Annotated in this window: 46 protein-coding genes (2 of these 46 cut by a window edge); 37 read left to right on the top strand and 9 right to left on the bottom strand. The window is 72.5% G+C overall.

The features are described 5' to 3' along the window. The 13 genes from ACZ4TR_RS13625 to ACZ4TR_RS13565 all read left to right on the top strand — a co-directional run. Window positions 1-8039: the 3' portion of a non-ribosomal peptide synthase/polyketide synthase gene (locus tag ACZ4TR_RS13625; RefSeq protein ID WP_465287311.1), read on the top strand. Its footprint begins 11992 nt before the window's first position; only the last 8039 of its 20031 coding nucleotides appear in the window; the start codon falls outside the window, past its left edge; the stop codon is at window positions 8037-8039. After that, a complete protein-coding gene (locus ACZ4TR_RS13620) occupies window positions 8036-12022 on the top strand; it encodes an amino acid adenylation domain-containing protein (RefSeq protein WP_465287310.1) in 3987 nt (1328 codons plus the stop codon). Before ACZ4TR_RS13625 ends, ACZ4TR_RS13620 begins: the two co-directional genes overlap by 4 nt. Window positions 12023-12033: 11 nt before the next feature. Next, window positions 12034-12966 carry a GHMP family kinase ATP-binding protein gene (locus ACZ4TR_RS13615; protein WP_465287309.1) on the top strand — a complete coding sequence of 311 codons (933 nt, stop codon included), beginning with the start codon at window positions 12034-12036 and terminating at the stop codon, window positions 12964-12966. Window positions 12967-12971: 5 nt separating this feature from the next. Beyond that, a complete protein-coding gene (locus ACZ4TR_RS13610) occupies window positions 12972-14006 on the top strand; it encodes a pyridoxal-phosphate dependent enzyme (protein ID WP_465287308.1) in 1035 nt (344 codons plus the stop codon). Further along, window positions 14003-15202, top strand: a complete 1200-nt coding sequence (locus tag ACZ4TR_RS13605; protein ID WP_465287307.1) for an ATP-grasp domain-containing protein — start codon at window positions 14003-14005, stop codon at window positions 15200-15202. Before ACZ4TR_RS13610 ends, ACZ4TR_RS13605 begins: the two co-directional genes overlap by 4 nt. A 166-nt stretch (window positions 15203-15368) precedes the next feature. Next, entirely contained in the window at window positions 15369-16925 is a 1557-nt protein-coding gene (locus tag ACZ4TR_RS13600) for an argininosuccinate lyase (protein ID WP_465287305.1), read from the top strand. Beyond that, the gene (locus tag ACZ4TR_RS13595) at window positions 16922-17107 is read left to right on the top strand and encodes an MbtH family protein (protein WP_364522041.1); all 186 of its coding nucleotides are present in this window, start codon (window positions 16922-16924) and stop codon (window positions 17105-17107) included. The genes ACZ4TR_RS13600 and ACZ4TR_RS13595 overlap by 4 nt, the downstream gene beginning before the upstream one ends. Before the next feature lie 16 nt (window positions 17108-17123). Continuing rightward, on the top strand, window positions 17124-18239 hold the full coding sequence (locus ACZ4TR_RS13590; protein WP_364522039.1) for a GntG family PLP-dependent aldolase: 1116 nt from the start codon (window positions 17124-17126) through the stop codon (window positions 18237-18239). Between the two features lie 94 nt (window positions 18240-18333). Beyond that, window positions 18334-18918: a hypothetical protein gene (locus ACZ4TR_RS13585; protein ID WP_465287304.1), complete on the top strand. Its 585-nt coding sequence runs from the start codon at window positions 18334-18336 to the stop codon at window positions 18916-18918. After that, a complete protein-coding gene (locus ACZ4TR_RS13580) occupies window positions 18915-19499 on the top strand; it encodes a DM13 domain-containing protein (protein ID WP_465287303.1) in 585 nt (194 codons plus the stop codon). The genes ACZ4TR_RS13585 and ACZ4TR_RS13580 overlap by 4 nt, the downstream gene beginning before the upstream one ends. Before the next feature lie 50 nt (window positions 19500-19549). Next, window positions 19550-20605 carry an ADP-ribosylglycohydrolase family protein gene (locus ACZ4TR_RS13575; protein ID WP_364522033.1) on the top strand — a complete coding sequence of 352 codons (1056 nt, stop codon included), beginning with the start codon at window positions 19550-19552 and terminating at the stop codon, window positions 20603-20605. After that, on the top strand, window positions 20553-22025 hold the full coding sequence (locus ACZ4TR_RS13570; protein WP_465287302.1) for a purine-cytosine permease family protein: 1473 nt from the start codon (window positions 20553-20555) through the stop codon (window positions 22023-22025). Before ACZ4TR_RS13575 ends, ACZ4TR_RS13570 begins: the two co-directional genes overlap by 53 nt. Then, window positions 22022-22930 carry a PfkB family carbohydrate kinase gene (locus ACZ4TR_RS13565; RefSeq protein WP_465287301.1) on the top strand — a complete coding sequence of 303 codons (909 nt, stop codon included), beginning with the start codon at window positions 22022-22024 and terminating at the stop codon, window positions 22928-22930. The genes ACZ4TR_RS13570 and ACZ4TR_RS13565 overlap by 4 nt, the downstream gene beginning before the upstream one ends. A 213-nt stretch (window positions 22931-23143) precedes the next feature. Here ACZ4TR_RS13565 and ACZ4TR_RS13560 read toward each other — a convergent pair whose 3' ends face one another. Further along, complete coding sequence (locus ACZ4TR_RS13560; RefSeq protein WP_465287300.1) at window positions 23144-24061, bottom strand: LysR family transcriptional regulator; 918 nt, start codon at window positions 24059-24061, stop codon at window positions 23144-23146. 89 nt (window positions 24062-24150) lie between these two features. On the opposite strand from ACZ4TR_RS13560, the gene ACZ4TR_RS13555 reads away from it, so the two are divergent. Genes ACZ4TR_RS13555 through ACZ4TR_RS13545 form a run of 3 tightly spaced genes read left to right on the top strand, consistent with a single transcriptional unit; the run spans window position 24151 to window position 28837 of the window. Next, window positions 24151-25245, top strand: coding sequence for a tartrate dehydrogenase (locus ACZ4TR_RS13555; RefSeq protein ID WP_465287299.1), 1095 nt, complete (start codon window positions 24151-24153; stop codon window positions 25243-25245). Continuing rightward, window positions 25242-26804 carry a hydantoinase B/oxoprolinase family protein gene (locus ACZ4TR_RS13550; RefSeq protein ID WP_465287298.1) on the top strand — a complete coding sequence of 521 codons (1563 nt, stop codon included), beginning with the start codon at window positions 25242-25244 and terminating at the stop codon, window positions 26802-26804. Before ACZ4TR_RS13555 ends, ACZ4TR_RS13550 begins: the two co-directional genes overlap by 4 nt. Then, complete coding sequence (locus tag ACZ4TR_RS13545; protein ID WP_465287297.1) at window positions 26801-28837, top strand: hydantoinase/oxoprolinase family protein; 2037 nt, start codon at window positions 26801-26803, stop codon at window positions 28835-28837. Before ACZ4TR_RS13550 ends, ACZ4TR_RS13545 begins: the two co-directional genes overlap by 4 nt. Window positions 28838-28841: 4 nt before the next feature. On the opposite strand, the gene ACZ4TR_RS13540 is transcribed toward ACZ4TR_RS13545, so the two are convergent. Beyond that, entirely contained in the window at window positions 28842-29543 is a 702-nt protein-coding gene (locus tag ACZ4TR_RS13540; protein ID WP_465287296.1) for a GntR family transcriptional regulator, read from the bottom strand. A gap of 102 nt (window positions 29544-29645) precedes the next feature. Here ACZ4TR_RS13540 and ACZ4TR_RS13535 point away from each other — a divergent pair, with 102 nt between their 5' ends. The 4 genes from ACZ4TR_RS13535 to ACZ4TR_RS13520 are packed head-to-tail and all read left to right on the top strand — an operon-like array spanning window position 29646 to window position 33544. Then, window positions 29646-30911, top strand: a complete 1266-nt coding sequence (locus tag ACZ4TR_RS13535; RefSeq protein ID WP_465287295.1) for an MFS transporter — start codon at window positions 29646-29648, stop codon at window positions 30909-30911. Further along, on the top strand, window positions 30908-31858 hold the full coding sequence (locus ACZ4TR_RS13530; protein WP_465287294.1) for a phosphoglycerate dehydrogenase: 951 nt from the start codon (window positions 30908-30910) through the stop codon (window positions 31856-31858). Before ACZ4TR_RS13535 ends, ACZ4TR_RS13530 begins: the two co-directional genes overlap by 4 nt. Window positions 31859-31863: 5 nt before the next feature. Continuing rightward, window positions 31864-33228 carry an acyclic terpene utilization AtuA family protein gene (locus tag ACZ4TR_RS13525; protein WP_465287293.1) on the top strand — a complete coding sequence of 455 codons (1365 nt, stop codon included), beginning with the start codon at window positions 31864-31866 and terminating at the stop codon, window positions 33226-33228. After that, the gene (locus ACZ4TR_RS13520) at window positions 33221-33544 is read left to right on the top strand and encodes a DUF4387 domain-containing protein (RefSeq protein WP_465287292.1); all 324 of its coding nucleotides are present in this window, start codon (window positions 33221-33223) and stop codon (window positions 33542-33544) included. The genes ACZ4TR_RS13525 and ACZ4TR_RS13520 overlap by 8 nt, the downstream gene beginning before the upstream one ends. On the opposite strand, the gene ACZ4TR_RS13515 is transcribed toward ACZ4TR_RS13520, so the two are convergent. Then, a complete protein-coding gene (locus tag ACZ4TR_RS13515) occupies window positions 33537-34154 on the bottom strand; it encodes a TetR family transcriptional regulator (protein WP_465287291.1) in 618 nt (205 codons plus the stop codon). The two genes, ACZ4TR_RS13520 and ACZ4TR_RS13515, sit on opposite strands and share 8 nt — an antisense overlap. 116 nt (window positions 34155-34270) lie before the next feature. Here ACZ4TR_RS13515 and ACZ4TR_RS13510 point away from each other — a divergent pair, with 116 nt between their 5' ends. Genes ACZ4TR_RS13510 through ACZ4TR_RS13500 form a run of 3 tightly spaced genes read left to right on the top strand, consistent with a single transcriptional unit; the run spans window position 34271 to window position 37580 of the window. Further along, window positions 34271-35824 (top strand): acyl-CoA synthetase, encoded by a 1554-nt coding sequence (locus ACZ4TR_RS13510; RefSeq protein WP_465287290.1) that lies wholly within the window; start codon window positions 34271-34273, stop codon window positions 35822-35824. Beyond that, window positions 35821-36813 carry an LLM class flavin-dependent oxidoreductase gene (locus ACZ4TR_RS13505; RefSeq protein ID WP_465287289.1) on the top strand — a complete coding sequence of 331 codons (993 nt, stop codon included), beginning with the start codon at window positions 35821-35823 and terminating at the stop codon, window positions 36811-36813. Before ACZ4TR_RS13510 ends, ACZ4TR_RS13505 begins: the two co-directional genes overlap by 4 nt. An 11-nt stretch (window positions 36814-36824) precedes the next feature. Next, a complete protein-coding gene (locus ACZ4TR_RS13500) occupies window positions 36825-37580 on the top strand; it encodes an SDR family NAD(P)-dependent oxidoreductase (protein ID WP_465287288.1) in 756 nt (251 codons plus the stop codon). Window positions 37581-37623: 43 nt separating this feature from the next. On the opposite strand, the gene ACZ4TR_RS13495 is transcribed toward ACZ4TR_RS13500, so the two are convergent. Continuing rightward, window positions 37624-39462: a glycoside hydrolase family 5 protein gene (locus ACZ4TR_RS13495; RefSeq protein ID WP_465287357.1), complete on the bottom strand. Its 1839-nt coding sequence runs from the start codon at window positions 39460-39462 to the stop codon at window positions 37624-37626. 115 nt (window positions 39463-39577) lie between these two features. Between ACZ4TR_RS13495 and ACZ4TR_RS13490 the strand changes: the two genes are divergently transcribed. The 6 genes from ACZ4TR_RS13490 (at window position 39578) to ACZ4TR_RS13465 (ending at window position 45730) form a co-directional block, all read left to right on the top strand. Beyond that, the gene (locus ACZ4TR_RS13490) at window positions 39578-42025 is read left to right on the top strand and encodes an ABC transporter permease subunit (protein ID WP_465287287.1); all 2448 of its coding nucleotides are present in this window, start codon (window positions 39578-39580) and stop codon (window positions 42023-42025) included. Between the two features lie 19 nt (window positions 42026-42044). Beyond that, window positions 42045-43004: a glycine betaine ABC transporter substrate-binding protein gene (locus ACZ4TR_RS13485; protein ID WP_465287286.1), complete on the top strand. Its 960-nt coding sequence runs from the start codon at window positions 42045-42047 to the stop codon at window positions 43002-43004. A 98-nt stretch (window positions 43005-43102) separates the two neighbouring features. Further along, on the top strand, window positions 43103-43588 hold the full coding sequence (locus tag ACZ4TR_RS13480; protein ID WP_465287285.1) for a YbaB/EbfC family nucleoid-associated protein: 486 nt from the start codon (window positions 43103-43105) through the stop codon (window positions 43586-43588). A 23-nt stretch (window positions 43589-43611) separates the two neighbouring features. After that, entirely contained in the window at window positions 43612-43950 is a 339-nt protein-coding gene (locus ACZ4TR_RS13475) for a hypothetical protein (protein WP_465287284.1), read from the top strand. Continuing rightward, window positions 43947-45086 carry a hypothetical protein gene (locus tag ACZ4TR_RS13470; protein ID WP_465287283.1) on the top strand — a complete coding sequence of 380 codons (1140 nt, stop codon included), beginning with the start codon at window positions 43947-43949 and terminating at the stop codon, window positions 45084-45086. The genes ACZ4TR_RS13475 and ACZ4TR_RS13470 overlap by 4 nt, the downstream gene beginning before the upstream one ends. 29 nt (window positions 45087-45115) lie before the next feature. Continuing rightward, a complete protein-coding gene (locus tag ACZ4TR_RS13465) occupies window positions 45116-45730 on the top strand; it encodes a hypothetical protein (RefSeq protein ID WP_465287282.1) in 615 nt (204 codons plus the stop codon). 391 nt (window positions 45731-46121) lie between these two features. Here the strand turns inward: ACZ4TR_RS13465 and ACZ4TR_RS13460 are convergent, their stop codons facing one another. After that, complete coding sequence (locus ACZ4TR_RS13460; RefSeq protein ID WP_465287281.1) at window positions 46122-47312, bottom strand: FAD-dependent monooxygenase; 1191 nt, start codon at window positions 47310-47312, stop codon at window positions 46122-46124. Window positions 47313-47422: 110 nt separating this feature from the next. Here ACZ4TR_RS13460 and ACZ4TR_RS13455 point away from each other — a divergent pair, with 110 nt between their 5' ends. The 5 genes from ACZ4TR_RS13455 to ACZ4TR_RS13435 all read left to right on the top strand — a co-directional run bounded on the left by ACZ4TR_RS13455 (window position 47423) and on the right by ACZ4TR_RS13435 (window position 50857). Further along, on the top strand, window positions 47423-47905 hold the full coding sequence (locus tag ACZ4TR_RS13455) for a MarR family winged helix-turn-helix transcriptional regulator (protein WP_465287280.1): 483 nt from the start codon (window positions 47423-47425) through the stop codon (window positions 47903-47905). A gap of 264 nt (window positions 47906-48169) precedes the next feature. After that, window positions 48170-48415 (top strand): ATP synthase subunit c family protein, encoded by a 246-nt coding sequence (locus ACZ4TR_RS13450; protein WP_465287279.1) that lies wholly within the window; start codon window positions 48170-48172, stop codon window positions 48413-48415. Between the two features lie 160 nt (window positions 48416-48575). Further along, entirely contained in the window at window positions 48576-49298 is a 723-nt protein-coding gene (locus tag ACZ4TR_RS13445; protein ID WP_465287278.1) for an alpha/beta fold hydrolase, read from the top strand. Next, window positions 49295-49933: an HD domain-containing protein gene (locus ACZ4TR_RS13440; RefSeq protein ID WP_465287276.1), complete on the top strand. Its 639-nt coding sequence runs from the start codon at window positions 49295-49297 to the stop codon at window positions 49931-49933. Before ACZ4TR_RS13445 ends, ACZ4TR_RS13440 begins: the two co-directional genes overlap by 4 nt. Window positions 49934-49945: 12 nt before the next feature. Further along, window positions 49946-50857, top strand: coding sequence for an NADP-dependent oxidoreductase (locus ACZ4TR_RS13435; RefSeq protein ID WP_465287275.1), 912 nt, complete (start codon window positions 49946-49948; stop codon window positions 50855-50857). Between the two features lie 221 nt (window positions 50858-51078). On the opposite strand, the gene ACZ4TR_RS13430 is transcribed toward ACZ4TR_RS13435, so the two are convergent. From ACZ4TR_RS13430 to ACZ4TR_RS13420, 3 genes are read right to left on the bottom strand one after another with little or no spacing between them, the layout of a single operon-like run. Beyond that, window positions 51079-52515, bottom strand: a complete 1437-nt coding sequence (locus ACZ4TR_RS13430; protein WP_465287274.1) for an alpha/beta hydrolase — start codon at window positions 52513-52515, stop codon at window positions 51079-51081. A 30-nt stretch (window positions 52516-52545) separates the two neighbouring features. Further along, window positions 52546-53265, bottom strand: coding sequence for an ABC transporter permease (locus tag ACZ4TR_RS13425; RefSeq protein WP_465287273.1), 720 nt, complete (start codon window positions 53263-53265; stop codon window positions 52546-52548). 14 nt (window positions 53266-53279) lie between these two features. After that, the gene (locus ACZ4TR_RS13420; protein WP_465287272.1) at window positions 53280-54164 is read right to left on the bottom strand and encodes an ABC transporter ATP-binding protein; all 885 of its coding nucleotides are present in this window, start codon (window positions 54162-54164) and stop codon (window positions 53280-53282) included. Between the two features lie 107 nt (window positions 54165-54271). On the opposite strand from ACZ4TR_RS13420, the gene ACZ4TR_RS13415 reads away from it, so the two are divergent. Together ACZ4TR_RS13415 and ACZ4TR_RS13410 are read left to right on the top strand one after the other, a co-directional pair. Next, a complete protein-coding gene (locus ACZ4TR_RS13415; RefSeq protein ID WP_364521849.1) occupies window positions 54272-55429 on the top strand; it encodes a sensor histidine kinase in 1158 nt (385 codons plus the stop codon). Next, window positions 55426-56028: a response regulator transcription factor gene (locus ACZ4TR_RS13410; protein WP_364521851.1), complete on the top strand. Its 603-nt coding sequence runs from the start codon at window positions 55426-55428 to the stop codon at window positions 56026-56028. Before ACZ4TR_RS13415 ends, ACZ4TR_RS13410 begins: the two co-directional genes overlap by 4 nt. Before the next feature lie 7 nt (window positions 56029-56035). Here the strand turns inward: ACZ4TR_RS13410 and ACZ4TR_RS13405 are convergent, their stop codons facing one another. After that, complete coding sequence (locus ACZ4TR_RS13405) at window positions 56036-56944, bottom strand: SDR family NAD(P)-dependent oxidoreductase (protein ID WP_465287271.1); 909 nt, start codon at window positions 56942-56944, stop codon at window positions 56036-56038. Between the two features lie 128 nt (window positions 56945-57072). On the opposite strand from ACZ4TR_RS13405, the gene ACZ4TR_RS13400 reads away from it, so the two are divergent. Then, window positions 57073-57671, top strand: the 5' portion of a protein-coding gene (locus ACZ4TR_RS13400; RefSeq protein ID WP_465287270.1) for a TetR/AcrR family transcriptional regulator. Its footprint extends 73 nt past the window's final position; only the first 599 of its 672 coding nucleotides appear in the window; the start codon lies at window positions 57073-57075; its stop codon lies off the right edge, out of view.

Here is a 57671-nt window from a genome sequence, read left to right as displayed (position 1 = left end):
ACCACGCCGCTGACGGCACCCCGGCCGGGCTCACCGGCCAGCTGGAGTACGCGGCCGACCTGTTCGATGCGGCCACGGCTTCCTCGATCGCCGAGCGGTTCGCGCGGTTCCTCACCGCCGCCGTCGCCACCCCGGACGTCCCGGTCACCGACCTCGACCTGCTCACGGCGGAAGAACGCGGGGCGCTGCTGGCTCAGGGGACGACCGAGGTCACCGCCCCGGCGATGCGGTTGCACGAGCTGGTCGAACGGCAGGCGCAGTGGGCTCCCGACGCGACCGCGCTGGTCTTCGAGGGCACTTCGCTCACCTATCGGCAGCTCGACGTCGAGGCCAACCGGCTCGCCCGGCACCTGGTCGCCGAGGGCGTCCGCCGGGGCGACCTGGTCGGTGTCCACATCGGACGATCGCCGCGGCTGGCCGTCGCGCTGCTCGCCGTGCTCAAGGCCGGGGCCGCCTACACCGTGCTGGACACGGACTTCCCGGCCGAACGCCTCCTCGGCGCGCTGCGGCGGACGTCGGCGGCGGTCGTCCTCACCGACGGGCGTGAGCTGCCCTGGCGCCGGATCGACGTCGTCGCCGACGCGGCCGCGATCGCCGTCCGCGACGGCGGCGTCCTCGGTCTGCCGGGCAGCCCGGACGACCTCGCCGTCGTCATGTTCACCTCCGGCTCCACCGGCGTCCCGAAGGCGGTCGCGGCACCGCACCGAGCGGTCGTCGGCACGCTGACCGGCCAGGACTACGCCGGGTTCGGCCCGGACGACGTCTGGCTGCAGTGCGCGCCGGTGTCGTGGGACGCGTTCGGCACGCAGCTGCTCGGCCCGCTGCTGGGCGGTGGCACCGTGGTGCTCCAGCCCGGGCAGCGGCCCGAGCCGGCGCTGATCGAGGACCTGGTGGTGACGCACGGCGTCACGGTCCTGGACGTCTCGGCCAGCTTGTTCAACTTCCTGGTCGACGAGCACCCGGCGGTGTTCGCGACGGTCCGTCGCGCGATGACCGGCGGCGAGGCGGCCTCACCCGCGCACCTGGCGAAGGTGCTGCGGTCGTACCCGCACGTCGCGGTGGTCAACGGGTACGGGCCGGCCGAGACCATGGGCTTCAGCACGGTCCACACGGTCACGGCGGTCGACGGCCCGGTGCCGATCGGGCGGCCGGTCACCGGCAAGCACGCGTACGTCCTCGACGCCCTCTTGCAGCCGGTGCCCGCCGGGGTCGTCGGCGAGCTGTACCTGGCCGGCGTCGGCACGGCGCACGGCTATCTCGGGCAGCCCGGGGCGACCGCCGAGCGGTTCGTCGCGTCGCCGTTCGCGGCGGGGGAGCGGATGTACCGCACCGGCGACCTCGCGCGGTGGAACGCTCTTGGCGTTCTCGAATACGCCGGCCGCGCCGACGACCAGGTGAAGATCCGCGGCTTCCGCGTCGAGCCGGGCGAGGTGCAGGCCGTGCTGGCCGGGCACGACGGCGTCACGCAGGCCGCGGTCGTGGTCCGGGAGGGGCTGCTGGTGGCGTACGTCGTCGCAACCGCCGACCCGGCGGTGCTGGCCGATCACGCGGCCGCCCGGTTGCCGGAGTACCTGGTGCCGTCGGTGATCGTGCCCCTCGAAGAGCTGCCCCGGACGGCGAACGGCAAGCTGGACCGGGCCGCGTTGCCCGCGCCGCAGCGGGTCGTCGCCGGGCACGTCGAGCCGCGCACCCCGGTGGAGACCGCGCTCGCCGCGATCTGGGCCGACGTCCTCGGGATTCCCGCACCGGGCGTGGAGGACAACTTCTTCGCGCTGGGCGGCCACTCGCTGCTGGCGGCGAAGGTGACCGGCCGGATGCGCACCGAGTTCGGCGTCCGGCTGGGAGTGCGGGCGCTGTTCGAGGCCCCGACGATCGCGGCGCTGGCCCGGCTCGTGCCGGAGGCGTCGACCGCGGACTTCGAGCCGATCCCGGTCCGCGAAGCCGGGGCCCGCACGCCGCTTTCGCCGGTGCAGCGCGGACTCTGGTTCGCCGAACGGCTCGCCCCGGGCTCGCCGGAGTACCTGGTCCCGCTGGCGCTGCGGATCGGCGGCGACCTCGACGTGGACGCCCTGGCCGGCGCGCTGTCGGCGGTGGTGGCCCGGCACGAGGTGCTGCGCAGCCGCTTCGTGGAGGTGGACGGCGAACCGGTCCAGGTGGTCGACCCGGTCCGCCCGGTACCGCTCCCGGTCACCGAGGTGACCGACGTCGACGCGTTCGTCCGCTCCCAAGTGGACACTCCGCTCGACCTCGAGCACGGTCCCGTCTTCCGCACCGCGCTGGCCCGCGTGTCGGAGCGCGACCACGTCCTGGTGCTCCTTCTGCACCACATCGTCGCGGACGGGTGGTCCATGGGCGTCCTGGCGCAGGAGCTTCGTGACCACTACGCCGGGATCCGGCCCGCCGCGCTGCCGGTGCAGTTCGGCGACGTCGCCGCGTGGCAGGCCACCGCCTCCGACGAGGCCGGGCTCACCTTCTGGCGCCACGCTCTCGACGGCATGCCGCACGTCGTCGAGCTGCCCGCGGATCGCCCGCGTCCCCTGACGAGGGACATCGCCGGGGCCAAGACCCCGGTGCACGTGCCCGCGACGACGGTCGGCAAGCTGGCCGCTCTGGGCGCCGAGCACGGCGCGAGCCTCTTCATGACCGTGCTCGCCGCCTTCGAAGTGCTGATCGGCCGGTACACCGCCCTGCGGGACTTCGCCGTCGGCACCCCGGTGTCCGGCCGCACCCACCCGCAGACCGAGCCGCTGGTCGGGCACTTCGTCAACACCGTGCCGCTGCGCGCGGACCTGACCGGCGACCCGGCGTTCACGGACCTCCTGCGCCGGGTGCGGGCCGGCACGCTGGCCGCGTTCGACCACGACGACGTCCCGTTCGACCGGATCGTCGAGCTCCTGCGCCCCCAGCGCGACCTCACCCGCACGCCGCTGGTGCAGATCGTGTTCGCCCTGCAGAACAACGACGAGGCCGGCTGGGCGCTGCCGGGCCTGACCGTCGAGAAGCTCGCCGTCGACACCCAGGTCAGCAAGTTCGACCTCGAACTCGCCCTCGCCCAGGACGCCGACGGCGCCCTGACCGGCATCTTCGAGTACCCGACCGCGCTGTTCGACCGCACGACGATCGAGCGCCTCGCCGGCCACTTCACGACACTGCTCGAGAGGATCGCCGACGCGCCCGGGACCCCGGTCGGCGAGCTGGACCTGCTGAGCGAAACCGAGCGTGCCCACCTCGTCCACGGCGTCAACGACACCCAGGTCGCTTACGACGAGAGCGTCTGCCTGCACCACCTCATCTCCGGGCAAGCAGCGAAAACCCCGCACGCGACCGCCGTCGAATACGAAGACGACCACATCGACTACGCCGAGCTGGACCGTCGTGCCGGAGTCCTCGCCGCGAGGCTGGCCGGACACGGCGTCGGCCCGGACGTCCCGGTCGGGCTGCGGATGGACCGCTCGATCGACCTGATCGTCGGCCTGGTCGCGATCCTCAAGGCCGGCGGCGCGTTCGTCCCGATCGAGACCGACGCGCCCGAACCCCGGGTCCTCGGCATCCTCGGCGACGCGAACTCGCCCGTCTGCCTGGTCAACGCGGGCGCTTCAACGCCGGAAAGCAGCGACGTCACCTTCGTCGAAGTGTCCGATTTGGACGGTGAAGCGCCCTGTCTGACCGACACGACGCACCCCGACAACCTGGTGTCCATCTACTACACCTCCGGCTCCACCGGGAAGCCGAAGGGTGTCGCGAGCACCCACCGCGGCTGGGTCAACCGCCTGCGCTGGCACCAGGACACCTACCGGCTCCAGCCGGGCGAGGCCGTCCTGCAGAAGACGACGCTGGTCTTCGACGACGCCGCCGTGGAATGCCTGTGGCCGCTCATCGTCGGCGGGCGCGTCGCGCTGATCCCGCCGGGCCTGCACCGCGACCCGGCCGCGATCCTCGCCGGGGCGATCCGGCACCGGGTCGTCAACCTGCAGTTCGTGCCGAGCATGCTGACGCTGTTCCTGGAGCAGCTGACGCCGGCCGACCGGGCCGCGCTCAAGCCGCTGCGCAACGTCATCACCAGCGGCGAGGCCCTGCAGCCGGAACTGCTGAAGCTGTTCTTCGACCGCTTGGGCGAAACTGCCACGCTGCACAACCAGTGGGGCGCCACCGAAGTGTCGATCGACTCGACCATGCGCGAGTGCCTCCGCTCCGACCTCGACGGCGCGGGTTCGGTCAGCGTCGGCTCGCCGATCGCCAACAACCGGATCCACGTCCTCGACGAGCACCTCCGGCCGGTCCCGGTCGGCGTCCCCGGTGACCTGTTCATCGGCGGCGTCGGCCTCGCGCGGGGCTACCTCGGCGACCCGGGCAAGACGGCGGCGGCGTTCCTGCCCAGCCCGTTCGACCCCGGCGAGCGGCTCTACCGCACCGGCGACCGCGGCCTGCGCACCCCCGACGGCGCGCTGACCTTCCTCGGCCGCCAGGACTCGCAGGTCAAGATCCGCGGCATCCGCGTCGAGCCCGGCGAGGTCGAGCAGGTGCTCCTGGAGCTGCCGGGTGTCCGCGAAGCGGCCGTGACGGTGTGGCAGCCGTCGCCGGGGGACAAGCGCCTCGCCGGGTACGTCACCGCGCAGGCCGGCGTGACGCTCACCGAGTCCGAGGTTCGCGAGCAACTGCGCGAACGGCTGCCCGTCTACCTCGTGCCGACGGCGCTGAGCGTGCTGCCGGAGTTCCCGACGACCACCAGCGGCAAGATCGACCGCAAGGCGCTGCCCGCGCCTGCCGCCGCGGGAGCCGAGTACCGCGCTCCGGAAGGAGCGGTCGCGGAGCTGGTCGCCGAAGTGCTGCAAAACGTCCTCGGCGTCGAGCGAGTGGGTGCGGACGACAACTTCTTCGACCTCGGCGGGCACTCCCTGCTGGGCGTGCGGGTGGTCGCCGAGCTGCGCAAACGGCTCTCGGCGGACATCCCGATCCGGCTCATCTTCGACTCGCCGACGGTCGCGGAACTCGCCGACGCCGTCGCCCGCGCCACCAAGCGGGAGTTCGAGGCCATCCCGAAGCGGCCCGACGGCCCCGCGCCTCTCGCCGGTGTCCAGGTCGGCATGTGGCTGGCCGACCGGATGGCGCCGTCCAGCGCGGAGTACCTGGTGCCGAACGCGGTCCGCCTCCGCGGGCCCCTCGACGTCGACGCCCTCGCGGCGGCGTTGACCAAGCTCGTCGAGCGGCACGAAATCCTGCGGACCCGGTTCGTCGAGGTCGACGGCGAGCCGAGGCAGGTCGTCGACCCGGCCGGGCCGGTCCCGCTGCCCGTCACCGAGATCGAGGAGATCACCCCGTTCCTGGAGGTGCGGGGCATCGACCTCGCGACCGGGCCGGTGTTCGCCGCGGCGCTCGGACGGCTGGCCGAGCACGACCACGTCCTGGTCCTCTCGGCGCACCACATCGTCCTCGACGGCTGGTCCGAAGGCCTCCTCGCCGAGGAGCTGCGCGACCTCTACGCCGGCGTCGGCTTGCCGCCTTTGCCGGTGCAGTACGCCGACGTCGCGACCTGGTCCCAGCCCACCGAAGCGGACGTCGAGTTCTGGCGGACGCAGCTCGCCGGGGTGCCGCAGGTCGTGCAGCTGCCGGCCGACCGGCCACGGCCGCCGATACGCGACCCGCGTGGCGCGCGGTACGAGTTCAGCGTCCCGGCGGAGCTGGCGAACCGGCTCGGCGAGCTGGGTGCCGAGGCGCGGGCCAGCCTGTTCATGACGCTGCTCGCCGGGTTCCAGGTGCTCGTCTCCCGCCACACCGGGCTGCGCGAGTTCGCGGTCGGTAGCCCGGTCGCCGGCCGGGACCACCCGGACACCGAGCGGCTGATCGGCCAGTTCGTCAACACCCTCGCGCTGCGGGCCGACCTGACCGGCTCGCCCGGCTTCACCGAACTCCTGGAAAGGGTCCGCGAGACGGCGCTGAACTCCTTCAGCCACCAGGAAGTCCCGTTCGACCGGGTCGTCGCCGAGCTGCGGCCCGACCGCGACCCGAGCCGCAACCCCTTGGTGCAGCTGATGTTCGCGCTGCAGACGGTGTCCGAAGGCGGCTGGGAGCTCGGCGAGCTGGACTGCGAGCCGCTGGGCGTCGAGACCGGCGCGGCCAAGTTCGACCTCGCCATGGTGCTGCGCGAGCAGCCCTCCGGCGCCGTCGACGGCGTCCTCGAATACCCGGTCGCGCTGTTCGACGAGGACACGGTCGCCGGGTTCGCCGAGCGGTACGTCCGGCTCCTGGCCGGGTTCGCCGCCGAACCGCGGCGTCCGGTGGACCGCGTCCCGATGCTGGACGCGGCCGAGCTCACCCCGCTCGGCGACCACGCTCCCGGTGGGACCTTGGCGGGGCTGATCGAGGCCCAGGTGCGGCGCGATCCCGATGCCCCGGCTGTGCTCGCCGGGCCGGACTCGCTCACCTACGGCGAACTGGACGCGGCGGCCAGCCGCGTGGCCCGGGTCCTGCGGAGCCGCGGCGCGGGACCGGAGAAGATCGTCGCGCTGCTGCTGCCGCGCTCGGCCGACCTGGTCGTCGCGCAGCTGGCGGTCGTCAAGACCGGGGCGGCGTTCCTCCCGATCGACCCGGGCTACCCGGAGGAGCGCATCCGTTACATGCTCGATGACGCCGATCCGGTGCTGACGCTGCGGAGTCTCCCGGTGTCCACACTGGACGACAGTCCGCTCGGTGTCGAAGTCACTCCGGAGAACGCGGCGTACGTGATCTACACGTCGGGCTCCACGGGACGGCCGAAGGGGGTCGTCGTCAGTCACCGCGGCCTCGGCACGCTGGTGGCGAACACCATCGACGCCTACCAGGTCGGCCCGGGCGACCGCGTGCTGCAGTACGTGTCGCCGAGCTTCGACGCGTCGATCCTCGAACTGTGCGCGTCGCTGATGACGGGCGCCGCGCTGGTCGTCACCCCGCCGGGTCCGCTGCTCGGTGACCAGCTCCGGGACGTCCTCGCGGAAGGGCACGTGACGCACGCGCTGATCCCGCCCGCGGCCCTGGCCACCGTCGAAGACCCGGCCCTGCCGGACTTCCGGACGGTCGTGGTCGGCGGCGACGTCTGCCCGCCGGAACTGGTCGCGAAGTGGGCGCCGGGACGCCGGATGCTCAACATGTACGGCCCGACCGAAGCCACGGTCGTGTCCACCGTGTCGCCACCCCTGGTGGTGGGCGAGGCGGTCACCATCGGCCGTGCGCTGCGGCACACGCGAGCCTACGTCCTGGACGACCGGCTCCAGCCGGTGCCGCCGGGCGTGGCGGGGGAGCTGTACGTCGCGAGCCCGGGCCTGGCCCGGGGCTACCTCGGGCGTCCCGGGCTGACGGCCACCCGGTTCGTGGCGAACCCGGCGGGCGGGCGGATGTACCGCACCGGCGACCTCGTCCGCCGGACCCGCGCCGGGGACCTGGAGTTCCTGGGCCGGACCGACGACCAGGTCAAGATCCGCGGCTTCCGCATCGAACTCGGCGAAGTCGAGTCCGCGCTGCGGGCCCACCCGGCGCTCACCGCGGCGGTCGTGCTCGCCAAGCCCGGCCCGGCCGGGCAGAAACGCCTGGTCGCCTACGTCGCCGGCGACGTCCCGGCCGCGGACCTGCGGACGTTCCTCGGCCGGCGCCTGCCGGAGCACCTGGTGCCGAGCGCGTTCGTCGTGCTGGACGCCATGCCGGTCAACGCCAGCGGCAAGCTCGACCGCGCCGCGCTGCCGGAACCGGCCGAGGAGACGGCGGACTACGTCGCCCCGAGGAGCCCCGAGGAGCAGCTGATCGCCGGCATCTGGGCCGAGGTCCTGGGCGTGCCCCGCGTCGGCCTCGGCGACGACTTCTTCGCACTGGGCGGGCACTCCGTGCTCGCCGCCAAGGTCCGCATGCGGCTGCAGGCCGCGTTCGGCGTGGACCTGCCCCTGCCCGTGCTCTTCCAGACCACCACGGTCGCCGCGCTCGCCGCCGTGGTCCACACCGAGATCGAGGCCGAGCTCGCCGGCATGTCCGAGCAGGAGCTCCTCGACTCCCTCACCGAGGAGGCCAGCGCATGACCACGTTCGACATCCGCCCGGAGGCCCCGGACGTGCCCACCGAGGCCGAGCGCGCCGCGCGGCTGCGGGCCGCGGTGCTCGCGAAGCGGCTGCGCGGCCGGGCCGCCGCACCGGTCCGCACCTTCGGCCGCGCCGACCGCGACGTCCCGCTCCCGCTCTCGGCCGGCCAGCAGCGCCTGTGGTTCCTCGACCGGCTCGACCCGGACAGCGCCGAGTACGCGGTCCCGCTCCTGCTCCGCCTGGAGGGCACGCTCGACATCGCCGCACTGCAGCGCGCCCTCGACGCCCTGGTGGCGCGGCACGAGATCCTGCGCACCACCTACATCGCGGAGGACAACAAGCCGCGCCAGGTGATCGGCGCCCCGGGTCCGGTCGAACTGCCGGTGGTCGAAGGCGACCTGGACGCGGTGCTGGCGGAGTACGTGAGCCGCCCGTTCGACCTCGCCGACGGGCCGGTGTTCCGGGCCATGCTGGTCCGCGAGGCACCCGAGCGGCACGTGCTCGCGCTCAACGTCCACCACATCGCCTGTGACGGCTGGTCCCTGCCGATCCTCCTCGACGACCTGCGCAAGCTCTACACCGGCGCCGAACTGCCCCCGATCGAACTGTCCTATGCGGACTTCGCGGTCTGGGAACAGTCCCGGGTGGACGCCCACGACGCGGCTCTCGCCTATTGGAAGGACCGCCTTGCCGGGCTCGAGACCCTGGAGCTGCCCGCCGACCGGCCGCGTCCGGCCCAGCGCGACCCGCACGGCGCCTCGGTCCGGTTCACCATCCCCGCGCCGGCCGCTTCAGCGGTGCTCGACCAGGGCAAAGCGGTGGGGGCGACCCCGTTCGTGACGCTCCTCGCCGCGGCCTACGTGGTGCTGGGCCGGCACACCGGCCGCGAGGACATCGCCGTCGGCACCCCGGTCGCCGGCCGCTCGCGGGCGGAGCTGGAGCACATGGTCGGGTTCTTCGTGAACACGGTCGTCGCCCGCGGCGACCTCTCCGGCGACCCGGACTTCGCGACCCTCGCCGACCGCGTCAAGGTGGCCCGGCTGGCCGACCAGGCCCACGAAGACCTGCCGTTCGAACGACTCGTCCAGGAACTCGCCCCGGAGCGCGACCTCGCGCACACCCCGGTGGTCCAGGTGATGTTCGCGGTCTACGACTCTTCGTCGGGGGCAGCCTCCCTGGGAGATCTGGCCGTCTCGCCGGTGGACTTGCCTTCGAGCACGGCGAAGTTCGACCTGATGATCTCCTTCGTCCGCCAGGCCGACGGGTCCGTGGAAGGCGTCCTCGAGTACGCGACCGCGCTCTTCGACCAGGTCCGGATGGACCGCATGGGCGAGCACTTCGTCCGGCTCTTCACCGAGCTGGCCGCCAAGCCCGGCGTCCGGCTGTCCGAAGTGGACGTCCTCGGCGCGGACGAGCGGAAGCTGCTCCTGGAGACCTGGAACGCCACCGCCGAGCCCTACCTGCGCGGCACCCTGCACGGCCGGATCGCCGAGCAGGCAGCGTCCGACCCGGACGCGATCGCCGTCCGCTGCGGCGGCGCCGAGCTGACCTACGCCGACCTCGAAGCCCGCGCGACCCGGCTGGCCCAACGCCTGCGGGCCCACGGCGTCGGCGTCGAGACCCCGGTCGGCGTGCTGTGCGAACGCGGCCCGCTGCTGCTGCCGGTCCTGCTCGCCATCCTCAAGACCGGCGGCCACTACATCCCCCTGGACCCGGCGTATCCGCAGGACCGCAAGGAGTACATGCTCCGCCAGGCCGGCGCCCGCGTGCTCGTCACCACCCGCCGGTACGCGAACGAGAACCTCGGCGACGTCGTGGTCTTCGCCGACGAGCCGGTCGCCGACGACCCCGTGCCGTGGCTGGACCCGGTCGTCGACCCCGAGAACCTCGCCTACGTCATCTACACCTCCGGCTCGACCGGCCGGCCCAAGGGCGTGATGATCAGCCACCGCGGCGTGCTCCACTACCTGGACTGGTGCCGCCAGGCCTACCGCGCCGACGAGGGCGACGGCGCCCCGGTGCACTCGTCGCTCGCCTTCGACCTCACGGTCACCGGGCTGTTCCTGCCGCTGCTGTGCGGCACGACCGTGACGCTGGTCCCCGAAGACGAGCACCCGGTCGCCGGGCTGGCGGACGTGCTTTCGAGCGGCCGCAAGTTCAGCTTCGTCAAGCTCACCCCGGCCCACCTGGAGCCGCTGCGCCGGTGCCTCGAGCCCGAGGCGGCGGGCGCGGCCGCGCACCTGGTCGTCGGCGGCGAGCAGCTCACCGCCGAAGCCCTCGAGTTCTGGCGCGAAAACGCGCCGGACGTCGTCGTGGCCAACGAGTACGGCCACACCGAGACGTCGGTGGCCAACGTGATCAACCTGCTGCCCGCCGCCGCCTGCGTGAGCACGCCGATCTCCGTCGGCCGGCCGATCTGGAACACCGAGGTCTACCTCCTGGACGAGCACCTGCGGCCGGTCCCGGCCGGCGTCACCGGCGAGCTGTACGCGGGCGGCGCGGGAGTCGCGCGCGGCTTCGCGGGCAGCCCGGGCCTGACCGCCGCGAAGTACGTCCCGAATCCCTTCGGTCCGGGACGGCTCTACCGCAGCGGCGACCTCGCCCGCTACCTGCCGGACGGGCGGCTGGAGTTCGTCGGCCGCACCGACCACCAGGTCAAGGTGCGCGGCTACCGCATCGAGCTGGGCGAGATCGAGGCCGCGCTCGTCGGCGGCCCCGGCGTCACCGAAGCGGTCGCCGTGGTCCGCGACGGCGCCCTCGCCGGGTACGTCGCACCGTCTGCTGTGGACGTCGAGGCGCTGCGGGCACACCTGTCCGGGCGGCTGCCGGAGTACATGGTCCCGTCGACGCTGACCACTGTGGACACTCTGCCGCTCACATCGAACGGCAAGGTCGACCGCGGCGCGCTGCCCGCCCCGGACGCCACCCCGGTCGCGACGTCCGGCGTCCTCCCGCGCGACGAGCTGGAGATGGCGCTGGCCAAGCTGTGGGAGGACCTGCTCGGCCGCCGCGTCGGCGTCACCGACGGCTTCTTCGACGTCGGCGGGCACTCCCTGCTGGCGGTCGTGCTGGTCGACCGGATCAAGGCCGAGCTGGGCGCGACCGTCGGGCTCGCCGAGGTCTTCCGTGCGCCGACGATCCGGGCGCTGGCCGACCACCTCCGCGCCGGTGCGAGCGGCGGGGGACTGGTCGTGCCGCTCTCGCCGGGCCGCGCGGGAGTCGCGCCGCTGTTCCTGCTGCCGCCGACCGCCGGGAGCCCGTTCCCGTACCTGCGGCTCGTGGCCGAACTGGACCCGGCGCTGCCGGTGTTCGGCCTGCAGGCGCCCGGGTTCGTGCCCGGCGAGGCGCCGGTGCACACCATCGAAGAGCTGGCCGCGGCGTTCGTCGCCGACCTGCTGCCGGTCGCCGGGGACCGCCCGATCCGGCTGGCCGGCTGGTCGCAGGGCGGGTCGGTGGCCTTCGAAATGGCCGCTCAGCTGGAAAGAGCGGGCCGCGCGGTCGAGCACCTGTGCGTCATCGACGCGACCGTCCTCGGCGTCGACGACTACGGCAACCCGCTCCCGGAGGTCGACACCAGCGACCCCCTGGCGTGGTTCGGCGAAGCCGTGCTGAAGCTGTCACCGGGTACCGACACCTTGGACGAGATGCTCGCCGAGGCCCGCGACCGCGGCATGGTCTCCGAAGTCGCGGGCAACGCCGTCGTCGAGCAGATGGCCCGCGTCTACCTCGCCGGCAAGGACGCCGTCGAGGCCTACCGCTGCCGCGCCGTCGTCGACACCGGCATCCACCTCATCACCTCCACCGGCACCCACCCGGTGAAGGGCCGCCCGGAGGTGCGGCCGGAGAGCTGGCGCGCCCGCACGCGCGGCGAGCTCACGGTGACACCGGTGCCGGGACACCACTGGGACATGGTCGAACCGCCGCACGTGGCGGAGCTGGCCCGGGCCGTGCTCGCCGGGCTCGCCGTGACCGCCGACGAGTGAAGGAGAACGCCATGACCGAAGACCTCGCGGTCGCCGCACCGGCCCCCGCCACCGTTACCAGCCCGCGCGCGGGCAGCTTCCGCGTCGACGCCCACCACGGCGAGATCCTGCAAGGGGTGTTCGTCACCGATGGCCGGCTCCGCCGCGGCCTGGTGACGCTGCCGTGCCCGCTCTACAGCACCCGCGCGACCTTCCTGCCCACCGACGATGCCGGCACGACCGTGCGTCCCGCGTGGCGCAGCAAGGCCCGCCGCGCCGCCGACCTCACCCTGGCGAGGCTCGGGCACCCGGTCCCGGGCGGGCTGCTCGACATCACCAGCGACATCCCGCTGTGCCGGGGATTCGGCTCCTCGACCGCGGACGTGACGTCGGCGATCGGCGCGGTCCTCGCCGCGACCGGCCGCCGGCTCTCGCCCGCCGAGGTCGGAGCGCTGGCCGTCGAGGCCGAAACCGCGTCCGACTCGCTGATGTACGGCGGCCGGGCCGTGGTCTTCGCGCACCGCGAAGGCGAGCCGATCGAGGACCTGGGGGAGCTGATGCCGGTGGCCGTCCTCGGGTTCGGTACCAGCCCGGGCGGGCGCGGCGTCGACACCCTGGAGCTCCCGCCCGCGCGCTACACGTCGTGGGAGATCGAGGCGTTCCGGCCGTTGCGCGGCCTGCTGCGGCGGGCCGTGCGCGACGGGGACGCGGGCCTGCTCGGCCGCGTCGCCACCGCCAGCACCCTGCTCAACCAGCGTCACCTGCCCATTCCCGGGCTGGACGACGTGCTCGCCGCCGCCCGCGCGGCCGGGGCCACCGGCGTCCAGGTGGCGCACAGCGGCGACGTCGCCGGCCTGCTCTTCGACGCGGGCGACCCCGAAACCCCGGCCCGGCTGGAGTTCGCCGCCGCGCGGCTGGCCGCCCTGGGCGTGACCGAGACCTGGCAGTTCGAAACCGAGAGGTGAGTCCGATGACCCTTGCCGCCCCCGTCAGCCACACTGTGAGCCGGTCCGTCGTGGAGGCGACCGAGCTGCCCCGGATCATCCGCATCCGGCCGAACTTCCACGTCGCGGCCTTCGGCCTGATGAAGCTGCTGCCCGCCCGGTTCATGCTCGACCGCGCCGAAGAACGCGGCGAAGTGGGCCCCGGCACGACCGTGCTCGAGACGTCTTCGGGCACCTTCGGCCTCGGCCTCGCCATGGTCTGCCGGCTGCGCGGCTACCCGCTCACGATCGTCGGCGACCCGGCCATCGACGCGCCGTTGAAACGCCGCCTCGAACACCTCGGCGCCCGCGTCGAGATCTGCCCGGAGCCGAGCCCGGTCGGCGGGTTCCAGCGCGCGCGGCTCGACCGGCTGGAGGAGCTGCGCGCGGAGTACCCGAACCACTGGGTACCCGGCCAGTACAGCAATCCGGACAACCCGCGGTCGTACGCGCTGGTGGCCGAGCAGCTCGCCGAGACGATCGGCGTGCCCGACTGCCTGGTCGGCGCGGTCGGCTCCGGCGGGTCGACGTCGGGCACGAGCTCGTTCCTGCGGATGCTCGTCCCGGACCTGACGCTCATCGGCGTCGACACCCAGCGCAGCGCCATCTTCGGCCAGCCCGACGGCCCCCGCGTCCTGCGCGGGCTCGGCAACAGCCTGGTCCCGCCCAACGTCGAGCACACCGGCTACGACCAGGTGCACTGGATCGGCGCGGCGGAGGCGTTCGCCGCGACGCGGGACCTGTACGCCCGGCACTGCCTGTTCATGGGCCCGACCGGCGGCGCGTCCTTCAAGGTCGCCGACTGGTTCTCGCGCCGGAACCCGGACGCCACCGTCGTCGCGCTGCTGCCGGACGAGGGGTACCGCTACCAGGACACGGTGTACTCCGACGAGTGGCTGCGCGCGCAGGGGCTCGCGCACGCGGGGGCGGCCGAGCCGTACGAGGTCGTCGCGCCGACCGAGCCGGGCGGCTCGTGGACCTGGCTGAACTGGGGCCGGCGCTCGCTGGCCGACGCGTCGTGAAGGGCACGCTGCTGCTCGTCGAGAGCAACACCACCGGCACCGGGCGCCTGTTCGCGCGGCAGGCCCGGGAGCTGGGGTACGAGCCGGTGCTGGCCGCGGCCGACCCTTCGCGGTACCCGTACGCGGCCGAGGACGGCGTCCGCGTCGTCCGGTGCGACACGTCGGACGCGTGCGCGGTGCTGGATTCGGACATCGGCGAGCTCGCCGGGGTGACCAGCAGCTCGGAGTACTTCATCCCGGTGGCGGCCCGGATCGCGGCGAAGCTCGGCCTGCCCGGGCCGGATCCCTTGGCCGTCACGGAGTGCCGGAACAAGGCGCACCAGCGGGCGGTGCTCGGGACGCCGTGCACGGTGGCGACCTCGGTCTCCGAGGCCGTCGCGGCGGCGGTCGAATTCCCGGTGGTGCTCAAGCCGGCCGAAGGGTCGGGGAGCGTCGGGGTGCTGCGGTGCGAGACGCCGGAGGCGGTGGCCACCCAGGCGGCGGCGCTGCTTTCGGTGACGCACAACGAACGCGGGCTGCCGGTGCCGGCGCAGGTGCTGGTGGAGCCGTACGCGAGCGGGCCGGAGTACTCGGTCGAGCTGTTCGGTGACGTCGTGGTCGCGGTGGTGCGCAAGCACCTGGGACCGGCGCCGTTCTTCGTCGAGGTCGGCCACGACGTCCCGGCCGCGCTGCCGCCGGCGGACGAGACGGCGTTGATCGACACGGCCCGGGCGGCGGTGACCGCGCTGGGCCTCGGTTTCGGCGCGGCCCACGTCGAGATCCGCCTGACCCCGTCCGGCCCGTGGCTGATGGAGGTCAACCCGCGCCCGGCGGGCGGCATGATCCCGGAGCTGGTCCGCGCGTCGACGGGCGTCGACCTGGTGGCGGCGCAGGTAGCGGCGGTTTTGGGCCTGCCGCCGGACCTGCGGGCTTCCCGGCGGGCGTGTGCGTCGCTGCGCTTCTTGACGGCCACGTCCTCCTCGGTGGTCGCGGCCGGGGACGCGGCGGCGAAGGCGTCGACGGTGCCGGGCGTCGCCGAAGCCCGGCTGTACCGGCCCGACGGCACGGTGGTCCGCACGGCCCGCGACTACCGCGACCGGGCCGGGCACGTCCTCGCGGTGGCCGACCGCCCCCGCGGCGCCCGCGCGGCGGCGGCCGCCGGGCTGGACCGGCTCCGGGCCGCCCTGGTCCCCGCCCCGAAGGGAGAAGCCCGATGACCCTGCGGTTCCTCATCACCACGGTGGCGCAGGCCGGGCCCGCCGGAACCAGCCGTCGCGATGCAGTGAATGACTCATTCCTGGCATCCGGCGCAAGGAATGAGTCATTCACTGCGTCCGGACCTGCCACCCCACCCCACCCGGACACCCCGGAAGGAGCACCTCGATGACCATCGCGCAGCCAGGGGTCGTGAGTGCCGAGTCGGGTTCTGACCCGGCTTGCCAGTCACGACCGGCACCCGCGCCGGGCGGGACCGGCCGGCTCAGCAGCCCGATCTCCGCCGCGGCCCGGGAAATCCTCTTCGACCGCGACACCGCCCCCGCCCCCGATCCGGTCGCCGCCGAGCTCGGTCTCATCAGCCAGGTCGACCGCGCCCACGTCGTCATGCTCGCCGAACGCGGCATCGTCGACCGGGCCCGCGCCGGGGAACTCCTCCGCGGCATCGAAAGCCTGCGGTGGCAAGGCTTCGCGCCGCTGCACGACGTCCCCGCGCCCCGCGGCCGCTACCTCGCCTACGAGTCCCACCTCATCGACACCCTCGGCGCCGAGGTCGGCGGAATCCTCCACAGTGGACGCTCGCGCAACGACCTCAACGCCACCGTCGTCCGGCTGCGGCTGCGCGAACCGCACGAACGCCTGCTCGCCGAGTCCGACGCCCTCGGCCGCGCCCTGCTCGACCGGGCCCGGCGCTGGGCCGGCGTCACCATGCCCGCCTACACCCACCACCAGCCCGCCGTCCCGATCACCTACGGCCACTACCTCGCCGGCGTCGCGAGCGCGCTCGTCCGCGACGTCGAGGGCGTCTGGCAGGCCGGGGCGGAGATCGACCAGAACCCGCTCGGCGCGGGCGCGGCCGGCGGCACGTCGTTGCCGGTCGACCAGCACCGCACCACCGCGCTGCTCGGCTTCGCCACCCCGATCCCGAACTCGCTGCACGCCGTCGCGTCGCGGGACCTGGTGCTGCGCCAGCTTTCCGCGGCCACCGTCCTCGGTGTCCTGCTCTGCCGCGTCTCGCACGACCTGCAGGCGTGGACCAGCGCCGAGGCCGGGCTGCTGCGGCTGGCCGACGACGTCGTCGGGTCCAGTTCGATGATGCCGCAGAAGCGCAACCCGTTCCTGCTCGAACACGTCCAGGGCCGGGCGCTCGCCCCGCTCGGCGCGTTCACCGCGTCGGCGAGCGCCATGGCCACCGCGCGCTTCACCAACGCGATCGCCGTCGGCACCGAAGCGGTCGCCCCGGCGTGGTCGGCGCTCGAAGCCGCGACCGACGCCGTCGTCCTGCTGCGGCTCGTCGTCGAGGGCGCCGAGCCGGTGCCGGAGCGCATGTACGAGCGTGCCGTCGACGGCCAGACGGCGGCCACGCACCTGGCCGAACGGCTCGTCGACGCCGGGGTTCCGTTCCGGCAGGCCCACCACGAAGTCGGCGCCATCGCCAAGGAAGCCCTCGACGCCGGGGTGAAGCTGCACGACGTCGCCCGCGTCCGGCTGGCCGGGCAGCCCGAGCACGTCCTCGCCGCGCTCGACCCGGCCGAAGTCGCCCAGCACGCGGCCCACGGCGGTGGCCCGGCCCGGGAGTCCGTGCTCGCCGCCGTCACCGCGGCCGAGACGGGGTTCGCCCGGATCCGCGCCTCGGCCGAGGAACGCCGCCGGCGCTGGAGCCAGGCCGAAGCCGGCCTCGACGACGCCGTCCGATCCCTCATCGACCCCCGGAGCATCCCGTGACCTTCACCGTCGTCCGCAACGACGAAGACCAGTACTCGATCTGGCCGGCCGGGCGGGATCTGCCGCCGGGCTGGCTGAGCGCCGGCGTCACCGGCAGTCGCGAGGAGTGCCTCGCGCACATCGACACCGTCTGGACCGACATGCGCCCGCGGAGCCTCCGCGAGCGCATGGCCACCCGCTGACCTTCAGGAGCCCCTCGTGACCACTTTCGCCGATGACCTCGCGACCCTTCGCCCGGAGACTCCGTCCACCAAGGACACCTACGTCGAGCTGCGCAGCGACACCTTCACCCTGCCGACGCCCACGATGCTGGAGGCCGCCGCGCGCGCCCCGCTCGGCGACGACGTCTACGGCGAGGACCCGACCGTGGACCGGCTGGAGCAGCTCGCCGCCGAGCTGCTCGGCAAGCAGGCCGGCTGCCTGATGCCCAGCGGCACGATGGCGAACCTGACCGCGCTGCTCGCGCACTGCCCGCGCGGCGGCAAGGCGATCGTCGGGCACGAGTCCGACGTGTACGTCTACGAAGCGGGTGGCGCGTCGCTGTGCGGCGGCATCGTCTACGACCCGCTGCCGAACCTGCCCGACGGCACGATCGACCCGGCGGCGATCGCCGAGGCGTGCGCGGTCGACCGCAGCGATCCGCAGATCGCGCCGCCGGCGGTGCTGAGCTTGGAGACGCCGCAGAACCGGTGCGGCGGGCTGCCCCTGCAGCTGGACTACCTCAGCGAGGTGTCGCGGCTGATCCGTTCGCACGGCGTCGCGCTGCACCTCGACGGCGCCCGGCTGTTCAACGCGGCGGTGGCGCTCGGCGTCAGCGCGGCGGAGGTGGCCAAGCACGCGGACACGGTGCAGATCTGCCTGTCGAAGGGGTTGTGCGCGCCGATCGGTTCGGTGCTGGTGGGCGACCGCGTGACGATCGCGGCGGCGCGGCGGATGCGCAAGATGCTCGGCGGCGGCATGCGCCAGGCCGGGATGATCGCGGCGTGCGGCATCGTGGCGCTGACCGACATGACCGAGCGCCTGGCCGACGACCACGCCCGTGCGGCGCGCCTGGCCCGCGGCCTGTCGCGCATCCCGGGCGTCCGGCTGGACCCGGGGCCGCCGCTGACGAACATGGTGTTCTTCAAGGTCCGCGACGACCGCTACACGACGCGGACGCTGATCGAGGCGGCCCGCCGGCGCGGGATCCGGGTGGAGGAGCTGGGCACCGACCGCATCCGCGCGGTGACCCACGCGGGCGTCGACGACGACGCGGTGGACCGCGCGGTGTCGGTGTTCGGCGACCTCCTGGGCCACGACGCCATGGTGCGGTGACCCGCACGGCCGGGGCGCGGGCCGCCCCGGCCGTAAGGTTTTCCTAATCCGCCGGACCGCCCGTTCCCCGGCCGGTCGCCGCTAGGGTCGCCCGGTGTCCAAGTCACCGCGGGGTTTCCTCGTCGCCGTCCCGGGGCTGCTGCTCGCCGGGTTCGGCGTGGTGCACCCCGCGCAGCTCGACGCGGCCACGGCGCCCTGGTGGACCACACTGCACATCATCCTGCTGCCGGTGTTCCCGTTGCTGGCAGTGGTGCAGTGGTATCTGCTGGCTTCCGCACCGCCGTGGCTCCGGTGGCCCGGGTGGGTGGCGGCGTTCGGGTACGCGGCGTTCTACGGCGGGCTCGACACCGTCGCGGGGATCGCCGGCGGCACGGTGGTCCACGCCCAGCACGGCGCCACCCCGGTCGTCGGCGCCGTGTTCACGGCCGGCGACCTGCTGGGCCACGTCGGCGCGGCCTGCTTCCTCGTGGCCAGCGTCCTGATCGCCGTGGCGGCGGTCCTGCGCGCGGGGTGGTGGGCGGTGCCGGGCGGGGTGGTCCTCCTGCTCGCGAGCGTGTCCTTCTTGGACAGTCACATCTTCTGGCCGCGCGGGGTCGTCACGATGCTCGGTGTCGCCGCCGGGCTGTCGTGGGTGTACCTCGCCGGCGAGCGAACCGCGGAAGACAGGAGAACGGCATGAGCCGTCTGCTCACCCGGCGCCGGGTCGCCGGCGTCCTGGTCACGGGGCTGGTCGCGGTCGCGGCGGGCCTGTACTGGTTCCAGCCGTGGCGGCTTTGGGTGGACGAGACGGTCGAGGAGTCCCTGCCGCTCGCCGCGCCCGTGTCCGAGGCCGCCGAGTCCCAGCCGGTGTCCCCGCCTGCGGTGTCCCCGCCGCCCGCACCGTCGTCTTCGCCCGCGGCGCCGGTCGAGGTCGCGACCGGGAAGCTGATCAGCCACGAGCACCGGACCGCCGGCACCGTCCGGATCCTGCGCGCCGCCGACGGGTCGCTCGTGCTGCGCCTGGAGAACCTGGTGACCAGCAGCGGCCCGGACGTACACGTCTGGCTGAGCGACGCCCCGGTGAAGCCGGGCAAGGACGGCTGGGCCCTGTTCGATGACGGCCGGTACCTCGACGCGGGCAAGCTCAAGGGCAACAAGGGGAACCAGAACTACCCGCTGCCGCCGGGCACCGACCTGGCCGGCTACACCAGCGTGAGCATCTGGTGCGACCGGTTCGACGTGTCGTTCGGCGCGGCGGCTCTCTCCGGTGAGCACGCCTGAACGCTGACCAGGCTTGACACGTCGTCCGCTCGGAATGTACATGTTTGTACATGTCCACTTGGTCGTCCTCCGTCCGAGACCGCGCGCTCGGCGCCTTCTACGGTCTCGCCATCGGCGACGCCCTCGGCATGCCGACGCAGTCGATGTCGCGCGCCGCCATCGCGCGGGCCTACGGGCCGATCAGCGGGTTCGTCGACGCCGTCGCCGAGCAGCCGATCGCCCCCGGGATGCCGGCCGGGTCGGTCACCGATGACACCGAACAGGCCGTGCTCGTGGCCCGGCTCGCCATCGACGGCGGTGGCCTGATCGACGCCCACGCCTTCGCCACCGCCCTGCGGGAGTGGGAGGCGGACATGATCCGCCGCGGGTCGCTCGACCTGCTCGGCCCCTCGACCCGGCGGGCCCTCGACCGCCTCGACGCGGGTGCCGCCGCCGAGGAAGCCGGCCGGGACGGGGCCACCAACGGTGCCGCCATGCGGATCACCCCCATCGGCATCGCCACTCCGCTGGGCGAAGGCTTCCTCGACGCCGTCGTCGCCGCGAGCCGGGTCACGCACAACACCGGCCTGGGGATCGCCGCGGCCGCCGCGGTCGCCGCCGCCGTCTCGTCCGGCGTGGACGGTGCCGACCTCGGGACTTCCCTCGGGGAAGCCGAACGCGCCGCCGCCGAGGGTGCGCAGCGCGGCCACTGGATCGCCGGCGGGGACATCGCGGCCCGCATCGCCTGGGCGCGGGGCTGGGTGCGGGGCCTGGACCGCGCCGCGCTGGCCGACGCGCTCACCCGGGTCATCGGGACGTCGGTCGCCGCGCAGGAATCCGTGGTCGCCGCGTTCGCGCTCGCCGAAGCACTCGGCGACGACCCGGTGGCGGCCCTGACCCTCGCCGCCGGGATCGGCGGCGACACCGACACCGTGGCAGCCGTGTGCGGGGCGATCCTCGGCGCACACCACGGGATTTCCGGACTGCCCGCCGGCCTGGTCGATAAGGTGCGCGCGGTCAACCGGCTCGATCTGGCCGTCATCGTGGACGGCCTCCTGCAGGTGCGAGGTAACGATGGTCGATTCAGCTCAGGTCCCCGGCCCGGACGCCGCGGACACGGTGACTAGCGCGCGGCGGACGGGAGCGCTGGAGACCCGCGGCATCGAACCCGTGCCCGCGGGCGAGCGCCACGGGCACCCGATGCAGCTGTTCTGGGTGTGGTTCGCCGCGAACATCAGCATCCTGGGGCTGCCGCTCGGCGCGACCCTGGTCGCGGTGCAGCACCTGGCGTTCTGGCAGGCGGCCATCGTCGCGGTGCTCGGCGCCGCCGGGTCGTTCGCGGTCGTCGGCGTCGTCTCGATCGCCGGCCGGCGCGGTGGCGCGCCCGGGCTCACGTTGTCGCGCGCGGTGTTCGGCGTCCGGGGCAACATCGGGCCGACCGTGGTCTCGCTGGTGTCCCGGCTCGGCTGGGAGACGGTCAACACGACGACCGCGGCGTTCGCGTTCCTCTCCCTGTGCGCGATCCTGTTCGGCGCGAACGCGGACGCCAAGGCGTCCCCGGTGCTGACGATCGCCGGCGTGGCGCTGTTCGTCCTGCTCACGGTGACGGTCTCCGGGCTCGGCCACGCGGTCCTGGTGGCGGTGCAGCGCTGGTCGACCTGGATCTTCGGTGCGCTCAACGTGGTCGTCGCGGTCAGCCTGGTCACCCGGATCCACTGGGGCCAGGTGTTCGCCGCGTCGCCGGCGCCGGTCGGCGCGATGATCGCCGGCGTCGGCACCATCGCCGCCGGGACGGGGATCGGCTGGGCCAACGCGTCCGCCGACATGTCGCGCTACCAGTCGCCCACCGTGCGGGCGGGCTCGCTCGTCGCCTCCGCCGCGGCGGGCGCGGGGATCCCGCTGGTGCTGCTCATCTCGCTCGGCAGCCTGGTCTCGGCCGACGACCCCTCGCTCGCTTCGGCGGGTGACCCGGTCGCGGCCATCCGCGAGCTGCTGCCGAGCTGGATGGCGGTGCCGTACCTGATCGCCGCGTTCGGCGGGCTGCTGCTCTCGAATCACCTGTCCGTGTACTCCGCCGGCCTCACCACGCTGACTTTGGGCATCCGGCTCAAGCGCGTGTACGCCGTGGTCGTCGACATCGTCGTGACGTTCCTCGGTTCGCTGTACTTCATGCTCGTGGCCGACGGCTTCTACGGCCCGTTCATCGCGTTCATCAGCCTGCTGGCGGTGCCGATCACGGCGTGGGTCGGGGTGTTCCTCGTCGACATGGTGCGCCGGCGCGACTACGACCCGGCGGCGCTGATGGACATGCACCGCACGAGCGCGTACTGGTACCGCGCGGGCTGCGAACCCCGCGCCCTGGTGGCCTGGGCCGCGGCCATCGTCGCGGGCTACCTGTTCACGACGGCCGGCACCGGCGACGACGCCTGGTTCACCGGGCCCCTCGCCGGTACCTGGCTCGGCACCAACGGCCTCGGCTGGGTCGTCACCTTCGCCGTGGGCGCCGGGTTGTACGCCGCGCTCGGCGGTGCGAGGATCCGGCGATGACCGGCCGGCTCGTCCACACCGGGCAGGCCGTCGTCGACCTCGTGATGCGGGTCGAGGCGCTGCCGCCCCCGGGCGGTGACGTGCTCGCCTCGGACGTCCGCTTCACCGCGGGCGGCGGGTTCAACGTGATGGCCGCCGCGGCCCGCGCCGGCGCGGCCGTCGTCTACGCGGGGGAGCACGGGACCGGGCGGTCCGGCGACCTGGTCCGGGAAGCCCTGGCCGCCGAAGGGATCGAGCTCGTCCAGCTCCCGGCCGGCTCGGACACGGGCGTGTGCGTCGTCCTGGTCGACGCGGCCGGCGAGCGGACCTTCATCACCGAGACCGGCGCCGAAGGGACGCTCACGGCCGAGCACCTGCGCCGGGTGCGCCTGTCGCCCGAGGATCTGGTGTACGTCAGCGGGTACAGCCTCCTCCGGGAGTCCAACCGGGACGCGCTGCTCGAGTGGCTTCCGTCGGTGGCGGACCACCGGGTGCTGCTGGACCCCGGCCCGCTCGCGGCCGACGTCGCCCCGCGTGTCTGGCGGGCGGTGCTGCCACACGTCGACATCCTCTCGTGCAACGCCGCCGAAGCCGCCGCGATGTCCACTGTGGACGGTGTCGGGGCCGTGCCCGTGCGGGTCACGCGCGTCGGCGCGGCGGGCTGCGACGTCGTGGAGAACGGGGTGACCGTGCGCGTCCCGGGGTTCCCGGTCGACCCGGTGGACACCAACGGCGCAGGGGACGCCCATACCGGGGTGCTGGCGGCGGAGCTGTTGCACGGGGAGCCGCTCCTCGTCGCGGCCGAACGCGCGAACGCGGCCGCCGCGATCGCCGTCCGGCGCTACGGCCCGGCGACGAGCCCGTCGCGCGCGGAGGTCGGCGAACTACTGGCGGCTCGCCGGCAGGAACTCGGTCACCGCGGGTAGCACCGCTTCGCCGGCGTGCGGGCCCGCGCCGGCGCCGGGCGTTTCGCCGCCCGGCAGGGTGCTCCGGCCCGGCGTACCCGACCGACACGGGCGGTGGGTCGCGTGATGACAGGAATGAGTCATTCATGTCGTCGGGCGAGGTGAATGGGTCATTCACCTCATCGGCGCGGCCGAGAGTCTTGGCGGACGGGTCGGCGCCGGCCGCTCCCGATGTCAAACACCTTGCGGCGACGGGAAAGCGAGCCGTTCCGGCAGCCGGGCGGCCAGGTGCCCGATCAGCTCGCTCGTCCGCCGCGGCACGTGGACGTCGTCGGCCAGCAGGGCGTAGATGTCGGCGGGCGGCGTCGGCACGCCGGGGAGCACCCGCACCAGGGCGCCGCTGTCCAGGTGGGTCCGGACCTGCCATTCCGAGCGCATGACGATCCCGCGGCCCTGCAGCGCCCAGTCCGTGACGATGTCGCCGTCGTCGCTCGACAGGCTGCCGCGCACCCGCACCTGGCGCGGGTGCGCGGTGCTGCCGAACCGCCACAGGGCGAAGTCGCCCTCGTTCTCCCGCAGCACGATGCAGTCGTGGCCGGCCAGGTCCTCGACCCGCTCGGGGCGGCCCCGGCGGTCCAGGTAGGACGGTGCGGCGCACGGCACGCGGCGGTTGCGCGCCAGCCGGCGCATCCGCAGCGTCGAGTCCGGCGGCGCGCCGACGTGCACGGCCAGGTCGAACTCGCGCCGGTGCGGCCGCAGGGGCAGCGCCGACGTGTGGAGCCGGATCCGCACCCGCGGGTGCAGCGCGGTGAACTCGCCGACGAGCGGCGCGACGTGGGCACGGCCGAGCCCGAGGGTCGCCTGGACGACGATCGAGCCCCGCAGGTCGCCGGAGCGGTGGCTGACCAGGTCGTCGAGCTCGCGCACCTGATCCAGGATCGCCTCGACGCGCGAGGCGTAGAGCCGGCCTTCGGAGGTGAGCGCGAGCCGGCGCGCGCCGCGGTGCACCAGGCGCACGTCGAGCCGCTGTTCCAGTGCCTTCAGGCGCTTGCTGACCACCGGCAGCGAGACGCCCAGTTCGCGCGCGGCGGCCGTGAGCGTCTCGCTGACAGCGACCACGTGAAAGAAGCCGAGGTCGTCCAGTCTTTCCATGGCGGAAAGGATAGGTTGCCGCCGGCGATCTTGCCCGAGCGCCCGGCCGCCGCCCACAGTGGAGGGACCCCCACGGCGAGGAGCGTCCAGTGCAGCACCGCTACCGCATCGCGGTCATCCCCGGCGACGGCATCGGGCGTGAGGTCGTCCCGGAAGGACTGCGCTGCCTGCGCGCCGCGGCCGATGTCCACGGCTTCGAGCTCGAGACCACCGAATTCGGCTTCGCCTCCGCCGGCTACTGGCTGGAGCACGGCGAAATGCTGCCCCCGGACTGGCCGGAGGTGCTCGCCGGCTTCGACGCGATCTTCTTCGGCGCGGTCGGGTGGCCGGAGGTCGTCCCCGACCACGTGTCGCTGTGGGGCAGCCTGCTGAAGTTCCGCCGCGGATTCGACCAGTACGTCAACCTGCGGCCGGTCCGGCTGCTGCGCGGCGTGCGCGCCCCGCTGCGCGACCACGGGCCGGGCGACATCGACTTCCTCGTCGTCCGGGAGAACACCGAGGGCGAGTACTCCAGCATCGGCGGCCGCATCTTCGAGGGCACCGACCGGGAGACCGTGCTGCAGGAGACGGTGATGACCCGCACCGGCGTGGACCGCGTGCTGCGTTACGCCTTCGACCTCGCCGCCGCGCGGCCGCGCAAGCACCTGACGTGGGCGACCAAGAGCAACGGCATCGCCATTTCGATGCCCTACTGGGACGAGCGGGCGGCCGCGATGGCGGTCCGGTACCCGGACGTCACCGCGGACAAGGACCACATCGACATCCTGGCGGCCAAGTTCGTGCTGAGCCCCGGGAACTACGACGTCGTCGTGGCCAGCAACCTCTTCGGTGACATCCTCTCCGACCTCGGGCCCGCGTGCACCGGCACGATCGGGATCGCCCCGAGCGCCAACATCAACCCGGACCGCACCTGGCCGAGCCTGTTCGAGCCGGTCCACGGATCGGCCCCCGACATCGCCGGGCGGGGGATCGCCAACCCCGTCGGGCAGATCTGGAGCGGCGCGATGATGCTCGACCACCTGGGCGAACCGGAAGCCGCCGCGCGGATCGTCGCCGCGATCGAGAGCGTGCTCGACGAGCAGCCGGCCGTGCTCACCCCCGACCTCGGCGGCCCGGGGACGACCGAGGGCCTCGGCACGGCGATCGCCGGGCGGATCGCGGTCGGGGAGCGGGTGCCGGCATGAGCGGCTTCGACCCGATCGGCCTGGAGGTCCGCTGGGACCGGCTCGCCGCCGCGACCGACGAGGCCGCCTCGACGATGCTGCGCACGGCGTTCTCGACGATCATCCGCGAGTCCAACGACTACACGGTCGTCCTGATGGACCACCGCGGCCGCACGATGGCCGAGTCGCGGGCCGGGATCCCCGGCTTCGCGGCCTTGATGAGCTCCCTGACTTCCCTGGTGCTGCGGCGTTTTCCGGTCGAGGAGTGGGAGGACGGCGACGCCGTCGTCACCAACGACCCGTGGATCGCGACCGGGCACCTGCCCGACATCGCGATGCTCGCGCCGGTCTTCCACCGCGGCGAGCTCGTCGCCTTCACCGGCACCGCCGCGCACTCGCCCGACATCGGCGGCACGCCGTCGCTCGGCGCCACGGAGCTGATGTCGGAAGGCATCCTGATCCCGCCGCTGCGGCTGTTCCGCGCCGGCCGGGTCGAGCCCGGCGTCCGGGACCTCCTGCTGGCCAACGTCCGCCTCGCCGACCAGCTGTGGGGCGATCTGGAAGCGCAGGCGGCCGCGCACGCGGTGGGCCGCCGGCGCGCCCGGGAGTTCCTCGAGGACTTCGGCGAGCCGGACTTCGAGGCCTTCGCCGACCAGGTGCACGCGATGACCGAGGGCGCGATGCGCGCGGCGATCCGCGAGCTGCCCGACGGCGTGTACCGGGCGGGGGTCGACGCGGACGGCGTCGAAGGCCACCCGACGCACATCGAGTGCGCGGTCACGATCGACGGCGACGCGATCGGGATCGACTACACCGGGACGTCCCCGCAGGTCCCGTTCCCGACCAACTCCACGCTGAACTACACCCGCGCGTACTCGGTGTACCCGCTGAAGATCCTGCTCGACCCGGCCACGCGCACCAACTGGGGTTCCTACCGGGCGATCACCGTGACCGCGCCCGAGGGCACGATCGTCAACCCGGTGTTCCCGGCGCCGGTCGTCGCGCGGCACCTGACCGGGCACCTGCTCTCCTGCGCGATCTACCGCGCGCTCGCGCCGGTGCTGCCGGACCGCGTCATCGCCGACAGCGGGGGAGCGCCCGCCCTGCGCGTCCGGTTCGCCGGGGTCGACGACGCCGGCCGTCCCTTCGCGCAGATGCTCTTCGCCAACGCCGGCATGGGCGCGTCGAAGCACGAGGACGGCCTCTCGGCGACGGCGTTCCCGACCAACTCCGGCAGCGGAAGCGTCGAGGCCCTCGAAGCCGCGTCGCCCCTGCGGTTCGTCCGCAAGGAGCTGCGGGCCGGGTCGGGCGGCCCGGGACGACGGCGGGGCGGCCTCGGGCAGGACGTCGAGGTGCACAACCCGACGAGCCGCCCGGTGCAGATGGTGCTGCTCGGCGACCGCGAACGGCACCCGGCGCTGGGGGTCGCGGGCGGCGGGGCCGGGGCGCCGGCCCAAGCCGTGCTGGACACCGGCGAACGCGTGCCGCTGAAGTCGATCTCGCAGCTGGCGCCCGGCGCTTCGGTCGTCATCTCGTTCGCCGGCGGCGGCGGGTTCGGCGAACCGGAGGCGGGCCGATGAGCCGCACCGTCCGGATCGGCGTGGACGTCGGGGGCACGTTCACCGACCTGCTGCTGCACGACCCCGCCCGCGGCCTGACCTGGCCCGGCAAGCTGCCGACCACCCCGCACGCGCCGCACGACGCGATCACCGCGGGCATCACCCGGCTCCTCGCGGAGACCGGCACGCCGCCGGGCGCCGTGGCCGGGGTCGTGCACGGCACGACACTGGTGACGAACACGCTGCTCGAACGCACCGGCGCCGTCGTCGGGCTGCTCACCACCGAAGGGTTCGCGGACACCCTGGAGCTGGCCCGGGAGATCCGGTTCGACACGACCGACCTCCACGCCCGCCCGGCGGCGCCGCTCGTCCCCCGGCACCTGTGCCGAGGGGTACCGGGCCGGCTCACCGCCGACGGCACCGAGCTGGCACCCCTCGACGACGACGCCGTGCTGGCCCAGGTGCGGGACCTGCTCACGCACGGCGTCGAAGCGGTGGCCGTGGCTTTGCTGCACTCCTACCGCGACGACCGGCACGAACGACGGGTCCGGGACCTGCTCGCGCGGGCCCACCCGGACCTGCCGGTGACGCTCTCCAGCGCGGTGACCCCGGTGCTCGGCGAGTACGAGCGCGCGAGCACGGCGTGCCTCAACGCCTACGTCCAGCCGCTGGTGGCGCACTACCTCGACGCCTTGCGGGACGACCTGGCCGCGCTGGGGATCGACGCGCCGCTGCACGTCATGCTTTCCGGCGGCGGCGTCACCACCCTGGCCGACGCCAAGGAGTTCCCCGTCCGCCTGCTCGAATCCGGGCCCGCGGCCGGCGCGATCGCCGCCGCCGCGGTGGCCCGCCGGGCCGGCGAACCGGACGTCCTGTCGTTCGACATGGGCGGCACCACGGCCAAGATCGCCCTCGTCAGCGGCGGCGAACCGCGGCGCAAGCACGACTTCGAAGCGGGCCGCGTCGACAAGTTCAAGCCGGGCTCGGGACTGCCGGTGAAGCTGACCGTCGTGGACCTGATCGAGATCGGCTCGGGCGGCGGCTCGATCGCCGCGCCGGACTCGCTCGGCCTGCTCAAGGTCGGCCCGCGCAGTGCCGGCTCGGTGCCCGGGCCGGTCGCCTACGGCCGCGGCGGCGAGCAGCCGACGGTCACGGACGCCGACCTCGTGCTCGGCTGCATCGACCCGGACGCCTTCCTCGGTGGCGAACTGCGGCTGCGCACCGCCGAGGTGTGCAAGGCTCTCGCCCGGGAGGTGGGTGACCCGCTGGGCCTGGACGAGACCGGCGCGGCCGCGGGCATCGTCGAGGTGGCCACCGCGAGCATGGCCGCCGCCGCCCGGATGCACCTGGCCGAGCACGGCCGCGACCCCGCCGGGTTCGCGCTGGTGGCGTTCGGCGGTGCGGGCCCGGTGCACGCCTACGGCCTGGCGAAGCAGCTGAAGATCGGGCGGGTGATCGTCCCGATGCGCGCCGGGGTGATGTCCGCCTACGGGTTCCTCGTCGCCGCGCCGACGGTGGACCTGTCGCGCAGCCTGCCGTCGCCACTGTCCGAAGTGGACTGGGACGGCGTGGACGTCCTGTACGACGAGCTGGCCGGGCAGGCCACCGCCGTGCTGGGCACCGCGGACGGCGTCCGGCTGAAGCGTTCGGCCGACCTGCGCTACCTGGGCCAAGGCTCGGAGATCGAGGTCGAAGTGCCCGCGGACGGCCGCCTCCGGGAGGCGTTCGAAGAGGCGTACCGCGCGGCCTTCGGGCGGACCCTCGACGGGCCGGTGGAGGTGGTCGGCTGGCGCCTTTCCGCCCAGCTGCCCGGCCACGACGTCGAGCTGGGATGCGCGCCCGCCGAAGGCGACCCCCGGCGCGGGGAGCGGGACGTGCACTTCCCCGGTCACGGCCGGCTGCGGGCCACCGTCTGGGACCGCTACCGGCTGCGGCCGGGCACGGAACTCACCGGGCCGGCCGTCTTCGAGGAACGGGAGTCCTCGTGCTCCTTCGGGCCGGACTGCCGCATCCGCGTCGGCGACGACCTGACGCTGTTCGTGGACATCGCGTGAGCCGTCACCGGCCGGCGAGCAGGTCGCCGAGCCCGCCCCGGGCGTCTTCGAGCACCAGTGCCTCGGCCTTCGCCGAGTCGCCGGCCCGCAGCGCGCGCACGAGTGCGCGGTGGGTCGTGTAGCGGTCCAGGCCGAACGTGTCGTCGACACTGGCGCGTTCGAGCACCCGGGAGCGCCGCTCCGGGTAGGAGAACACCCGGGTCTGGTCGAGCAGGCGGACGAGCACCGGGTTGCCGGCGCACGACTCGACCAGGCCGTTGAAGTGCTGCATGGCGTCGAAGAGCCGCCCGACGTGCTTGGCCACGTCCTGCCCGGACTGGTGGCGCTGCTTGATGAGGATGAGCAGGTCGTCGGCCTCGTCGAGGACCGCGTCGAGCGCGTCGAGCTGCTCGGGCGTCGCGTGGCGGGCGGCGAAGCGGGCCACCATGCCGCGCAGGCCGACCTCGACCTCGGCGAGGTCCTGGACGGCGACGCCGCCGAACATCGCCACCTTGACCGTCCGCGGGCCGGACCGTTCGAGGAGACCGTCCTGCTCCAGGCGCCGGATGGCTTCGCGCACCGGCGTCGGGCTGACCGACAGCCGCTCGGCGAACCCGCGTTCGGTGACCTTCTGGCCCGGGCGCAGCTCGCCGGTGGTGATCGCGTCGCGGAGCGCGCGGTACACGCGGTCGGCCAGCGTCTCGGTCTGCAGTGCCTCACCCGTCATGAGCCCAGCCTACTGGCGATGGCAAAATCCGTTTGCAACTATTGACCGTCTTGCTATAGCAAAAGTACGGTGGCGGTCACCATGGAGGGAGAGGTGCCGACGATGACGTTGACCACCCCGCGCGTCCGGACGGGACGTATCACGTTCTTCGTGGCTCTGGCGGTTTTCGCGCAGGAGTCGACGTGGAACCTCTACGACTCGCAGGTCCCCCCGCTGCTGCGCGAGCACGTCGGCAGTGCGGCGCTCATCGGCGCGCTGATGGGCATGGACAACCTGCTCGGCATCTTCATCCAGCCGTGGATGGGCAACCGGTCGGACGGCACCCGGACGTCGTGGGGCCGCCGCATCCCGTACCTCGTGGCCGGCATGCCGGTGGCGGCGCTGCTGTTCGTCCTCATCCCGCACGCCGCGGTTTCGCTGCCGCTGCTCGTCCTCGTGATGTTCGGCTACGCGCTCGTCGCGAACTCGTTCAAGCCGATCGCCGAGTCCCTGCTCCCGGACTTCATCGCCCCCGAGCGGCGCAGCCGGGCCAACGCGGCGGTCAAGATCGCCTCCAGCATCACGGTGATCGTCGCGGCGCTGATCAGCATCTTCCTGATCGACGACTTCCCGAAGCTGTCCTTCGCGATCCCGGCCGTTCTGATGCTGGTGTCCGTCGGCGTGCTCGCCTGGCGAGTGCGCGACAGCAAGTCCCCGGCCTACCAGGCCGCGCTCGAGGAGGATCGCGCCGAACAGGACGCCGGGCCCCGGGTGCGGATGCGCGACGTCCTGCTCGACCTCGTGCGGGACGCCGACCGCAGTCGGCTGCTGGTCATCCTGGCCGTCTTCGCCTTCGGCGGCGCGTGGTTCGCGTCGCGCTCGCTCATCACCAACTACGGCATCGAAACCCTGGGCCTGTCTCGCGGCGACGCCGGCGGGATCACCCTGCCCAGCGGGATCGCGTTCATCGCCGCCGCGTACCCGGTCGCGCTGTTCGCCGAACGCTTCGGCCGGCTGCGGGTGATCCTGATCGGGATGGCCGTGTTCGGCGCGGCCATGGTGTTCGGCACGATCGTGCGGACGCCCACCGGGACGGTCGTCGCGATGTGCGTGGCGGCCGCGGGCGCCTCGGCGTTCATGGTCAACATGGCGGTCGTCCTGTGGAACCTCGCGCCCTCGGCCCGCGTGCTCGGGACCTACACCGGCCTCTACACCGTCGGCTGGTCGGCCGGCGGCTTCGCCGGCCCGGCGCTGGTCGGCGGGATGGTCGACGTGACCGGGTGGCCGTACCTGCTCCTCGACGTCGGGCTCGTCACGGCGATCGCGGTGCTGCTGGTGGCCCGGATCGCCGTGGTGCAGCGGCGCCGGACCGACGGGCGGGTGCTGTGAGCCGCGTCCTGGTCACCACCGACTACCTGCGCCCCGGGGACGAGGTCGACGAGTACCTGCGCGGCGCCGGGCTGGACACCGTGCACTCGCCGATGGCCGGCAAGCGGGCTCCCGAGCAGCTCGTCGCGGCGCTCGACGGCATCGACGCGGCGCTGGTGGCCAACGAGCCGCTCACGGCGGAGGTGCTGGCCCGCGCGCCGAAGTTGCGCGTCATCGTCCGGACCGGCGTCGGGTACGACTCCATCGACGTCGAAGCCGCCGCCCGGCGGGGGATCAGCGTCAGCAACCTGCCGGGCGTCAACGCCAACGCCGTCGCCGAGTACACCTTCGGGCTGCTGCTCGCCGGAGCGCGGCGGCTCGTGCGGTCGGCTTCCGGTGTGGCGGCGGGGAAGTGGCCGCGTGAGGACGGGCACGAATTGCGCGGCTCGACGCTCGGGCTCATCGGGTACGGCTCCGCGGCGCGGGCGGTCGTGCCGCTGGCCCACGCGTTCGGGATGACCGTCGTCTGCACCACGGGCGTGCCGGCCGGGCTGCGCGGGCCGGACGTCCGGTTCACCGGGCTGGCCGAGCTGTTGTCCACTTCGGACTACGTCTCGGTGCACACCTCGCTCACCGAGCGGACCAGGGGACTGCTGGACGCCGCGGCGTTCGACCGGATGAAGCCGACCGCGGTGCTGGTCAACACTTCCCGGGGCGCGATCGTCGACGAAGACGCGCTCGTGGCGGCCGTGCGCTCCGGCCGGATCGCCGGGGCGGCCCTCGACGTGGTGCGTGAGGAGCCGTTGCCCGCCGACAGTCCGCTGCGCGGCGTGGACGGGATCGTCGTCTACTCGCACCTTGCCGGGCAGACCGCCGAAGCGCGGCGGGCCGCGGGCCTGCGCGGCGCCGAAGAACTGGTCGCGGCCCTCGAAGGCCGGGCCCGGCACGTGGTGAACGGAGAGAAATGAGGACCATGGACAAGGTGCGAGTGCTGGCGCCGAGCGGCATGCTCGGCGCGGGCTGGGACCACGCGACCGTCGAGCGCGGCATCGCCCTGGGCGCCGACGTCATCAGCATCGACGGCGGGTCCACGGACTCCGGCCCCCACTACCTCGGCGCGGCGACGGCCAAGACGACCGCCAAGGCCGTGGCGCGCGACCTGCGCAGCCTGTTCACGGCTGCCGCCGGCGCCGGGATCCCGGTGATCGTGGGCTCGTGCGGGACGAGCGGGACCGACGCCGGCGTCGACTGGGTCGCCGGGATCGCCGCCGAGGTGCTCGCGGAGGAGGGCCTGGAGCTGAAGGTCGCGAAGATCTACAGCGAGCAGGACGCGGCCGCGCTGAAGGAACACCTCGGCGCGGGCCGCGTGCATCCGTTGCCCCCGCTGGGAGAGCTGGTCGCCGAGACCCTGGAAAGCTGCACCCACATCGTCGGCGCGATGGGGCACGAACCGATCGTCGAAGCGCTGCGCGCGGGTGCGCAGGTCGTGCTGGCCGGCCGCGCCACCGACACGGCGGTGGCGGCCGCCTACCCGCTCATGAAGGGCATGCCGGCCGGGCCGACGTGGCACGCCGCCAAGATCGTCGAGTGCGGCGGACAGTGCACGGACAACCCGCGCGCGGGCGGGGTCCTGGCCACGATCGACGCCGACGGCTTCACCATCGAGCCGCTCGACCCGGGCGCTGCGTGCACGCCGATCCTGGTGGCCGCCCACATGCTTTACGAGACGGCGGACCCCTTCGAGATGCGCGAGCCCGACGGCACGCTCGACGTCCGGGATGCGGTGTACACCGCCGTCGACGACCGGATCGTCCGGGTGGAAGGGTCGCGGTTCCACGTCGCGGAGCAGCACACGATCAAGCTCGAAGGCGCGCGGATCACCGGGTACGAAACGATGTCGTTCTCGGCCATCCGCGACCCGCTGGTGCTCGCCGACATCGACGAGTGGGCGGCGCTGATGCGCGCGCTGATCACGCAGCGGGTGGGCCAGACACTGGGGCTGGCCGGCGACGAGTACGCGTTCGACTTGCGGCTGTACGGCCACAACGCGGTGCTGGGCGACCTCGAACCCGAGAGCGGGCCGCCGCGCGAGGTGGGCGTGATGCTGCTGGTCAACGCGCCCGACCAGGCGACGGCGACCGCGGTGGCGAAGGTCGCCAACCCGCTGATGCTGCACCTGCCGACCCCGGCGATGGACTACCTGCCGAGCTTCGCGTTCCCGTCGTCCCCGGCGGAGGTCGAGCGCGGCGCGGCGTACGAGTTCGTGCTGAACCACGTCGTCGACTGCGCGCCGCTGGAGCTGTTCCGGATCGAGTTCGAGGGGAAGACCCGTGCCTGACACGACTTTGGCCGAGCTGGCCCACGAGGTCCGGTCCAAGAACGCGGGCCCGTTCTGGGTGACGATGGAGCTGTTCCTGCGTGATCCGGACGGCTACCGGATCGCGGCGGACGAGACGTTCCTGAACGAGCGCGTGATCGCGTCGCTCTACCGGGTCGACGAGGAGACGATCCAGATCTTCCGGATCCCTTCGCTGAACGTCGTGAAGATTTCGTTCCCGCGCCCGGTGAGCCAGGGTTCGCTGCGGGACCGTGACATGCACGCGGGGCAGCACCACGTGCCGCTGGCGCGGATGGTGATCCCGGCCGTCAGCTGACGAGGCGGGGGAACAGCTTGCGAACGCCGCGCCGCAGGTCTTCGAGCGCGTCCTCGGCGCCGACGATGTGCCGCTGCAACGCTTGCTGGAACAGCCCGTCGAAGAGGGCGTACGCCTCCGGCGGCGTGCACGTCGGCTCGGCCTCCGCCAGCTCGGCGTAAGCGCGGACGTTGCGCCAGATCATCTCCTGCAGGCTGTCGTCGATTTCGGCGACGTCGTCGCGGAACGCTTCCTCGAACAAGGACTGCGACCGCAGGTCGTACCAGAGCCGGTGCATGAGCGGCGCCTCTTCGAGCGCCGCCGCCAGCCCGTCCGCGCACGCTCCGGCCAGCGCGGACGGGGTGGCCGCCCCGCCCACTCCGCCCTCGTAGCGCTTCACGCACGCTTCCTTGTAGCGGCGGACGCAGTACGTGATCAGCTCGACCTTGTCGGCGAAGTAGTAGTGCAGCAGCCCGTGCGAAAACTGGGTGTGCTCGGCGATCGTGCGCAGGCTCGTGCGGGCGTAGCCGAGGTCGGCGAGGGCGAGCAGGGCCGCGTCGGCGAGTTCGCGGCGGCGGTCCTCGAACTTGTCGACCCGGGTCCGGCGCCGCACGGCGGCTGGGCTGGTCACCGGCCGAAGATACCACCGAGCGGTTCTCTGACCAATCGTCCAAGAAAATCTTGACATTCGTCCAAACGGCGGCCAAGGTCGTGTCCAGCGACCGACGGAGCTCGGGAGGGACGACGATGTCTCTGTACTTCTACCTGGAAAAAGGCGCCTCCCTGGACCCGGACGCGCCGTGCCTGACCCTCGACGGGAACTCCGTCTCGTACGGCCAAGTGGTCGAGCTCGCCCAGGCCGTGGCCCGCGCCCTGCGGCACTCCGGCGTGCGGCCCGGGGACAAGGTCGGCATCCTCTCGGCCAACGATCCGACCGCCTTCACCTGCGTCTTCGGCATCGCCCGCGCGGGTGCCGTGTGGTGTCCGATCAACCCGCGCAACGCCGCCGACGAGAACGCCGAGCTCCTGGACCTGTTCGACTGCGCCACCCTGATCTTCCAGCCCGCGTTCGAAGGCCTGGTCCGGGAGATCGCCCCGAAGCTCCCCAAGCTGACCACCTTGGTCCGCCTCGGTGACGGCGACGACTTCGCGCCGGGCTTCCCGGACTGGCTCGACGCGGCTCGCGACGATCCGCCGGCCGAAGCCGCGCAACCCGAGGACGTCGTCGCCCTCGTCGGCACCGGCGGCACCACCGGGCGCCCCAAGGGCGTCATGCTCACCGGCCGCAACCTCGAGGCGATGTCGGCGATCACGCTGATGAGCTACCCCTTCGACGGCCGCCCCGTGTACCTGGCCCTGGCCCCGCTGACCCACGCGGCCGGCGTCCTCTGCTTCCCGATCCTCGCCCGCGGCGGGGAAGTCGTGATCATGGCCAAGCCCGACGTCGGCCGCTTCCTGGAGCTGATCGAGCGCCACCGCGTCACCCACACGTTCCTGCCGCCGACGCTGATCTACATGGTGCTCGGCCACGACGCGCTCGAGCGCACGGATCTGTCGTCCCTGCAGTGCTTCTGGTACGGCGCGGCCCCGATGTCGACGACCCGGCTCACCGAAGCCCTCGCCCGCATCGGCCCGATGGCGCAGCTGTTCGGCCAGTCCGAAGCCCCGATGATGATCTCGACGATGTCGCCCGCCGACCACCGCAGACCCGACGGAACCGTCCACACGGGACGGTTGTCGTCGGCCGGCCGCCCTTCGCCGCTGGTCACGGTGGCGATCCTCGACGAGGACGGGCGGCCGGTCCCGAAGGGGGAGCGCGGGGAGATCTGCGTGCGCGGCTCGCTGGTGATGGCCGGCTACTACCGCAACCCCGAGGCCACCGCGGAGGCGTCCGCGCACGGCTGGCACCACACCGGCGACATCGGCTTCCTCGACGACGAGGGCTTCCTCCACATCGTCGACCGCGCCAAGGACATGGTCATCACCGGCGGCTTCAACGTCTACTCCGCCGAGGTCGAGCAGGCGGTGATGGCCCACGACGCCGTCCGCGACTGCGCCGTGATCGGGCTGCCCGACGACAAGTGGGGCGAACGCGTCACCGCCGTCGTGCAGCTGCAGCCCGGCCGGGACCTGGACACCGGTGAGCTGATCGCGTTCGTCAAGGACCGCATCGGCAGCGTCAAGGCGCCGAAGCAGATCGAAATCTGGCCGGAGCTGCCGCGCTCAGGAGTCGGCAAGGTCCTCAAGGCCGACATCCGCTCCACCTTCATCCGACAAAGCAAGGAGGCTGTCCGACCATGAAACTCGCGCTCTACCTGCCGAACTTCCGGGACAAGGTGACCGTCCGGGAGCTCGAAGACCTCACCGCGCTCGCCGAAGACCTCGACTTCGACTCCGTCTGGACGCTCGACCGGATCATCGTGCCGGAGGCCTCGGACCGAGGGGAAATGCAGTACCCCTTCGGGATGCTGGACGAAATGGGCAAGCAGCTCCCGGTGAGCTCGCGGGGCGAGTTCCTCCAGGGCATGCCGCTGCTCCCTTGGCTCGCCGCGAAGACCTCGAAGGTCCGGATCGGCATGAGCATCATCGACACGCCGTACCGTTCGCCCGGCGTGCTCGCCGCGGAGCTGGCCACCATCGACCACCTCTCGGGCGGCAGGCTCAACGTCGCCGTCGGCTCCGGCTGGATGCCGGAGGAGTTCGCCGCCGCCAGCGCCGCGCACATCTTTCCCAAGCGGCACAAGCACGTGCGCGAAACGCTGGAGATCATGCAGGGCATCTGGACCAACGAGGTCTTCGAGTACCACGGCGAGTTCGCCGACTTCGAGCCGGCCGGGTTCGGCGCCAAGCCGGTGCAGAAGCCGCACCCGCCGATCTTCTTCAGCGGCCTCAAGGACCCGAAGCGCTCGGCCGCCCGCATCGCCAAGTACGGCCTGTCGGGCTGGATCGGGATCCAGGACTCGCCCGACGACATCCGGCGGTGGCGCACCGAGATCCAGCGCGAGCTCGACGAGCTCGACACCCAGCGCTCGGTCGACGACCTCGAGATCTCCAGCATGATCTGGTTCGTCATCACCGACCAGGACGTCGACCAGAGCCCGCTGGGCAAGGGCACCAACCTGCTCGTCGGCTCCGAGGCGCAGATCACCGACCGGCTCAAGCGGTACCGGGAAGCCGGGCTGACGATGCCGTTCCTGTGGCCGCCCTTCCAGGGTGTCCCGGTGGCGAAGACACTGGACGACCTGAAGCGCATCAAGGAAGAAATCCTGCCCAAGATCGAAGCGATGTGAGAGGAACCAGCATGTCCGAACTCGAGGGAAAGCGCGTCTTCGTCACCGGGTCCGGCGCGGGCATCGGCAAGGCGATCGCGGCGCTGTTCACCGAACGCGGCGCGAAGGTCGTGATCAGCGACCGAAATGCCGACGCGGCCAAGCAGGCGGCCGACGAGATCGGCGCCGCCGGGGTCGCCAACTGCGACGTCACCGACGAGGCCCAGGTCCAGGCGGCCGTCCAGCAGGCGGTCGACCTCCTCGGCGGCCTCGACGTCCTGGTCAACAACGCCGGCATCGAGGTGGCGTCGCCGCTGCTGCAGCAGTCCACGGAGAGCTTCGACAAGATCTTCGCGGTCAACGTGCGCGGCACGTTCGTGGCGATGAAGGCGGCGACCCCGCACCTGATGGAGTCCAAGGGCAACATCGTCAACATCGCCTCGATCGCGGGCATCGGCGGCAGCCCGCTGCTCGGCTCCTACTGCGCGACCAAGGCGGCGGTCATCCAGTTGACCCGGGTCGCGGCGGTGGAGATGCGGCCGGCGGGCATCCGCGTCAACGCGGTCTGCCCGGGCTTCGCCGACACGGCCATGGTCGAGCGCCTCGTCCCCGACTTCGAGGCGGCGACCCAGGTCCCGTTCGGCGACCTCGTCGCGGCGAAGCAGGGCCGGCTCGGCACCCCGCAGGACATCGCGGAGGTGGCGGCGTTCCTGGCGTCCGACCGGGCGAGCTGGGTCACGGGCAGCCACTACGTCCTCGACGGCGGGTTGACCGCTTCGCTGGTGTGACGTGACGGCCGGTGGGTCCGCGCGACCCACCGGCCGTGGTCACTCAGGAGCGGCAGAGCAGCGCGTCGGGCGTGCGGTTCGAGCCGATGCGGCCGGTGTAGGCCACCCCGGCGACGTACTCGCCCGGCGCGCACTGTCCCTTGTAGCCGCCCGAAGCGAAGTCTCCACCCGGCTCGCCGGCCGGGCGGTTGTCGCCGCGGTCGAACCAGACCGTGCGGCCGGTACGGCCGAGCGGGCCGGGGGAGCGGCCGCACAGCACCGCGGACACCGCGGCGCCCTTGACGCTGTAGCCGACCACGGCGTGGTCGGGTGGGCACTGCACCTTGCTGTAGCCGGACGCCCAGTCCGTGTCCACAAAGGACTCGTCGCGGACCACGGTGTACGCGGCCGGTGTCGGCAGCGTGCCGGTGCAGAGGCCGCGTCCGCCGGTGTGTGCCAGGCCGGTGAGACGCTGGCCGTCGGGGCAGGTGCCCTTGCGCGCGCCCGGATCCCAGTCCGGCTGCCCGCGGACCGTGCGGGACTCCTGGAAGTCGGCGTAGTCCAGGTTGAGCATCGACCAGTGCTCGGCCGGCTGGACCTGCCCGGTGCGCGACGGCGCGGTCATCAGCCGCCGCCAGGCCGGGCCACGCCAGTCGGTCCCGTCGAGGACGTCGATGCGGTGGCCGGCGGCGTCCCAGGCCAGCAGCGACCACCCGTCGCCGGATCCGTTCGTGTGGAACCCCACCGCGGGCCAGTAGGCGAAGTCGGTGTCGGTCCGGGCGAGGTAGTCCACGAAGTTCTCGAACCACGCGCGCGAAGCGGCGTCGGTGGTGCCGCGGCCCTCGCCGAACTCGCTGATCCACAGCGGTGCTGTGTAGTGCTTGCCGGTTTCGGCTTCGACGAAGAACGCTTGCCGGTACAGGGTGTCCCGCAGTTCCTGGGGCGAGAGGTCGCGGTAGCGCGGGTCGTGGGTCTCGCCGATACCGGTCGCGCCGGAGTGGTTCGGGCCGGTGTAGGCGTAGAAGTGCGCGGAATAGACCAGCTTCCCCGAGTCGACGAGCGTGTGCGACAGGGTGCGGGCGGGTTCGAGGGTGGGCCGTCCGTGGGCGAAGCCGTCGATGGGCAGGCCGGTCCAGTTGATGCCCTCGACGATGATCAGCAGGTCGCGGTTGGCTTCGGTCAGGATGCGGTCGCCGACCTGCTGGCTCGCGCGCTGCCAGTCCGTGCCGTTGCCCCAGCCCCAGTTCGGGTCGTCGAAGGTGTTGCGGCGGACTTCGTTGTACAGGTCGGCGCCGACGACTCGCTTGTTCGCGGCGTAGCGACGCGCCATGAACAGCCAGTCGTCCTGCCACTGCTGCTCGGTCTGCGCGGTGTTCCAGCGTTCGTTCCCGTCGAGCCCGCAGCACCAGCGCGACGTCGTCGTGTGGTTGTTGAGGATCACGGCGAACCCGCGCGCGGTGAGCCGCTCGACGACGCGGTCGTAGACCTGCAACGGCGTCAGCCCGTGCAGCCCGGGGTTGGCCGGCAGGTCCGGCACCGCCCGCGTGTCGTGGATCATCGCGTTCGAGAACTGCAGCCGGACGCTGTTGAGGCCCAGCTGCCCGAGCCCGTCGATGACGGTGTCGATCGAGGCGCGGTCCAGGCCGAGCGGGGTCTGGTAGGCGATCTCGCCGGCGTGGTGGTTCGCCGGGTCGCCCGCGTCGCCCGACCCGGTCCACGTGCCGCTCGCGCCGTGCCAGTTGGCCGACTTCAGCTTGAAGCGGTCGCCGTTCGCGTCGACGATGTAGCGCCCGCGGGTGCTGAGCGGTCCCGCGAAGGCCGGCGGATCGGCCGCGGCCGACGCCGGTGGGGCGGGAACGGCCACGAAGCCGGCGGCCGAGAGCACGGTGAGCACGACACCCAGGAACCTCACGGCCGGAGGTTAACCACCTTACCCACGAGTTGGATACGGCCAGGTGGATCAACCCGGCGGTGGACAGGACCACGCGAACGTGTTGGGCTGGGGGTGACTTTCCGCCTTGCGACGCCCGAGGAGCGCGGTCCTGAGCCTGTTCGAGTACCTCCGCGAGAACTGGATCGACGTCGTCAACGACGCGATCCTCCACGTGGACCTGACCCTCGCGGCGGTGGCCCTGGCCGTGCTGGCCGGGATGACGATCGGCCTGCTCACCTACCGGCGGCGGTGGCTCGGCTCGCTGGCGACCACCACGACCGCGGCCTTCCTGACCATTCCGTCGATCGCGCTGCTGGGCATCCTGATCGGCCCGTTCGGACTCGGGCTGACGAACGTCCTGGTCGCCTTGGTGCTCTACGCGCTGCTGCCGATCACGCGCAACACGATCGTCGGCCTGCGCGGCGTCGACCCCGCGGTCGTGGACGCGGCGCACGGCATGGGCCTCGGCCGCGCCCGGGTGCTGTGGCGGGTGCGGCTGCCGCTGGCGTGGCCGGTGATCCTGTCCGGGATCCGCGTGTCGACGCAGATCACGATCGGGATCGCGGCCATCGGCGCGTACGTCAAAGGCCCCGGGCTCGGCAACGAAATCTTCGACGGGCTCGGCCGGTTCGGCGCGGTCAACTCGCTGAACCAGGTGCTGACCGGCACGCTGGGGATCGTCGTGCTGGCGCTGCTGTTCGACCTGGCCTTCGTGGTGGTCGGCAAGCTCACGACGCTGCGGCGGCCGCGCCCCCTGCCCGAAACGGCGCCGGAGGAGACCACCGGCACCGCGGGCGAGACGATCGAGCTGCGTGAGGTCAGCAAGCGCTACCCCGGACAGGCGTTGCCCGCGGTCGACCGCCTCACGCTGCGGATCCCGGCGGGCGAGATCGTCGTGCTGACGGGGCCGTCGGGGTGCGGCAAGACGACGACCATGCGGATGATCAACCGGCTCGTCGAACCCACCTCGGGCGCGATCACGATCGGCGGCACCGACGTGACCGCGCTCGACGTCGACGAGCACCGGCGCCACACCGGGTACGTGATCCAGCAGGTCGGGCTGTTCCCGCACCTGCGCGTGGACGCCAACATCGGCGTGGTGCCGCGCGTGCTCGGCTGGACCCGGCGCCGCGTCGCCGCCCGCGTGCGGGAACTGCTCGGCGTCGTGGGCCTGACCCGCGAACACGGCCTCCGGTACCCGCGTGAGCTGTCCGGCGGTCAGCAGCAGCGCGTCGGCGTCGCGCGGGCGATGGCCGCGGACCCGCCGGTCATGCTGATGGACGAGCCGTTCGGCTCCACCGACCCGATCACGCGCGCCCGGCTGCAGGACGAGTTCCTGCGCCTGCAACGGGAAGTGCGCAAGACGATCGTGTTCGTCACGCACGACTTCGACGAGGCGCTCAAGCTCGGCGACCGGATCGCCGTGCTGCGCCCGCGTTCGGAGATCGCGCAGTACGACACCCCGCAGGCGATCCTCGCCGCGCCGGCCGACGACTACGTCGCTTCCTTCGCCGGCTCGCGGCGGAACCTCAAGCGGCTCGGGCTGATCCCGGTGTCGGAGCTGGAGCTCCGGCCGGTGACCGGTTCGGACGGACTGCCGTCGGTCCCGCACGGCGCCACCCTCCGGGACGCGCTCGACACGATGGTGCGCACCGGCCGCACCGCGGTCGTGGTCGAGGACGGCAGCGGGCGCGCGCTGGGGGTGGGCGACGTCGCCGGCCTGGTCGCGGCGCTGCGGCCCGCCGGAGAAGTGCCCGCGCCGGCGCGCACGCCCGCGACGGCTCCGGACAGCGTGACGCCGTCCCGGCCCCGCCGGCGCCGGCTCGGGCTGCTGGTCCGGCCGGTGCTCATCGCCCTCGCCCTGCTGGCGCTCGTCCTCTTCGTGCGCGCGCAGCCGATCGACTCGATCGAGCAGCGCTACCTCAACGCCGGCGAGATCTTCGCCGAACTGGGCGCGCACCTGCGGCTCACGCTGATCTCGACGGTGTGCACGCTCGCCATCGCCCTCCCACTCGGCATCCTGCTGACCCGCCCCGGCGCCCGGTGGGTCCGGCCGGTCGGCCTGGGCCTGGGCAACCTCGGCCAGGCCATCCCGTCGATCGGGCTCGTCGTGCTGCTCGCCCTCTGGATCGGCACGGGGACCACGACGGCGGTGACGGCGCTGGTCGTCTACGCGACCCTGCCGGTGCTGCGCAACACGATGGTCGGGCTCGACGGCGTCGACCCGACCCTCGTCGACGCCGCGCGCGGCATGGGCATGACGAAGACGGCGATCCTGTGGCGGATCGAACTCCCGCTGGCCGTCCCGGTGATCCTCGCCGGGATCCGCACGGCGCTGGTCCTCACCGTGGCGAGCGCGACGCTCGCGACCTTCATCGACGGCGGCGGTCTCGGCGGCGGTCTCGTCGCCGGGATCGGGCTGTACCGCCCGATCCTGAGCCTGACCTTCGGCATCGTCGTCGCCGCGCTGGCGCTCTTCGCCGACTGGCTGGGCCTGGTCGCGGAGGAGGTCCTGCACCCGCGCGGAACGTGAGAACCCAAGGAGGACAACCATGCGACGCACGACAGCCGTCGTTCTCGCCTTCGTCACGGCGCTCGCCGCCGGGTGCACGATCGGCAAGGACCAGACCGGCGCCCAGGTGGGCGAGGGATCCATCAAGAAGATCGACGCGCTGAGCGGCGCGCAGATCCGCGTCAGCTCCAAGGAGTTCGACGAGCAGCTGCTCCTCGGCCAGATCGCGCTCGTCGCGCTGCAGGCGGCCGGGGCGAGCCCGCAGGACAAGACCAACATCACCGGCTCGAGCAACGTCCGCCAGGCGCTCACCAGCGGCGCGGTCGACCTGTACTGGGAGTACACCGGCACCGCGTGGATCAGCTACCTCCACCAGACCAAGCCGATCGCCGACCCGCAGGCGCAGTTCGACGCGGTCAAGCAGGCCGACGCCGCCGACGGCGTCACGTGGTGGGCCCGCTCGCCGGCCAACGACACCTACGCCATCGCGGGCAACCCGGCGACGGTGGCCAAGACCGGCGTGAAGACGATCTCGGACTACGCGGCGCTGGTGAAGCGGGATCCGGCCGCGGCGTCGACCTGCATGGGCCCGGAGTTCCGCAGCCGCGACGACGGGTTCCCGGGCCTGGCCGAGACCTACGGGTTCACCCTGCCCGACCCGCAGGTCCACCTGCTCAACGACGCGGTGGTGTACCCGAGCATCGGCAAGGGCGACCCGTGCGGCTTCGGCTCGGTCGCCTCGACCGACGGGCGCGTGGCCGGCCAGAAGCTGACGGTGCTGGAGGACGACAAGCACTTCTTCCCGACGTACAACCCGGCGATCTCGATCGCGTCCGGCGTCGCGGGCAAATACCCCCAGCTGGAGCAGCTCTTCACGCCGATCGCGGCGAAGCTGGACACGGCGACGCTCACGGACCTCAACAAGAAGGTGAGCGTGGACGGCCAGAAGCCGGCGACGGTGGCCCACGACTGGCTCAAGGCAGCGGGCTTCATCAGCTGAGCGGGCCGGGCCGGTACCTCGCATTCCGCCGAAATGCCGCGCCGACGCAGTGGATCTGTCATGATCCGGCGAAGCCCCGTACCGCGAAGGAAGTGACGATGTCGGCCGAAATGGACCAGCTGATCGCCCAGTTCGAGACCTTCCAGTCGAAGGTCCGCCAGGCCGAAGCCCGGTTCGCCGGCGTCGGCGACATGCAGGAACGGATCGCCCAGGTCGGCACCTCGGTGACCTCGCCGGACGGCACGGTGACGGTCACCGCGGGGGCCGGTGGGACCGTCACCGACCTGCGGCTCACCGCCGGCGCCATGCACCTGGAAGCGGGCCAGCTCGCCCAGCGGATCATGGCCACCCTCCGCCAGGCCGTGGCCGGAGCCGCCCAGCAGCAGGCCGCCATCGTCGACGACGCGTTCGGGGACCAGTTCGGCGTGGACGTGAGCGGGCAGGTCCGGCAGGCCCAGGCGGAAGCGTTCGGAACCGCGGCGCCGGAACCCGCGTCGGAGCAGGAGGCGCCGCGGCCGCGACGCCGTCCCGCGCCCGGGGACGACGACGACTTCGACCAGGGCCCGATCCTCCGCCGCTCCTGAAACCGACCGAGGGAACTTCCGCGATGTCAGACGGAATCCAGACCAACATCGACGCGATCTCCGGATACGCGCGCCAGCTGCCGTCCTACGAGCAGGAGGCGGACAAGTTCGGGGCCAAGATCGACGCCGCCGACGTGACCGACACGGCCTGGGGCGTCGTCGGGATCTGGGCGAAGCAGGGCTACACCGAGCGCCTCGGCGAGCTGCGTTCGCTGTTGGGCGAGCTGAAGGACGGCGTCGACGGGCTCACCACCAAGATGACCAAGGCCGCCGAGATGTACCGCGGGACCGAAGAGGCGGGCGTGATCGCCTTCGGCCGGTACGAGGCGGAGATCGACGCGATCGGAGGCCAGGGCAAGTGACCGAGCCCAAGAGGAGCATCGCGGACGCGCTGGACGTCCAGCCGTACGACGAGAGCATGAGCGCGAACCTCGACCGCGCGGCGGAGGCCACGCCGGTCGTCGGCACCGTGTACAAGTCCGGCAAGTCGATCGCCGAGCACGCTCAGCAGGCGGCTTCGGCGGACGGCGCGGGGGAGCTGGCTTCGGCGGGCAAGGCGCTGGTCGGGGATGGCGCGGCGTTCGTCGGTGCCGCCGCGACCGACATGGTCACCTTCGCGATGGACCCGATCGGCTGGCTGGTGAGCCACGGGCTGAACATGCTGCTGGAGCTGGTGCAGCCGCTGCAGGACGCGCTGCACGCGGTCACCGGCGACGGGCCGGCCATCGGGCACGCGTCGGAGAACTTCGCCTCGATCGCGCACGGCTTCGTCGCGCTCGCCGAGGACTTCGAGCAGACCGGCGACACGGCGCTGGCCGAGTGGGTCGACGAAGCCGGCAAGGCGGCCAAGGAGGCGCTCGGCGACTTCTCCTCCGGCATCCGCGGCGTCGGCTCGGCGGCCGGGTCGGTCGCCGAGGTGCTGCAGATGTGGTCGATGGTCATGCAGGTCATCGAAGAGGTGATCAAGGCGATCATCACCGAGCTGGTGTCCTGGCTGATCACCATCTGGCTGCCGGCGCTGGCCGCGTCGGTGATCAGCTTCGGCAGCTCGGTCGCCGCCGCGATGACGGCGTCCATCGCCAAGGCCGCGAGCGTGCTGCAGAAGGTCACCCGCTACCTCGGCAAGTTCGGCAAACTGCTCGACACGTTCATCGAGTTCCTCGCGAAGTACTCCACGAAGGTCGTGGAGATGACCCGGAAGTTCCGGCTCGGCCGATACGCCGGCGAGTCGCGCTTCGGCCTCGACACGCTCGAGAACACGGCCGGGGTGGCGTTCACGCCCGGGAACCGGATGCTCTCCACGATGTTCGGCACGTCGGTCGGCGCGAGCCCGCTGGTCGCGGGCGCGAGCGTGAAGGCCGGGATCGCGGCGGGCAAGACGGCGTTCACCGAAGGCAAGGAAGCGGTCACCCCCGAGGAGGACGAACCGTGGTTCGACAAGAGCGCGATCGGCGGGGACCAGAGCCCGGAGGAGACCCGGCGGAACTTGGACATCTAGCGCGGAAGGCCGTCGAGTTCGGCGACCGCATGGAGTCGGCGAAGGACGCCGCGCTCGTGCGCCCCGGGTTCCGGGAGCGCGTGGAGGCGCTGATGCGCGAGCGCTGGCGGGAGCCGGTGATCGTGCTGCGCCTGGGTGACACGGACCTGCGGTTCGCCGTCCCCGGCCGCCGCGAAGACGGCACGGTCGAGGGCTCGCGGCCCGTGCTGCGGGCGTTCGGGAACGTCGCGCGCGGCATCGGCGCCGCGGTGGGGTTCGTCGCGTACCTGGCGAGCGCGGCGGGCAGCGGCGGCGGCAAGGGCGAGCGCGCGGTCCACGTGACCGGCCCGGCGGACGCCCAGGTCCTCGAGCCGCTCGACCGCCTCCGGCGGGCGAAGGGCCCGTGGCTGGTGTGCTCGCCGACGTCGGTCGCACTGGTCGAGACGGGATCGACGTACGTGGACCCGGCCGACGCACCCGAGCCGCAGGTCCTCTGGGAGGCCCGGGGCACGAGCGCCCCGGAGGTCAGCTTCCGCAAGCGGACGCTGACCTGGCCGGACGGCTCGCGGTTCACGTTCCCGTTGCAGGGCCGAACGGAAGAACGGCACCTGCGGCAGTTCCATTCCTACCCGGACGAGGTCCGCTGGCCGGCGGGACCGGCCTGACGGCGGCTCTCGACGGCCGGCCGGCTCGAACGTCCAGTGTGCGTCCGATGACGATCGGTAACTACTCTGTTCGGGGTGGCGCCACGCTCGTCGGAGGTGCGTGCCGGTTGGTTCCCGCCCGTCCCTGGCTGCTCGTCGCGGCCGCCCTCCCGCTCGCCGCCGTTGCCGCCGTGGGACCGATCGCGTTGACGATCGTGTGCTCGCGGTGTTCCTGGTCGTCTTCGGCTTCGTGGTCGGGCAGCTCCGCTGGAGGCGGCCTGCTCGGCGTGTTGATGGAGGATCCGGGACGCCGAAAGTCCGGAAAGCTCCCTCGGCGAGGGACCGGTTTCGCACCTTTGAGGCTGGTTGACAGCGGCCGGGCAGGACGAGAAGAACCCGCCGACGCGCGACGCTAGCAGCCCGGGAAGTCCGGCAGCGTGAGCGCCGAGTGCTCGGGCCGTGGCGTGGACGCCGGGACCTGCGTGAGCTTCCTCAGCGCGGCGTTCCGCTCCGCGAGCGCCTCCGCCGTGGCCGGGAACAACGTGGCCTTGCCCTCGGTCACCAGGGCCTGGTTGCGTTCGACGAAGTTCCGCAACCGGCTCTCGTACGCCGCGAAGGCCGCCGCGTGGTCGGGGATCGTGGCCAGCGCGTGGCCGAGCACGTACGCGCCGACGAGGGCGAGGCTCGTGCCCTGGCCGGTCATGAACGACGGTGCGTACCCCGCGTCGCCGACCAGTGCGACGCGGCCGTCCGTCCACCGGGGCAGGTGGATCTGGCTGACGACGTCGAAGAACAGGTCGTCCGCCTCGCGCATCGCCTCGACCATGCGCGGGATTTCCCAGCCTTCGCCGGCGAACGTCTCGGCGACCAGATCGCGCTGGGCGTCGGGGTTGCGGAACGCCTCGATCGGCGGGTTCGGGCGGGCGAAGACCAGGAAACCGTGGACTTCCTTGCTCTCGAGGACCGCGTAGAGCGCCGCGCCCTTGCCCGGGGTGCTCCACGAGAGCCCTTCGCGGTGGAGGCCGAAGTCGTTGGGCATGGTGAACCCGGCGAAGCTGTAGCCGAGGTAGTGGTGGAACCGCTCTTCGTCGCCGAAGACCAGCCCGCGGGTGGCCGAGTGCAGGCCGTCGGCGCCGAACACCAGGTCGTAGGTCTCCTGGCGGCCACTGTGGAAGGTGACGTCGACGCCGTCGCCGTGCTGCGTCAGCGTCTCGATGCTGTCGCCGAAGCGGAAGTCGGTGTCGTCGCGCACGAGGTCGTACAGCGTGTTCGTGAGGTCGCCCCGGCGGATCTCGACGTCTTCGCTCTCGACCCCGCCGATGATCGCGTTGGGCTCCAGGGCGGCGATCTCGCTGCCGTCGGTGTCGAGGAAAGTCAGCAGGCGAGTGGAGATGTGCAGGTCCCGCAGGCGGGGGAGGATCCCCATCCGCCGGACGGCGTCCAGGGCGGTGCCGCGGACGTCGATCGGGTATCCGCCGTCCCGGATCGTGGCCGACTTCTCCACGACGGTCACGGCGAAACCGGCCTTCCGCAGCCAGAAGGCCAGTGCGGGACCGGCGATGCTCGCGCCCGAGATCAGGGCGGTGCGCGATGTGGTGTTCATGGTGACCCCCGATAGCTAAGTTAGGTATCTATGTCGCGGGTGCGACAATGCCGGGAAGATCCGCGGCATGAGGCAACTATATACCTAAGTTAGCTATCTAAGGGGGTGTGATGGCCGCCACCGACGCCGGCGACGAGCTGCGTTCCGTGCTGCCCCGGCTCATGCAGCTGGGGAACCTGATGAACCGCAGCGGCCTGGGGGAGCGGGCGATGAAGCGGATCGGAGCCGACCTCGACCGGCCCGGGCTGTCGATCATCCTCGCCCTGCACATGACCGGGAAGGCGATGCGCGTCGGCGAGATCGCGGAGCGGATGCAGGTCGCCGGGCCGCACGTCACGCGGCACCTGCACGTGCTCGAACGGCGGCGGCTCGTGCACGGCCTGGCCGACCCCGACGACCGGCGCGCCCGCCTGGTCGAGCTGACCCCGGACGGCGCGGAGCTGGCCGACCGGTACGTGGCCACGATCCTCGGCTGGTTCGGGGAGGCGCTGTCCGGGTGGTCCGAGACGGACCGCCGGGCTTTCTACGACCTGCTGCTGCGCTTCACCGACGATCTCGCGGCGTTCCTCTCGGCGGCCACCGAAGAGGACTGATCTTCCCCGCACCCGGTGTTTTCGCTGCGGGCGAACCGCGGTAACGCGTTCCGTGCAGCGGCATTCCGTCCTTTTCGATGATATCCTTGCCGTGTTCGAACCATCGGTTCCGGTGATATCCCGCCCCGTCGATTATCCTGCCCGGCGAGATCCAGCTACCTGACGCGGCCGCCGATTTCCGGCGCCTTTCTTCTGCTGCCTGCGACACGAGAAGCCGCTGTTCCGCGCAAGCATGCGCGTGGACCGATGTGAAGGGGAATGTCCATGAACGACGCTGTTCTGGCCCAGACCGCCAACATCAACCCCGGTCTCGCGGCCATCGGCTACGGACTGGGCGCGATCGGTCCGGGAATCGGAGTCGGGCTGATTTTCGCGGCCGTCATCAATGGTACCGCGCGCCAGCCGGAAGCGCGAGGAAAACTGCAGACGATCAATTATTCGACCTTCGTGCTGACCGAAGTCCTCGCGTTGATCGGCATCGTCGTGTACTTCATCGCGTCCACCAAGTGAAGCCGGCGCCTGCGTGCGGTGTTCCCGCGCGCGGGCGCCGCTGGCCGCGTTGGATACGTTACATGACTTGACTGTAACGAAACGGCGGGCTAGCGTCGATCTCAGGCCGGGTGGCGATGGTGCCCGCCGGCGGTGGAGCCACAGGAAGGTGGTTCGCTCGATGGTGGAGACCTATGTACTCGTCCCGGGGGCCTGGCACGGAGCCTGGTCCTGGCGCCCCGTCGCCCACCGTCTCCGCGCCCGCGGGCACCGGGTCTTCGCGCTCACCCTGCCCGGGCTCGCCGACGGCGACGACCCCCGGCGGTACCGGCTCACCGACACCATCGACTTCGTCGCGGGCTTCCTGGACCGGAACGACCTCACCGACGTCACGCTGGTGGGCCACAGCTGGGGTGGCTACCCCGTCTTCGGGGCGGCCCACCGGGTCCCGCACCGCCTGCGGAGGCTCGTCTTCTACAGCGCCTTCGTGCCGGAAGACGGCGTCGCACTCGTGGACGACGTGCCGCCCGGGCACGCGGCCCTGTTCCGGCAGCTCGCCCGCGAGTCGGCCGACCACTCGGTGGTCCTGCCTTACGAGATCTGGCAGAACGCCTTCGCCCAGAACACCCCCGAGCCCGCGCGGAAGCTGCTGTACGACCTGCTCGTTCCCCAGCCGATGAACTACTTCGAGCAGCCGATGGCCGCGCCGCCGCTTCGGCTGCCCGTCAGCTACCTCGCCGGCGAAGCCGATCTGGCCATGCCACCGGGGGAATACGCTTGGTGCCCGCGGTTCCCCGCTCGGCTCGGGGTCGAGCCGATCGGCGTCCCCGGAGACCACGAGGCGTTCCTGACCCGCCCCGACGTGTTCGTCGCGAAACTCGAAGAGGAAAGGCTCAAGTCATGACCGAGGTCATCGCGGGCATCGAAGTCCCGGACACGGCGGCGGTCGCCGCAGCGACCCGGCACCTCCGGGAGACGACCAGCCCGCTCGTCTACCACCACTCCCGCCGCGTCTACTTCTTCGGCCGGATCCACGCCGAGCGGCTCGGCGGGGAACCGGATCCCGAGCTGCTCTACCTGGCGGCCATGTTCCACGACACCGGCCTCGCGACGCCGTTTTCCGATGTGGAGCAGCGCTTCGAGGTCGACGGGGCCGACCACGGGCGCAAGTTCCTGCTCGAACACGGGTTTTCCGCCGCTGCCGCGGAGACCGTGTGGACGGCGATCGCGCTGCACACGACGCCCGGCGTTCCCGGCCGCATGGGGCCGGAGATCGCCGGCACGCACTTCGGCGTGCTGACCGACGTCGTCGGGTTCGGGCTCGGCGAGCTGGACACCGACCGGGTGGCGGAGATCGTCGCCGCGCACCCGCGGGGCGACTTCAAGAACGAGTTCCTGACCGCCTACTTCGAGGGGCAGAAGAACCGCCCCGACACCACCAACGGCACCGTGAACGCCGACGTGCTCGCGCACTTCATCCCCGGCTTCCGGCGCACGACGACCGTCGAACGCGTCCTCGGCTCCGCTTGGCCGAGCTGAACAGGAGAAGTCATGAAAGCCATCACCGTGAGCGACCGCGACGCGGGCGTCAACGGACTGACCCCCGCCGAACTGCCGTACCCGCACGCCGCCGAAAACGACGTCATCGTGCGGGTCCACGCCGCCGGCTTCACCCCGGGCGAACTCGGCTGGCCCGCCACCTGGACCGACCGTGCCGGCCGCGACCGCACGCCCAGCGTTCCCGGGCACGAGCTGTCCGGGGTCGTCGCCGAGCTGGGCTACGGCACCACCGGTCTCACCGTCGGCCAGCGGGTCTTCGGCCTCGCCGACTGGACGCGCGACGGCACCCTGGCCGAATACACCGCCGTCGAAGCGCGCAACCTGGCCCCGCTGGCCGCCGACATCGACCACACCGTGGCCGCGACGCTGCCGATCTCCGGCCTGACCGCGTGGCAGGGACTGTTCGACCACGCCGGGCTCACGACGGGCCAGACCGTGCTGATCCACGGCGCCGCCGGCGGCGTGGGGTCGATCGCCGTGCAGCTCGCCCGGCAGGCGGGTGCCCGGGTGATCGCGACCGGCCGGGCGCGCGACCGCGACCTCGTGCTGGGCCTCGGCGCGCACGTGTTCCGGGAGCCGGACGCCGAGCCGGAAGAACAGGTTGACGTGGTCTTCGACGTCCTCGGCGGCGATGTCCTCGCGAAGTCGGCCGCGCTGGTGCGCCCCGGCGGCACCCTGGTGACCATCGCCGAGCCGCCGACCGTGCACCCGAAGGACGCGCGCGCCGTCTTCTTCGTGGTCGAGCCCGACCGCGAGCGGCTCGCGGACCTGGCCCAGCGGGTGCGGGACGGACGCCTCAAGCCCCTCGTCGGCGAGGTGTGCCCGCTCGCCGAGGCACCCGCCGCGTTCGCCCGCCGCCGCCGCGTGCCCGGCAAGACGATCATCCAGGTGGCGGCGGACTGACGAGCCGCGCCCGGAACACCTGGCGGAGCACGCCGGTGCCCCAGCCGGCCACGACCTCGAACACGGCGAACGCCGCGCCGAGGAAGGTGGCCTGCCACCGGCAGGTGCAGCGTCTTCCCGCGCATCGCGATCCGCCGGACCAGCACGATCCGGGCGCCGGGCACCACGACCTCGGAGGCGAGGGCCGCGCCGCGAGTGGCGTGCTCGCGGCGCGGCCGCCGTCAGTGGCTCTCGGCGGCGCAGGACAGGTCGTGCGCCGGGCGGGTACCCGTCGCCAGGAACTCCGTCACCGCGCTGTTCCCGCACTGGTTCGGCCCGAACAGGTAGGCGCCGTGCCCGCCCTGGTCGACGGTCACCATCCGGGCGCGGTCGCCGAACGCCGCGCGCAGCTTGCGGGCGTTCGCCAGCGGGGTGCCCGGGTCACGCTCGTTCTGCACCATCAGCACGTTCGCCGGGCCCCGGCCGGTGATCCGCACCTTCGGCTCGACCGGTGCCGACGGCCAGAACGCGCACGCCGCGATGTTCGCCGAGGCCGCGCCGAGCAGCGGGTACCGGATCCGGTCGACGGCGACGTCCACCTGGTAGCCCAGCACCGACCGCGGCCAGGCCGTGTCGCCGCAGAGCACGGCGAACCGGGCCGCGAAGAGGTTCTCCGCCGGTGCCGCGAGCGCGGCGGCCGGCTTCGGTGCCCGGCCCTGGTCCAGGGCCTGCCAGTTCTCGGCCAGCGGGGTCAGGTCGGTCGCGTACAGCCCCTCGAACGTGAAACCGCGGAAGAGCGACCCGGTGATTTCCCCGACCGGGGCCCGGTCCAGCCGCGCGGCCAGCTCGTGGAACTTGGCGGTCACCTGCGCCGGCGTGCGGCCGAGCCCGTACTCCGGGTGGGCCGCGGCGAACTTCGCGAAGTCCGGGAAGCGGTCCTCCATCCCGCGGCCGAAGCCACGCATCGCGTCGATGTCGTAGCCGCCCGGCCCGAGGTTGCTGTCGAGCACGAACCGGTCGCTGCGCTCGGGGAACATCGTCGTGTACACCGCACCCAGGTACGTGCCGTACGACGCGCCCAGATAGGACACGGTGGACTCGCCGAGCGCCTGGCGGATGCGGTCCATGTCCCGCGCGGTGTTGGCCGTCGTGACGTGCGGCAGCATCGACCCGGTCGCCGCCTCGGCGCACTGCCGGGCTTCCGTCTTCGCGTGCTCCGCCTGCTTCACGACGTCGGCGGGGCCGTTCGCGTAAGGCAGGTTGCCGATCGCCATCTGCGCCGGCGTCAGGTCGCACGTCACCGGGGTGCTGTGCCCGACACCGCGCGGGTCGAAGCCGATCAGGTCGTACTCGTCGAGCACGCTCTGCGGCAGCTTCACCAGCTTCAGGATCTGCGGGTAGTCCAGGCCCGCGCCACCGGGACCACCCGGGTTCGTCAGCAGCACACCGCGCCGCTTCTCCGGGTTCTTGCTCGGGAGCCGCGAAACCGCGATGTCGATCTCGCGGCCGTCCGGGTTCCGGTAGTCCAGCGGAACCTTCAGCGTCGTGCACTCGAGGTCCGGCGTCGGGAAGGCCCCGGCCGGGCACGGGCCCCACGTCGGTTCGCTCGCGGACGCCGGTGGCGCCACGACGGTCGCGCCGAGTACGGCGACGGCCGCGGCCAGCAAGGTGGTGCGCATCGAAATTCCCCTCTCTCGTCCGCGCCGCGGTCAGCGGCGCGGTTCCCAGCGGAAGAGCCGCGCGGCCAACGCGACCGCGACGACGACCCAGGCCAGGGTCGGTCCGAAGAGGACCAGTGAGTCGGCGGCCGGCCGGCCGCCGTTCCAGGCGTCGAGCACCAGCTCGGTCGCCGAGCCGCCCGGGAGCAGGCGCTTGAGCAGCGTCAGGTCGCCGGTGCCGGTGATGCCGACCCAGCCGCCCACGGCGATGACGCCCAGGCTCACCGGCAGGGTCGTCACCTGCGCGTGCTCGGGCGAGTTCGTCAGCCCGGCCGTCGCCAGTCCCAGCGCGAGCATCATGGCCACGGTCGCGACGACGGCCGCCACCAGCAGCAGCGGGTTCGCGGGCGGCCCCGCGACCGCGGCGAGCACGCCGAGGATGACGCCGATCTGGACCACCGACAGCACGGTGATGGGCACCAAGAGCCCGCCTAGGATGCCGGCGTCGCCCGCCGCGGTCGAGCGCAGGCGCTTGAGGAACAGGTTCTGGCGGCGGGAGGCCAGCGTGGTCACCGTCGTCGTGTAGAGCCCGATGCCCGCCACGAAGAACAGGGCCAGCGAAGCGATGTAGCCGAGGCTGCCCACCGCGGTGAACAGGTCGTGCCGGAAGACGAAGAACGCGCTGAGCGCGGCCGGCAGCACCAGGGCGGTGACCAGGACGAGGCGGTTCCGGAAGATCTGGATCAGCTCGCCGCGAGCGATCGTCCACATGGGAGGGTCCTCTTTCAGGAGTTGTCGATGGCGCGGAAGACGTCGTCGAGCCGCGTCGGCCCGGCACGCAGGTCCTGCAGGTCCACGGCGTGGTCCTGCGCCCACCCGAGCAGCGTGTGGAGGTCCTTCTGCAGGCCGAAGGTCTCGACGAGGAACTGGCCGTCGGCCTGGCGCGCGGCGTGCAGCGGCGGGGCGGGCGCGCGCGGGGGCAGGCCGAAGCGGATGGTGGCCGGCAGGGTCCGCGTCAGCTCGGCGACGGTCCCTTCCCGGTGGAACGCGCCCTGGTGCATCAGCCCGATGCGGTCGGCGCGCTGCTGGGCCTCTTCCAGGTAGTGCGTGGTGAGCACGATGGTGGCGCCGTCCTCACGCAGCCGGTCCACCGCGTCCCAGAGCGCGTCGCGCGACTGGATGTCCAGGCCGGTGGTGGGCTCGTCGAGGAAGACCAGTTCGGGCGAGCCGTACACGGCGGTGGCGAAGTCGAGCCGCCGCTTCTCGCCGCCGGAAAGCCGGCCGACCTTCGTCGCGGCCTTGCGGGTGAGGCCGACGACGCCGAGCACCCGCCCGACGTCGTCGGTGCGTTCGGTGAGCCGCCCGACCAGCCGCACGGTCTCCCGCACGGTCAGGTCCGGGGCGAATCCGCTTTCCTGCAGCATGATCCCCATCCGCGGCCGGACGGCGGCGCGGTCGCGGGGGTCCTTCCCGAACACCCGGACCGCCCCCGAGCCGGGCGCGCGGTGGCCTTCGATCGTTTCCAGGGTCGAGGTCTTCCCGGCGCCGTTCGTGCCGAGCAGTGCGTAGAGCTCCCCGCGGTCCACTCGGAACGACAGGTCCTTCACGGCGGCGAAGCCGTCGTAGGTGAGGTTCAGGCGGTCGACGTCGATGACGGGTGTCGTGGACATGCTCCGATTCCAGCGGGATCGGAGCCCGCGCGGCAGTGTGCTGACGTCACCCCGGCGTATGACGCAGTGTCACTGGTGGTGCCCGCGAAGCCGGATACGCTCGGTTCATGGAGGCACCGTCGATCGCGCGCAGGACGTCCTGGACCGGCGGGGCGGTCCAGGAACGGCTGCGCCGGCTCAACCTGATCACCACGGTGCCGCCGCTCGCCCTCGTCGGCGTGCTGCTGCTGGTGCTCACCGCCCGGACCTGGTGGCACGTCGTCATCCAGGTAGTGGGGCTGATCGCGGCGCTGGCCACGGCCGAACGCTGGACCGCGGGCGACTTCCTCCGCGTCGCGCGGCCCAGCCTGGTCGTCACCGCGGTGGTCTGGCTGGCCGGGGCGCTGACCGGCAACTCCTCCGCGTTCTACGGCCTGTCGCTCGTGGGGTCGTTCCTCATCCCGCCGCTGCCGCGCCACCGGATCGCGGCGATGGCCGGGCTGACCGTCCTGGTCGCCGTCCTGGGCGCGACGAACGTGCTCGTGTCCGACGATCGGATCGGTGCGCGGCTGATCCAGTTCGCCGCCGTCCCCGCGGCCTCGGTCTTCTTGTCGACCGCGTTCATGTTCGGCAGCCAGCGGTTGTACGACCTGGTCGCGGAGCTCGAGCAGTCGCGCGAACGGGAGGCGGAGCTGGCCGTGACCCGGGAGCGCGTGCGCTTCGCCGGCGACCTGCACGACATCCAGGGCCACACGCTGCACGTGGTGAAGCTGAAGGTCGCGCTCGCCGAGAAGCTGCTGGACACCGACCCGGACCGGGCGCGCGAGGAGCTGGGGGAGGTGCGCAGCCTGGTCGGCGACACCATCGTGCAGACCAAGGAGCTCGCCTACGCCCAGCGGCGGCTCAACCTCTCCGCCGAACTGGAGAACGCGAAGAACCTGTTCGAGGCGGCCGGAATCCACGTGCGCGTCGAGCGGGAGTCCGAAGTGGACGCCCGTGCGGGCGAGCTGCTCGGCCAGGTCCTGCGCGAGACGACGACCAACATCCTGCGGCACGCCCAGGCGCGGCAGGTGCGCATCACCCTTTCGAGCTCCGGGATCACCATCCTCAACGACGGCGCGGCCGAGGAGGGCCCGCCCGAGCTCAGCGGGCTCGCGGCGTTGCGGCACCGCCTGGTGGAGAACGGCGGTGAGCTGGTGGTGTCGCGGACGGACGGCCGGTTCCTGACGGCGGCGGCGTTTCGTTCGACGTCGCCGCCTTCGAAGATCCGAAAGGACGGCCGATGACCAGCGTGGTGCTCGCCGACGACGAAGCCCTGCTCCGCAAGGCGCTGGCCGCCCTGCTGCCGCTCGAGGGCGAGATCACCGTGCTCGCCGAGGCCGAAGACGGCGAAGCGGCGGTGGCCGCCACGCTGCGGCACCGCCCGGACGTGCTCGTCATCGACCTCGAGATGCCCGGGGTGGACGGCCTCGGCGCGGTCGCGCAGATCCGCCGTGCCCGGCCGGAGCAGGTGATCCTGATGCTGACCCGGCACGCCCGCCCCGGCGTGCTCCGGAAGGCGCTGAAGCTGGGCGTGCAGGGGTTCGTCAGCAAGTCGGCGGAGCCGGCGCACATCACGTCGGTGATCCGGACGCTGCACGCGGGCAAGCGCTGGATCGACCCGGACGTCTCGGCGCTCGCGGTCGTCGACGACTGCCCGCTGACCGACCGCGAGCTCGACGTCCTGCGCGCGACGCGGGAAGGCTTCTCGGTGGCCGACATCGCGGGGCAGCTGCACCTGGCGGAGGGCACGGTGCGGAACTACCTGTCCAACGCGATGCAGAAGACCCAAACCCGCACCCGCCACGAAGCGGCCCGCTACGCCCGGGAGCACGACTGGCTTTAGCCGCGGGTCAGCCGACTGGGAACTTGACCGCCGTGAGCTCCTCCGAAACCGCCCACAGGCGCTGCTGGATCGCCGCGTCGTAGGACTGCGGGGTGGACGTCACCACCTGCGGGCGGCCGCGGTAGCCGCCCGGGCCGGCGGGACCGTAGTACTGGCCGCCGAGGGCTGCGGGGTCCGTCGCCGCCCGCAGGGTCGGGAGCGCGCCGCGCTCCGAGCTCTGGGTGAACAGCGGGGCCACCAGCGGGAAGAGCGCGCGGGCGATCGCCGGGGAGTTGCGCATCAGCTCCGTGCGGGCCACGCCGGGGTGGGCGGCGATCGACGTCGTCGTGCCGTGCGGGGCGAGGCGGCGCTGCAGTTCGTAGGCGAACATCAGGTTCGCGAGCTTGGCCTGCCCGTAGGCCGCCACGCGGTCGTAGGACTTCTCCCACTGCAGGTCGTCGAAGTGGATCGCGGCGCGGATGCGGTGGGCGATGCTCGCGACCGTCACCACCCGGGAGCCCTCGACCGGCAGCAGCAGGTCCAGCAGCAGGCCGGTGAACGCGAAGTGGCCGAGGTGGTTCGTGCCGAACTGCAGCTCGAACCCCTCCCGCGTGGTCTGCTTCGGTGGGTACATGACGCCCGCGTTGTTGATCAGCAGGTCGATCTTCGGCAGCGTCCCGTGCAGGTCGGCCGCGGCGGCCCGGACGGAGTCCAGCGAGCCCAGGTCCAGTTCCTGCACGGTGACGTCGGCGTTCGCGCCGAGCCGGGCGGCGGCCCGCTTGCCCTTTTCGACGTCGCGGACGGCCAGCACCACCGTCGCGCCGCGTTCGGCGAGCACCTTCGCGGTGTCGAACCCGAGGCCCGTGTTGGCCCCGGTGATGACGGCGACGCGCCCCTTCTGGCTGGGGACTTCGCGTTCGGTCCAGTTCTCGCCCATGGCGGTTCCCTCCGGTGGCGGCCCTTTCGGACCGGCGGTCTGTTATGACCGACGTTAAGGAACCGACGGTCTGTTGTCAAGAGACTGCCGGTCTTCAATTTCACGTGCCGGGCGTTACGCTGGGTGCCATGACGTTCCAGCGGGCCCGCAGCGCGGAGCAGCGGGAGGAGCGGCGCCGCACGATCCTCGACACGGCGCTGGCGATGCTCGACGAGATGCCGGTGGCCGACGTGACCCTCAACGAGCTCAGCAGGCGGGTCGGCCTCGCGAAGTCGAACGTGTTGCGCTACTTCGAATCCCGGGAGGCGGTCCTGCTCGAACTGCTCGACCGGGCGCTGCGGGACTGGCTGGGGGAAGTGGCCGACGAACTGGCGGCGGGCGTCGACGCGGGTGGGCCGGCGGGGGAGCGGGGCGAGCGGTTCGCGGCGGTCGTGGCCCACTCGCTGGCGCGACGCACCGTGTTGTGCGACCTCATCGGCGCACAAGCGGGTGTCCTGGAGCACAACGTGTCGGTGGACGTCGTCGTGCGGTTCAAGCGGTCCGCCCTCGCCGGGCTGGACTCGATGGCCGAGCTGGTCCGCCGTTACGTGCCGGAGGTCGGCGACGAGGCCGCGTCGGTGTGCCTGTTCGCGATGATCCTGACCGGCGGGCTGTGGACGCACTGCCGGCCGTCGCCGAGCGCGCTGGCCGCGTACGAGGTCGACCCGGCCCTGGCGGCGCTGCACCT

The organism is Amycolatopsis sp. NPDC028719 (assembly GCF_055565395.1).
The sequence above is the reverse complement of the archived record's forward strand: the minus strand, read 5'-3'. Positions and strand labels throughout refer to the sequence as shown.

Excerpts from the sequence above, each read along its gene's own strand:
- ACZ4TR_RS13465 (WP_465287282.1), top strand. The coding sequence starts at position 45,116 with ATGGAGTCGGCGAAGGACGCCGCGCTCGTGCGCCCCGGGTTCCGGGAG.
- ACZ4TR_RS13405 (WP_465287271.1), bottom strand. The coding sequence starts at position 56,944 with ATGGGCGAGAACTGGACCGAACGCGAAGTCCCCAGCCAGAAGGGGCGC.
- ACZ4TR_RS13460 (WP_465287281.1), bottom strand. The coding sequence starts at position 47,312 with ATGAACACCACATCGCGCACCGCCCTGATCTCGGGCGCGAGCATCGCC.
- ACZ4TR_RS13430 (WP_465287274.1), bottom strand. The coding sequence starts at position 52,515 with ATGCGCACCACCTTGCTGGCCGCGGCCGTCGCCGTACTCGGCGCGACC.
- ACZ4TR_RS13620 (WP_465287310.1), top strand. The coding sequence starts at position 8,036 with ATGACCACGTTCGACATCCGCCCGGAGGCCCCGGACGTGCCCACCGAG.
- ACZ4TR_RS13535 (WP_465287295.1), top strand. The coding sequence starts at position 29,646 with ATGACGTTGACCACCCCGCGCGTCCGGACGGGACGTATCACGTTCTTC.
- ACZ4TR_RS13570 (WP_465287302.1), top strand. The coding sequence starts at position 20,553 with ATGGTCGATTCAGCTCAGGTCCCCGGCCCGGACGCCGCGGACACGGTG.
- ACZ4TR_RS13510 (WP_465287290.1), top strand. The coding sequence starts at position 34,271 with ATGTCTCTGTACTTCTACCTGGAAAAAGGCGCCTCCCTGGACCCGGAC.
- ACZ4TR_RS13600 (WP_465287305.1), top strand. The coding sequence starts at position 15,369 with ATGACCATCGCGCAGCCAGGGGTCGTGAGTGCCGAGTCGGGTTCTGAC.
- ACZ4TR_RS13450 (WP_465287279.1), top strand. The coding sequence starts at position 48,170 with ATGAACGACGCTGTTCTGGCCCAGACCGCCAACATCAACCCCGGTCTC.
- ACZ4TR_RS13435 (WP_465287275.1), top strand. The coding sequence starts at position 49,946 with ATGAAAGCCATCACCGTGAGCGACCGCGACGCGGGCGTCAACGGACTG.
- ACZ4TR_RS13540 (WP_465287296.1), bottom strand. The coding sequence starts at position 29,543 with ATGACGGGTGAGGCACTGCAGACCGAGACGCTGGCCGACCGCGTGTAC.
- ACZ4TR_RS13500 (WP_465287288.1), top strand. The coding sequence starts at position 36,825 with ATGTCCGAACTCGAGGGAAAGCGCGTCTTCGTCACCGGGTCCGGCGCG.
- ACZ4TR_RS13580 (WP_465287303.1), top strand. The coding sequence starts at position 18,915 with ATGAGCCGTCTGCTCACCCGGCGCCGGGTCGCCGGCGTCCTGGTCACG.
- ACZ4TR_RS13415 (WP_364521849.1), top strand. The coding sequence starts at position 54,272 with ATGGAGGCACCGTCGATCGCGCGCAGGACGTCCTGGACCGGCGGGGCG.
- ACZ4TR_RS13560 (WP_465287300.1), bottom strand. The coding sequence starts at position 24,061 with ATGGAAAGACTGGACGACCTCGGCTTCTTTCACGTGGTCGCTGTCAGC.
- ACZ4TR_RS13485 (WP_465287286.1), top strand. The coding sequence starts at position 42,045 with ATGCGACGCACGACAGCCGTCGTTCTCGCCTTCGTCACGGCGCTCGCC.
- ACZ4TR_RS13565 (WP_465287301.1), top strand. The coding sequence starts at position 22,022 with ATGACCGGCCGGCTCGTCCACACCGGGCAGGCCGTCGTCGACCTCGTG.
- ACZ4TR_RS13410 (WP_364521851.1), top strand. The coding sequence starts at position 55,426 with ATGACCAGCGTGGTGCTCGCCGACGACGAAGCCCTGCTCCGCAAGGCG.
- ACZ4TR_RS13440 (WP_465287276.1), top strand. The coding sequence starts at position 49,295 with ATGACCGAGGTCATCGCGGGCATCGAAGTCCCGGACACGGCGGCGGTC.
- ACZ4TR_RS13480 (WP_465287285.1), top strand. The coding sequence starts at position 43,103 with ATGTCGGCCGAAATGGACCAGCTGATCGCCCAGTTCGAGACCTTCCAG.
- ACZ4TR_RS13445 (WP_465287278.1), top strand. The coding sequence starts at position 48,576 with ATGGTGGAGACCTATGTACTCGTCCCGGGGGCCTGGCACGGAGCCTGG.
- ACZ4TR_RS13475 (WP_465287284.1), top strand. The coding sequence starts at position 43,612 with ATGTCAGACGGAATCCAGACCAACATCGACGCGATCTCCGGATACGCG.
- ACZ4TR_RS13615 (WP_465287309.1), top strand. The coding sequence starts at position 12,034 with ATGACCGAAGACCTCGCGGTCGCCGCACCGGCCCCCGCCACCGTTACC.
- ACZ4TR_RS13575 (WP_364522033.1), top strand. The coding sequence starts at position 19,550 with ATGTCCACTTGGTCGTCCTCCGTCCGAGACCGCGCGCTCGGCGCCTTC.
- ACZ4TR_RS13545 (WP_465287297.1), top strand. The coding sequence starts at position 26,801 with ATGAGCCGCACCGTCCGGATCGGCGTGGACGTCGGGGGCACGTTCACC.
- ACZ4TR_RS13420 (WP_465287272.1), bottom strand. The coding sequence starts at position 54,164 with ATGTCCACGACACCCGTCATCGACGTCGACCGCCTGAACCTCACCTAC.
- ACZ4TR_RS13425 (WP_465287273.1), bottom strand. The coding sequence starts at position 53,265 with ATGTGGACGATCGCTCGCGGCGAGCTGATCCAGATCTTCCGGAACCGC.
- ACZ4TR_RS13610 (WP_465287308.1), top strand. The coding sequence starts at position 12,972 with ATGACCCTTGCCGCCCCCGTCAGCCACACTGTGAGCCGGTCCGTCGTG.
- ACZ4TR_RS13525 (WP_465287293.1), top strand. The coding sequence starts at position 31,864 with ATGGACAAGGTGCGAGTGCTGGCGCCGAGCGGCATGCTCGGCGCGGGC.
- ACZ4TR_RS13505 (WP_465287289.1), top strand. The coding sequence starts at position 35,821 with ATGAAACTCGCGCTCTACCTGCCGAACTTCCGGGACAAGGTGACCGTC.
- ACZ4TR_RS13455 (WP_465287280.1), top strand. The coding sequence starts at position 47,423 with ATGGCCGCCACCGACGCCGGCGACGAGCTGCGTTCCGTGCTGCCCCGG.
- ACZ4TR_RS13550 (WP_465287298.1), top strand. The coding sequence starts at position 25,242 with ATGAGCGGCTTCGACCCGATCGGCCTGGAGGTCCGCTGGGACCGGCTC.